This is a genomic window from Mesocricetibacter intestinalis (assembly GCF_004363295.1).
GTDB lineage: Bacteria > Pseudomonadota > Gammaproteobacteria > Enterobacterales > Pasteurellaceae > Mesocricetibacter > Mesocricetibacter intestinalis.
Window position 1 is genome coordinate 57,672 of record NZ_SNYQ01000003.1, and the last position, 56,794, is coordinate 114,465.

Below are 56,794 nucleotides of genomic sequence, written 5' to 3' on the forward strand. Positions count from 1 at the left end.
AATATCAGCGATGAATCCTCAAAGTCGGGAATTCCGCCGAGCCAAATGCTTAGCTTGGCGCAACATATAGTTACAATGCCGAATCTCTGTTTACGCGGTTTAATGGCAATACCCGCCGCAACTCGGGATCAGCATATGCAAATCGCCGCATTTGATGCTATGGCGAAATTATTCCAGCGCCTGCAACAGGCTTATCCGACACAAAATATCGATACGCTTTCCATGGGTATGAGCGACGATATGGCGACCGCCATCCGCTGCGGTTCAACCATGGTTCGAATCGGTAGCGCTATTTTTGGCCAGCGAAGCTAAGCCGAGTGCGGTAAAAATCACGCAATAGTCTAACAAAATTGATCTGGGTTAAAAAAATGTTTTTCCGCTGATTTTTTTTGATTATTTTTCTTGCCCCTAAAGTAACTTCAGGTTTTATCATGCCGATATCTTTTCATCTGATGTAAGGAAATCCCATGTTCAATAAAAAAACTTGCCTGATTTTAACCGCTCTTTTCAGCTTTTCCGCCCATGCTCATAATGTCTGGGTAGAACCGGTAGCAGGTGAAAATCAACATTATGTGGTTAAATTCGGTCATACCGAAACGGAAACCTATGCAGCGAGCAAACTGAAATCCGTGCAGTTGATCAGCCATAAAGGCGAAAACACGGCAGCCAACTACAATTTTAAAAACGGAGAGGCTTATTTCAATGCGAATAATAATTCGCTGGTATTGATTGAATTCGACAACGGCGTCTGGTCTAAATTGCCGAGCGGTAAATACGTAGAAAAAACCAAAGCGCAAGAACCCACCGCGCTAGAAAGCACCAACCCGGTAAAAATGGGAAAAGCCATTTTAAAATGGGACGAGCAGGCCTTTAAAACTCAGGGTACGGCCTTCGAATTGATTCCTCAATCTCAGCCGCAGGTCGGCAAACCATTATCCATTCTGGTTTTGCAAAACGGCAAACCGGTTCAGGGAATTAAAGTGGGACTGGGTGAAGATCAAGCCTTTAATCTAAGTGATGAAAAAGGCATTGCCGAATTTACTCCGACCCAAGGTGCGAATAAAGTCTGGGCCGAATTCAAGCAAAAAGTCAGCAACAATCCGGATTACGACGTCCGCAGCATCGAATATTTACTGAGCTTTGAGCTGAACTAATGAAAAAAAGTCTTTTTTTAACCGCACTTTGCTTATTCAGTCAGGGCGTCGCAGCTCACAGTCTGTATTTATTCGCCCAATACGACGGACGGCAAATCAGCGGAAAATCCTATTATTCCGATATGACACCGGCGCGGGAAACCTATATCGAAGCCTATCGCCGCGGCGAAAAAGAGCCTGCGGTATTCGGAAAAACCGATGAAAAAGGCGAATTTCGCCTACCGGTTCAGGGTGATGCCGTATTTGAAGTGGTTATCGAAGGAGCCGAGGGCCATCGCGCCACCACCGTTGCCGAGAAAATCGAAGCGGCGGACAGCAACCGCGGCAATGAATTGCTGTTACTGCGGGAAGATATTAATCATCTGAAAGATAAAATTTACCTGCGCGATATTCTGGGCGGTATCGGCTATATCGTCGGTATTGCCGGGTTACTTTTCGGCTTAAAGGCCGGACGGAAAAAACAGGAAAAATCATAATATGCATTTATCCGAAGGCGTATTGCACAGCCAGACATTAATTATCGGTGCCGTTACGGCGATAATCGGGCTTAGCATCGGTCTGCGTAAAACCGAATATGCACGCCTGCCCTTAACCGCACTATTTGCCGCCGCCTTTTTCGTTGCCGGTACCATTCATATTCCGGTAGGCATCGGCAGCGTACATCTGATTTTAAACGGTATGGCCGGCTTATTTCTCGGTTGGTCCGTCTTTCCGGCCTTTCTGATCGCTTTATTGCTGCAGGTGTTATTTTTCTCCTTCGGGGGATTTGCCGTACTCGGAGTTAATCTATGCATTATGGCGCTACCGGCGGTACTGGTCCATTATTTATTAGGTCGAGCTTTGCACGGAGGGAATGCCAAGGCAAAACTGGCGCTAATCGGTGCTTTGGCCGGAATTATCGGGGTCGGAGGCGCGGCCTTACTGGCTTCGGCGCTACTCGCTTTCGACGGTGGCAAGGATTACTATGATTTAATCTTTTTGTTGCTGATTTCCCATTTACCGGTATTTATTGTAGATGCACTGATCAGCAGCGCGGTAATAGTTACCTTGGCAAAAATGTACCCGCATATTTTGTTACGCCCGCAACCGGAAACCTCTGTATGAATCGCTTATGGCAACCCCACCTGCGTCTGATCTACGCCTTTACCTTCGGTCTGCTAATCAGTGCGCTCCAACATAGCGGCCTGTTAGCGGGACTTAACCTGTTTTTCCTCCTGTTACTGGGGCTGATTCTCCAGCGTCGCGGCAAAAATCGGGCCGATTATTTTCGGCGCTGGCTGTCCCTAAACAGTTTCAGCCTATTGATCTGGCTGACCCTAAGCTGGAAAATCGGTCCGCAGGGCATAACCATCAACGAACCCGGTATGCAAACCGCGCTTCTGATTTGTCTGCGCATGAATCTGATTTTATTCAGCGTATGGCTATTTCTGCTGGATATTAACGATACGCTGTTGGTACAAGCTATTGCCCGTTTACCGCTGCCGCATAAACTGATTCGCTTGTTTATTCTAACCGTCCGCTATATTGCCCTACTTGGCGATACCAATCGCAAAATACTAACCGCCATGCGCGCACGGGGGTACCGACCGGGTTTTAACCGACATACATTCCGTATCAGTGCGCAGAGAGTGGCCCTGTTGCTGATTCATGCTTTTATTCGCATCGAAAAAAGCGAAATGGCATTAAAGGCGCGAGCTTTTCGTTTCGAGTCGGAACATAAGGTAGCTGCTGCACCCCTGCGCAAATATTTTGAAGTGCTGACCGCCGTTTTACTGATTATCTGGATTGGCTATCAATGAATATATTAAAGGTTAAGGAACTCAGCATCGCCCTCAACGGACGACCAATTATTGAGAATCTGAGCTTTCGCTTGGAATCCGACCAACGCCTGTTTTTACAGGGCGAAATCGGCTGCGGAAAATCTACTTTGCTGCATTGCTTACTCGGATTCGTCCCTTTTCAGCACGGAGAAATTCTATTATTCGGTACGCCTTGCAAAAGTGAAGTGGATTTCAGCCCTTTTCGCGGCAAAATCGGCCTCTGCTTTCAGAACCCTGAAGATCAACTGTTCGGCCCGACAGTATTGGACGATGTCGCTTTTGGTCCCCTCAATCTGGGATTAAGCCAAACAGAGGCCTATGCCGCCGCGCTAAAAGCAGTGGAAGCTCTGGATATCGCGCATTTAAAAAACCGCCCGGTAAATCTGCTGTCGGGCGGCGAAAAAAACTTTACTGCGCTGGCCGGCGTACTGGCCATGAACCCCTCCGCACTTTTTCTGGACGAACCCACAAACGGGCTGGACAGTAAAAATATCGAAAAAATGACCGCTCTTTTAATCGAGCTCCATTTACCTATGCTAATCGCCTCTCATGATCAGCTATTTACTGCACGCATGGCGCATCAAATCCTATCCTTAGAAAAGCACCGCTAATCCCTCGATAATAGTCTGCCGCCAACAGCAGACATAAAAAAATCCACTGCCGACAGTGGATTTTTGTTTCTCGGTAATAGGCTATTCCACCGTATCGGAAAAACGTTCGATCCGAGCGCCTAAAGCCCGCAGTTTTTCTTCGATCTGCTCATAACCGCGATCAATATGATAAATACGATCTACAACGGTTTCTCCGCTGGCGATACAGCCCGCCAACACCAGACTGACCGAAGCACGCAAATCCGTCGCCATCACTTCCGCACCGGATAAGCGAGCGGTACCGTGGCAAATAGCGGTATTGCCTTCGATTTCCGCCTTACCGCCCATACGGATCAACTCCGGAATGTGCATAAAACGGTTTTCGAAGATGGTTTCGGTAATTATACTGGTACCCTCGGCAACCATATTCAACAGGGTAAACTGAGCCTGCATATCGGTAGGAAAACCCGGATAAGGTGCGGTACGAATATTTACCGCCTTCGGACGATTACCGAACATATCCAGCGTAATGCTGTCTTCCTCAATATCAATCTGCGCCCCGGCCTCACGTAATTTATCAATTACCGCATCCAGAGTATGAGCTTTGGTATTGCGGCACACAATTCTGCCGCCTGAAATCGCTGCGGCGACTAAGAAAGTACCGGTTTCAATTCGGTCCGGAACGATATTATGTTCACAACCGCTCAGATGTTCCACCCCTTCGATACTGATGGTATCCGTACCCGCACCTTCGATTTTCGCTCCCATTTTATTTAGGAACAGCGCAGTATCGGTAATTTCCGGTTCGCGCGCCGCATTTTCGATAACCGTTGTACCTTTTGCCAGAGTAGCGGCAATCATGATGGATAAGGTAGCCCCCACGCTCACTTTTTCCATAACGATACGGGTACCGGTCAAACGTCCGTTCACAAAGGCCTTCACATATCCGTCTTCCAAACTGATTTCCGCCCCCAGGCGCTCCAGTCCGCTAATATGCAGATCCACCGGACGGGCGCCGATGGAACAACCGCCCGGCAATGAAACCTGTCCCTGATTAAAACGGGCGACGAGAGGAGCCAGCGCCCAAATGGAGGCGCGCATGGTTTTTACCAACTCATAAGGTGCGACAAAATGATCGATTTTTGATGCGTCCAGATGCACGGCACCTTCTTCATCACGCATCACCTTAACCCCCAGGCGGCGTAGAATTTCCAAGGTGGTGTCAATATCTTTCAGTGCAGGCACATTGGTTAGCTTGACTGGTTGCTCGGCCAAAATGGCGGCAAACAGAATCGGTAGCGCTGCGTTTTTGGCTCCGGAGATATTCACCGTTCCTTTTAAACGGGATTGCCCGTAAACACGAAATTTTTCCATTTTTTTACCCTGTTTTTTTAATGCGTCATATTCAGCATACGCTCGCGTTTCCATTTTTCAACACTGAAGGTTTTAATGGTCAGTGCATGAATTTCACCGCTGGCAAAATGCGCCATTAAGGGCGCATAAATCGCTTGCTGCTGTTTGACTTTAGATAATGCGGCAATCTCGTCGCTAACGACAATCACACCATAATGGGCGTTTTCACCCTGTACATAAACTTCGTCGGCATTTAATGCCTGTTTTAAAATTCGTTCGATTTCTTGCAGTTCCATTTAAGTTCCCATGAGATTACGCTAGGACGATACCTATATATGGCCTTCTTTAATAAAGGCTTGCAGCCAATCCTTCAGATCATAAAGTTCCGCCAATGTCAGCAGCTGAGAAGGAATGTTTTCAAGCTGTAATTTATATTGCGGCGCTAATCTGCTGCGACATTCGGCGAGAATATCGCAGAATAAGGCGAAACCGGCGGAATCCAACCCCGATAAAGCGGACAGATCGCAGTAAACGTCCTGCTCGCCCTCCCTTATCCGAGCAAATAAAGAAGAACGTTGCCGCCACAAGGGCAGCAACGTATTTCTGGTCAGTTCGCCTTTCAAACCGAAAGCTATTTTATCATTCTTCGAGGTTATCGACCATGTTAAATCTGTCGCTTTATTCATGGATTATTTGCCGAAAGTTACCGGCACTGACGCCGCTTTTTCCACACGGGCGGTCAACGCATCGATACCTTCTTTACGCAACAATGCTCCCCATTCCTGTTTTTTGGTTTCCACCATGCTGACCCCTTCGGCCACCATATCATATACCTGCCACTGACCGGTTTTACTGTTTTTACGCCATTGGAAGTTAAGATTCAACGGCGGCTGGCCGTTTTTCTGAATTAATCTGACTCTGACCGTGGCCTGGCTATCACCGTTCAGCTGCTCTTTCTGCACCTGAATTTCCTGATCGCTGTACAGGGTCAGCGCCTGTGCATAGGCCTGCTCGATAAATTTATCGAATGCGGCGAAAAATTTCTGCCGCTGCTCCGCCGTCGTGGCGCTAAAAGATTTACCCAATACTAAAGAACCGGCGTAGTTTACATGAACATAAGGCATCAGATCCTGGCGTACTAAGGTTCTCAGATAATCGGGCGTCTGTTTAATTTTTGCCTGGTTGGCTTTCATATCGCCGAATAATTTATCTGCCGCCTGTTGAGTCAATGTATAAGGGCTGTCCGCCGCCATCAGACTTTGGGCGGCAAAAAGCGCGGTCATTACCAGCAACAGTTTTGCCAGCCAGTTTCTTATGCTGAATTTAGACATAAATTTCTCCTTCGCTAAATTGTTCTTATTGCTTATTCCGCCGCTTTTTCTGCGCCGGATGCAGTTTTATCTTTATCGCCGTAGAGGAACTGGCCGATCAAATCTTCCAGTACCAGCGCGGATTTAGTATCCGCCACCCGGCTTCCTTCTTTTAACATCGGCGTTTCGCCGTCATCAAAACCGATACTCAGGGCGATATACTGCTCACCCAGTAATCCCGAGGTTTTAATGGATAAGGAACTGTTATCCGGAATTTGATGATATTCTTCGTTAATGGCGAGGGTTACCTGCGGCAGATAGCTTTTTTCGTCCAACGAAATATCCGTTACCCGCCCGACAACTACGCCCCCCACTTTTACCGGTGCACGTACTTTTAGTCCGCCGATATTATCAAAAGTTGCATAAACCTTATAGGATTTCGTTTCGCTGAATCCCTGTACATCGGCTACCTTTAGCCCCATAAAGACCAAGGCGGCAATACCTAATAATAAAAACAGCCCTACCCAAAATTCATATTTAATCGTTTGTCGCATAAAAAACTCACCTAAAATCAACCGCTCTTTTCCGTTCTTCTAGTGTGCAGGAATTAGCCCGCACCGAACATAATAGCGGTCAGAATAAAATCCAGTCCCAGTACCGTTAAGGAAGCGTTCACCACGGTTTTCGTAGTGGCTCGGCTGATACCCTCCGAAGTGGGAATACAATCATAACCGTTAAATAAGGCTATCCAAACCACGGCAAAAGCAAAACATAGGCTTTTAATAAAGCCGTTCAGCAGGTCTTTCGTATCTACGGCGTTTTGCATCACCGACCAAAAGCTGCCGCTGTCTACGCCTTTCCAATCCACACCGATAAGTTGGCCTCCCCAGATACCTATGGCGGTAAAAAGAACCGCCAGTATCGGCATGGAAATTACACCGGCCCAAAAGCGCGGCGCAATCACCCGACGTAAAGGATTAACCGCCATCATCTCCAGGCTGGACAGCTGTTCGGTGGCTTTCATCAAGCCGATTTCCGCAGTTAAAGCGGAACCCGCCCGTCCGGCAAACAACAGCGCCGTAACCACAGGCCCGAGCTCGCGCAATAAAGATAAGGCGACCAGTTGCCCCAAGCTGGTTTCGGCGGCAAAATCAACCAGAATCACATAGCCTTGCAAACCTATAACCATACCGATAAATAAACCGGACAACATCACGATTAGCAAAGACTGTACCCCCAACACATACAGCTGCTTAATCAATAAGGGGAAATGCTTACGCCATTGCGGCCTGCCGATTAAGGCGCCAAACAGCATGATAGCGGCTCGTCCGACAGAACGAACCGAGGCTATTAGCCAAGCGCCCAAAGCGGAAATCAATGTTGTTATCATCCGAATAATTCCTTTGCGTAATCCTGTGCCGGATAATGAAAACTTACCGGGCCGTCTTCTTTCCCCTGCAGGAATTGGATCACCTGCGGGTCTTCACTCTGCAGCAACTGCTGAGCCGTCCCTTCGGCGATAACCCGTTTATCGGCGATAATATAGGCGTAATCGGCAATACTTAACACTTCCTGCACATCGTGCGACACCACGATAGAAGTCAACCCTAATGCCTGATTCAGGCGTTTAATCAAACTGATGATAACCCCCATACTAATGGGATCCTGCCCGGTAAAGGGCTCATCATACATAATAAGTTCCGGATCCAAAGCAATGGTTCGGGCTAGTGCCACCCTTCTTGCCATACCGCCGGACAACTCTGCCGGCATTAAATCCGCCGCACCGCGTAAACCGACCGATTCCAGTTTCATTAATACAATCTGGCGAATCAGGCTTTCCGGTAATTTGGTATGCTCACGAATCGGAAAAGCCACATTATCAAAGGTGGAAATATCGGTAAACAACGCCCCCGATTGAAACAGCATACCCATGCGCTGACGGGTTCGGTATAATTCCGCATCGGACATCCGGCAGATATCCTTCCCCTCAAACAGAATTTCGCCGCTTTGCGGCTGTAACTGCCCGCCGATAAGCTTCAACAAGGTTGTTTTACCAATCCCCGACGGCCCCATGATGGCGGTAATTTCGCCTTTACGTACGCGCAGACTGAGATCCTGGTAAATAGTACGCTCACCGCGTTTAAAAGTGAGATTATTCACTTCTATCAGTCTATCCTCAGCCATTAATGTTCCGTTCTCCCTTGGGTTGGAAATATAAATCAGGGATATTCCATGAATTTTCCTCCGATGTCAAAGTTTTCCTGCGATTTTATGTGATAAATATCACATTTTCTCCGCTTCCGAAATTTCCTAAGGAAATAGCAAGAAATTCGCCTTTTCGTTACTATTCGTTACTAAAAACCCAGTTTGCGCCCCTATACAGGGAGAAAAAGCCGTGAAAAATCTTACCGCACTTTGCATATTCCGCTGAAATTTATGCTATTATTCCGCCCTATTATTAGTCATGCGAGCTGAATTTATTTATGAATATTCGCTGGAATATCTTTCTTGCGGTGATCCTACTGGTGTTACTAAGCTGGTTCTATACGCTGCACCGGGAGCAACCGGATTTAAGCGAACTGATCAAAGCGCCGGAAAGTCCGGAATATATCGGCCGAAAAATGGAAACCACGGTATTTTCTCCCACCGGTCGGAAACAATATCTTGCGATTTCCGAACAGGTGGAATATTTCGCACAGGACGGACGTACGGAATTTCACCGTCCCATAGTATATGTACTGGAAGAAACCCGAAACAGCCCGGATTCCGCGATGGGTCAAAGTTGGAAGCTCAGCGCAGATAAAGCTACGCTGAGCAAAAACAATATGCTGAACCTAGATGGCAATGTTATCGCTCAAAGTTTGCTGGCAGACTCCCGTTTACAGCGAGTCGAAACCGAACGTGCAACGGTAAACCTAACGACACAGGATATCAGTTCTGATACAATGGCGAAAATTAACGGTCTGAACTTTACCAGTTCGGGTCGGAAACTGACGGGCAATTTAAAACAACAGGTCGCGACCCTGAAAGAACAGGTGAAAACACATTATGAAATCAGTAACCAATAATATTATTCTCGGCACCCTGCTGGCCTCCGTTTCACTGGCCGCTTCGGCATTAAAAGAAGATACCAATCAGCCGATTAATATCGTTTCGGACAATCAATCTCTGGATATGAATAACAGTGTCGTAACCTTTACCGATAACGTCGTAATAACTCAGGGGTCGATTCTGATTAAAGCCAATAAAGTTATCATCACCCGTCCGCCGCAGGACTCCGGAAAAAAAGAAACCGTCGAAGCTTTCGGCACACCGGTAACTTTCCATCAGCTGATGGATGACGGCAAACCCGCCGATGGCCGCGCAAACCGAGTCTTCTATGATTTAGGCAAAGAATTCGTTACGCTGACCGGTAATGCCCAGTTAAAACAACTGGACAGCACCGTTGACGGCGAAGTGATTACCTATGATGTCAAAAAGCAACAGCTGAAAGCCAATAGCGGAGCAAAGGGCAGAGTCAAAACCGTATTGATTCCGTCCCAGTTAAATCAGCATAAAAAATAATCGGGATTTTTCATATGTCAATTCTTTATGCGGAAAACCTGGCCAAGAGCTATAAAAGCCGTCAGGTGGTTTCCGATGTCAGTTTTAAGGTTTGTTCCAATGAAATCGTCGGTTTACTCGGCCCGAACGGTGCGGGTAAAACCACCTCTTTTTATATGGTGGTCGGTCTGGTTCGTCATGATCAGGGAAAAATCCGTATTGATGAGGAAGATATCAGCCTGCTGCCGATGCACAACCGTGCCAGTAAAGGTATCGGCTATCTGCCGCAGGAAGCCTCCATCTTCCGCCGTCTGAGCGTCTACGACAACCTCATGGCGGTATTGGAAATCCGTAAGGATCTTAACCGTCAACAGCAAAAAGAGCGCGCCGAACAGCTAATCGAAGAATTCAATATCGGACATATTCGGGATAATTCCGGCCAGTCCTTATCCGGCGGTGAGCGGCGGAGAGTAGAAATCGCCCGAGCATTGGCGGCAAATCCGAAATTTATTTTGCTGGACGAACCCTTTGCCGGTGTCGATCCTATTTCCGTTATCGACATCAAAAAAATCATTATGGACTTACGCGATCGCGGTTTAGGGGTACTGATTACCGATCATAATGTACGGGAAACTCTGGACGTCTGTGAACGGGCCTATATTGTTAGCGCAGGAAAAATGATTGCTACAGGTACCCCAAACCAGATTATGAATGACGAGCACGTAAAACGCGTGTATCTGGGAGAACAGTTCAAGCTGTAATCCGACGGTAAAAGCTATGATAAAATTCAGCGCATTACTTGCGCCCGAAAATATTCGCCAAGGTGTCGTCTGCTCCAGTAAAAAACGCGTACTGGAAATGATCGGACACATTGTGGCGCAACAGCAACAGACGGAAATAAAAAGCATTGATGAAATTCAATGCTTTGAAAATTTATGCAGCCGGGAAAAACTGGGAAATACCTCGTTGGGTAACGGCGTAGCTATTCCGCGCGCTAAACTGCCGGAAGGAAATGAAGCCTGTGCCGTATTTTTGCAACTGGCTTCCCCTATTGATTATGACAGTGCGGACAAACGGGAAATCGATCTGATTTTCGCTTTGCTGATTCCGGAAAATCGTTGTGCCGAATATACCGAAATACTGCCCGAACTGGCGGAAAAACTGTCGGATAAAAATCTGTGCAAGCAGTTACGGAATGCGCAAAGCGCCGATGAAATCCGGCAAATTTTCGATTATGCGGACAGCTATCTGCAGGAACAAAAACAAGCGCAGAACGAAGAAGCTCCCCTTACCGGGAAATAACCCGTTGCGCTAAGCTATAGCTAAAGGTGAATTATGGAACTTATCATTATCAGCGGTCGCTCCGGCGCCGGTAAATCCGTTGCCTTAAGTGCGTTGGAAGATATAGGTTACTATTGTGTCGACAACCTGCCCGTAGCGCTGTTGCCGCAACTGGCGGATATTTTATCGCGCACCCAGTCCTCCGCCGTTATCAGCCTGGATATCCGTAATCTTCCCGATTCCCCCGAGCTATTGGATCAAATGCTCAATCAGCTGCAAAACCAACATCAGATAAAAATTATTTTTATTGATGCCGATCGTTCCACCCTTATCCGGCGCTATAGCGATTCGCGCCGTCTGCACCCGCTGTCGGTTAAAGATCTCTCCCTAAGTGCGGCAATCGATGAAGAAAGTAAATTCCTGGAACCTCTGGTACAGCAGGCCAACCTGATTATAGATACCTCGGAATTATCCAGCCATGCTCTGGCGGAACGGCTACGTGAATTTCTGCGCGGCGATGCGGGCAAAGAACTGAAGATTACGGTGGAATCTTTCGGCTTTAAATACGGAATCCCGTTAGATGCCGACTATGTATTTGATGTTCGTTTCTTACCTAACCCTCATTGGGATCCTGCGCTACGCCCGATGACCGGGCTGGATAAACCCGTTGCGGATTTTCTGGCAAGTCATACCGAAGTGCATAACTTCATTTATCTGACCCGTAATTATATCGATACCTGGTTACCGCAGCTGGAGCAGAATAATCGCAGCTATCTGACCATCGCCATCGGCTGCACCGGCGGTAAACATCGCTCCGTTTATATTGCACAGCAACTCGGCGAATATTTTCAGGCCAAGGGGAAAAAGGTTAAAATTCAGCACAAATCCCTGGAACATCATAAAAAATCCGATCCGGCTTAAGCCAGCTTAACCCGAGATCAACCTCAGTTCTCGGTTTCCACTTCAAGTACAAGGCTGAGTAACCGTCCCTGCTGCAGGCGGGTTCGGATCTTATCTCCCTCTTTCACCTGTGCCGCAGTACTGATCCCTCTTCCCGCCTCATCTAAGGTAACGGAATAACCGCGCGCCAAAATTTTTAACGGACTGAGTCCGTCCAGTTTGCCGCACAGTAAAGCTAATTTATTCCGCTCTTCAGCCAATATTTTCTCTCCCAAAAAGTTCACACGGGTTTGTAACAGAGAAATCCTTTCCTGCCCCTTGCCCATATAATAAGGCAGCGGATTATTGTACAAACGCCGCGAAAGTGCGGTCATTTGCAGCGACTTTTTTTCCCGCAGGCGTTCGAAATTAAGCTGTAGAAGGCGTTGCAGGCGCTGTATTTGCTGTTGCCGTAAAGCCAGCTGGGTCTGCGGATGACGCTGGCGTAAGCGCAGTAACAGATGATTAAGATGCCGCTGTTGCGCTTCGCACAAATAATCCATCGCCCGTTCCAAGCGCTGCCTACGATCCTTCAGGCGCTGCAATAGCTCCGCCTGGTTACGGCTAACCAATTCTGCGGCGGCGGAAGGTGTGGGCGCACGCACATCGGCGACGAAATCCATAATGGTTACATCGGTTTCATGTCCGACGGCGCTAATCACAGGTAATACGGAAGCAAAAACGGCTCGCGCCACGATTTCCTGGTTAAAGCACCAAAGATCTTCCAGAGAACCGCCGCCTCTCCCTACAATTAGCACATCCGTTTCCCGCCGTTTATTGGCCAGCTCGATCATAGCGGCAATCTCCTCCGCCGCTTCTGTTCCCTGAACCGCGGTCGGATAAATCACAATCTTCAGGCTCGGATCGCGACGCTGTAGAATATGCAGTATATCCTGTAAAGCAGCGCCTGTTCGCGAGGTGATAATTCCGACGCTTTTGGCAAACTGCGGTAAAGTTTTCTTCAGATTATGCGCAAACAGCCCTTCCGCCGCCAGTTTCATTTTCAGCTGCTCAAACTGTTGCTGCAGTAAACCCTCACCGGCGGGACGCATACTTTCGATAATCAGCTGATAATCTCCGCGCGGTTCATACAGACTTACGGAAGCTCTCACCAGCACCTGCATACCATTATGGGGTTTAAAGCCTACGCGCAGATTCTTCATACGAAACATGGCACAGCGTACCTGGGCGCTTTCATCTTTCAGCGTTAGGTACCAATGTCCGGATACCGGCTGAGAAAAATTAGAAATTTCACCCGTCAGCCATACTAAGCCTATTTGTTGCTCCAGTAACTGACGTACGTTCTGATTCAGTCGGGTAACCGAATAAATATTTTCACCCTGCATTTTTCTCTTCCATCTGCGCTATCCGCCATAGCGGGCAATAGCTATTCGTCCAACAGCAACCAACCGTCATCCAGCCAGTTACACAGGCTGTCCAACAACAGGAACTTTTCGCTTTCGGCATCAATACTCCCCTGCTGTGGCAGCGCTAAATCCTGAAGATCTAGGCTTTCGCCGTCGGCAAGGCGCTTTAATATTTCCGCTTCGCAAGGACGCAGTTCGTCCAGCCATTCGCCATTGGCATAAATCCGCAGCGGCGCCTCGCTATACACCAATTTACAGTTATTGTCCTGCACCAGGCGAGCCCCCTGTTGCAACAGCTCAAGTACCTCTTCCGGCATCATCATTTCGTCGGTGGGCTGTATTTCATAGCGCCGGCTACTCACCGCACAAGCCGCAGCTTGGCGGAATAACTGATCAAAAGCTTCGGACTCCGCCATTGCGCTCAGTAACTGTTGTTTCATTGCCGTAACCATCGCCTCGTCCAGTTTTCCGGTTTTCTGTTGCGGCGGGGTGAGGCGTAACGGAATATTAAATTCACTTAAATTAATCTCCGGATTCTGATGGCGGAAGCCCTGTTGAATCTGCTCGAGCAAATCCAGCATATTCGGGTAACGCAATCCGAAAGAAAAGGTCAAACAATCGTCCTGTGCCACGCCGTAATGAGATAAACGGGAAGGTATATACAGGATATCACCGGGCGCCATTACCTCGTCCATAACCAGTTCGCCCATATCATCAAAAATTCGAATCGGTTGATCGGGCTTAAACTCGGTGGAAGGATCGCACCATTTGCCCAACTGCCAGCGCCGATGGCCGTACCCCTGCACCAGAAACACATCATATTCGTCATAATGTTTGCCCACCGAACCGCCTTGCGGCGCATAAGACACCATAATATCATCGCGTTGCCACTGCGGAATAAAACCGAAACGATTCCAAAGCGCCCCCAGTTCCGGCGACCATTGTTCCATATTCTGCACCAACACCGACCAATGTGCCGGTAATTCGGCAAAGTCCGTTGCGCTAAGAGGGCTCAGGGATAAGCGCCAGTCGTCATCCGCGTATTGTTTTAGTAAACGGGCGGTAACCCCTTCATCTTGCGCAAGCTGAATGATATCTACAGGTTCGAAGCGACCGATAATTTCAGGTAAGCCGTTACGAATCAGCAAAGGTTTTTTCTGCCAATAATCACGTAGAAAGACTTCCGCACTAATATGCGACGGTAAACAAAACTGCATACTTACTTAATTCTCCTCTTCTATTTCCGCTGCCGGGCTGCGGCTCTCGCGCTTTTTCTTCGCTTGCCCTTTTTTCTCTTCCGTTTTTTTCTCTTCCGCAGCCTTCTGCTGCTGAGCGGCACGCTGCCGACGGATTTCTTTCGGGTCGGCCAGTAACGGGCGATAGATTTCGATGCGATCACCCTCATTCAATACATCATTCAGTTTGGCCGGACGGCTGAATATTCCCACTTTATTCTCACGCAAATCAATATCGCCGTACTGTTGCAAAATGCCCGATTGTAAAATGGCGCTCTGTACGGTGGTGCCCTCCTCCATCAGGAAGGATTTAAGGTAATAGCGATGGGGAAAGGCATAGGCAATTTCAATACGAATCTGAGCCATAACATCCTCTTAACTGCGTTGCTTATTTTCACACAGGCGCTATTATAGCGAAAAAACGGACTTGAAATAAGGAAAGAATCATGAACTGGCTGGGCTTTGCATTAGCCTCTGCATTTTTTGCCGGATTAACCGCCATCTTAGGAAAATTAGGCGTAGAAGGCATGAATAGTAACCTCGCAACCCTAATCAGAACGGTTGTGGTATTATTGGTGTCCGCCGGTATCGTTACCCTGCGCAACCAATGGCAATTACCTCAGCATATTGCCGCCAAACCCTTTACTTTTTTGATTTTGTCCGGTATCGCCACCGGACTTTCTTGGCTGTGTTACTACCGCGCCCTACAGTTGGCGCCGGCCTCTTGGGTTGCGCCCATTGATAAACTCAGTGTGGTGGTCGCTATTATCTTAGGCGTACTGATATTGGGCGAACCCATCAGTATGAAACTTATTATAGGCTCCCTTCTGATTATTTCCGGAGTCTTGGTTCTTGCGCTTTAAACTATATTATGAAAAAACTAATTACCCTTTTGTTTGCACGCCGTAAAAAACGGGAGCAGGATTTATCTCGTATCCGCTCGGTTATCCTAAAGCCCATCGGTGATGCAATCGGCGACGCCATTGTACATACGGCGCATCTGCGCCAATTAAAACAAGCCTATCCCGGTTTAAAAACCGCCGTACTGGTAAGCGCGCGTAACCGCGAAATCTTCGCTCGTTCCGGCGTAGTTGACCAATTATTGCCGGATAAGTGGTTCACCTACCTGAGCCAGCGTAACCGCTGGCAACTCTATTTGGACTTTATGCCGACCTTCACATCCCGTTCCATTATCCTGGACTGGCTGCTGAAGCCTGAAATTCTGATTAATTTCGGTAAGAAAGATAAAAAACATTATAATCTGAACAGCGTCAGAAACTATGATTTCAGCACCGCACTGAGCAATGATATTCATATTAAGGATTATCTGAACCAATCGGTGCTACGTCCCTTTATTCCCCGGAAAGTCAGCTACTTCTTGCATATTTCCGCAAGCGAACGCCGCAATGCCGAGCGCCTCTGGCGGAAGGGTAAGCTACGTCTGCTGCTATGTCCGCAAGGCAGCACCCGCCGAATACCGCCGGCGGAAATTATCGAGCTGTTAAGCCGCTTACCCTCGCCTATGCTCGAACGACTGGACCTGGTGCTAAGCGCCAATCCGATAGACAGCACCTATTCGGCGGCGGCCGAACAAGCGGGCCTATTGTTGCGGGAAGCACCGCCGGCCCCTTTATTCGAATATTTTGCCCTTATTGACAGTGCGGATATCGTGCTTGCCGTTGATGCCGGCGGCGTGCATATCGCTTGTGCATTACAAAAGCCGCTACTGGCATTTTATGCCAACTGTCCGTCTAATATTTATAAATGGGCGCCTAATCTCAATATTGCCGCCGAAGATGCGCTCACTCTAATCAGTTCTCTGCCGCCGTCCGAACATTCCAATCAGACCTGCGGTTTCGCCCTAGAGGAGGCGGTCGAATGGCTACAGGCACAAATTGAAAAACGCCTGCCGAAAGAATCCTGCGATTGAGCCGAGCACACTTTTCCGTTACAATATGCCACTATTTTTTATCGGTTTGAAAAGCAAAAATCAATGTCTGAAATTAAATTAATCGTGGGGCTGGGAAATCCCGGCGCCAAATATGAAGATACCCGTCATAATGCGGGTGAATGGCTGATTACGCGTTTATCCCGCCGTTTTAATTTCAGTCTGAAAGAAGAAAACAAATTCTTCGGTAAAACCGCCAGAAGCATAATTCAAGGCCAGGAAGTACGCTTTTTAATACCGACCACTTTTATGAATCTAAGCGGGAAAGCCGTAGGCGCGCTAGCTTCGTTTTACCGTATTGCGCCGGAACAGATTCTGGTGCTGCACGACGAATTGGATCTGCCTCCCGGTACGGCAAAATTTAAACTTGGCGGCGGCCACGGTGGACATAACGGCTTAAAGGATATTATCGCTCAGCTCGGCAATAATAAAAATTTCTATCGACTACGTATCGGGATCGGTCATCCCGGCGATAAAAATCTGGTTGCCGCCTATGTGCTGAATAAGCCTCCCGCAACGGATCTGCAAGCCATTGATAAAGCGCTGAATGAAGCCGAAGACTGTATCGAGCTGATGTTTACCAGTAATATCTCGAAAGCGACGAACAGATTAAACGCTTTCAGTGCCTGAGCAATGCTGATAGCCCTTTATAAATAAAATCGAGCGAGGCGCGGCGCCTCCTAACACAAAAAAGGAAAATTTATGGGATTTAAATGCGGTATTGTCGGTTTGCCGAATGTGGGTAAATCAACATTATTCAACGCCTTAACCAAAGCCGGTATCGAAGCGGCAAACTATCCGTTCTGTACCATTGAGCCCAATACCGGTGTGGTACCTATGCCGGATCCTCGCCTGGACGCCTTAGCCGAAATCGTAAAACCGGAGCGTGTATTGCCTACCACCATGGAATTCGTTGATATTGCCGGCTTGGTGGCAGGCGCCAGCAAAGGCGAAGGCTTAGGGAATAAATTCCTGGCCAATATCCGCGAAACCGATGCCATAGGTCATGTGGTTCGTTGCTTTGAAAATGACGATATCGTCCATGTAGCGGGAAAAATCGATCCCGCCGAGGATATAGATACCATCAATACGGAATTGGCGTTAGCGGATCTGGACAGCTGCGAAAGAGCCATTCAGCGTTTACAAAAACGGGCGAAAGGCGGCGATAAAGAAGCAAAATTCGAATTATCCGTTATGGAAAAAATCCTGCCGGTACTGGAAAATGCGGGAATGATCCGTTCTATCGGCCTGGATAAAGAAGAGCTGCAGGCGATTAAAAGCTACAATTTCCTTACCCTCAAACCGACCATGTATATTGCCAATGTCAATGAAGAGGGCTTTGAAAATAACCCTTATCTGGATCGGGTACGGGAAATTGCCGAACAAGAAGGCGCAGTAGTAGTACCTGTATGTGCCGCTATCGAGTCTGAAATCGCCGAACTTGAAGAAGATGAAAAAGTGGAATTTCTACAGGATCTGGGTATCGAAGAACCGGGTCTGAATCGTGTTATCCGAGCCGGTTATGCTTTATTGAATCTGCAAACCTACTTTACCGCCGGCGTCAAAGAAGTGCGGGCTTGGACGGTTTCCGTCGGCGCTACCGCACCTAAGGCCGCGGCCGTAATCCATACGGATTTTGAAAAAGGCTTTATCCGCGCCGAAGTAATCGCCTATGAGGACTTTATCCGTTATCAGGGTGAAAACGGCGCAAAAGAAGCCGGGAAATGGCGCCTGGAAGGAAAGGACTATATCGTGCAGGACGGCGATGTCATGCACTTCCGTTTTAACGTATAATACAGCTACCCGTTCCGACTCACCGCATTTGCTAAAAAAAGTGCGGTGTTTTTTTAACCCTTTTTCTGATCCGCTTATCCATAGCGGTAGCAAAGGAGAATAATATGGCAATTATGATTCTTGACGGTGGTATGGGGCGCGAATTAGCCCGTCGCAACGCGCCTTTTCGTCAACCCGAATGGTCGGCGTTGGCCTTATATGAGGATCCCCAAGCCGTGCAGTCCGTACATGAGGATTTTATCCGCAGCGGCGCACAGCTGATTACCACCAACAGCTATGCCCTGGTTCCCTTTCATATCGGCGAGCAACGTTTCCGCGCCGATGCCGCCGCACTGGCCGATTTAGCCGGCCGTTTGGCGCAAAATGCCGTGCGCAATACGGAAAGTTCGGTAAAAATCGCCGCTTCGCTACCGCCTTTGTTCGGATCTTACCGTCCGGATTTATTCGAACCGGAACGGGTGCGCGAAATCGCACAACCTATTATCCACGGACTTTCCCCCTATGTAGACCTATGGCTATGCGAAACTCAAAGCAGCATTATCGAGCCGCTAATGGTAAAAGAACTGCTCGGCGACGATCGGCCGTTTTGGGTATCCTTCACCTTGGAAGACGAAAATCCGGATGAGGTGCCTTGCCTGCGTTCCGGCGAACGGGTACAAACGGCAGTGGAAAAAATGGCGGAATCCGGCGTAGCGGCGATTCTATTCAACTGCTGTCAGCCGGAAGTCATCGAACAGGCGATAAAAGTAACTAAAGCCACATTGGAACAAATCGGGCGTACGGATATTACTATCGGCGCCTATGCCAACGCCTTCCCGCCGCAATCGAAAGAAGCCACCGCCAATGACGGACTGGACGAAATCCGCCGGGATCTTGATCCCCAAGCCTATTTAAACTGGGCGCAAAAATGGATTGATGCCGGCGCCGGCATGGTGGGCGGTTGCTGCGGCATCGGCCCCGAACATATTAGGGTACTGGCGGAGAATTTAAAAGATACCCACAGGGAAGCCTCGGATGTCGAATAAAAAAATCGGGCTTATTTCACTCACCGCACTGGTACTGAGTTCGATGATAGGTTCCGGAATTTTCAGTCTGCCGCAAAATATGGCGGCGGTCGCGGGAGCGAAAGCACTGATTATCGGTTGGCTGATTACCGGCGTAGGAATTATTTTCCTCGGCCTGTCTTTCTTTTATATTTCACGTTTACGCCCCGAGCTTGACGGCGGTATCTACACCTATGCAAGGGAAGGATTCGGCGAGCTGGTGGGCTTTCTGTCCGCCTGGGGCTACTGGTTATGCGCCACTATCGGTATCGTCGGCTATCTGGTGGTCGCCTTTGAAGGCATAGGGACCTTTACCGACAGCCCGCAGCGAATTATTTTCGGGCAGGGTAATACCCTACCTTCCTTTATCGGCGCTTCCCTTATCGTCTGGCTGGTACATGCGCTAATTGCCCGCGGGGTCAAAGAAGCGGCTTCGGTAAATCTGGCGGCAACGCTGGTAAAAACCTTTCCGCTGATTCTGTTTATCCTTTTGGCCCTGTATTATTTTTCCCCCGCCACCTTCAACCATGATATTAATGGCGATAGCATAGGGCGCCCTGTCGGCGAACAGGTGAAAAACACCATGCTGATAACCCTATGGGTATTTACCGGGGTGGAAGGGGCTTCCGTACTGTCCGCCCACGCACGTAACAAAAGCGATGTGGGTTTGGCCACGGTACTCGGCATTCTAATCGCCCTGGCCCTGTATGTTGCCATTACCCTGCTTTCTCTCGGTATTCTGCCGCGCGAAACCATCGCCCCTATGGCAAACCCTTCAATGGCCGCTTTATTGGAAGCTATGATAGGCTCCGGCGGCAGTCTGCTGATTACCTTCTGTCTGATTGTTTCGGTGCTGGCGTCCTATATCAGTTGGACGATGTATTCGGCCGAAGTTCCTTATCGCGGTGCCAAAAACGGGGCCTTTCCGAAAATACTGGATAAATTGAATCAAAACGGCACGCCGATTAATTCCTTATGGTTTACCGGTTTTATCGTTCAATTCTGCCTGCTGCTGGTGCTGCTGACCGGAAAAAGCTACAACACCCTGCTGTTGATTTCCACCTCCATGATCCTGATTCCTTATTTTCTGATCGGTGCCTATTTGGTAAAGCTCTCTTTCCGCCAAAACAGCCCTATGCGGATTAAACTGACGGGAATTATCGCTTCGCTCTACGGTTTATGGATTATCTATGCGGCAGGATTGGAATACTTATTGCTTTCCGTGCTGCTGTATATGCCGGGCATCCTCTTATTTCTGTATTCGCGCTACCGACACCAAAGCGGAATCTTGAATCTGAAGGGCGGAGAAAAAGCCCTGCTGCTGATAATTGCAGCTCTGTTCGCTTATGCTCTTTACCGCCTGCCCGCCTTATTGAGCTGATCTTGATGCAAAAAGCCGCTTCTTCTGAGACGGCTTTTTAGCTTGCGGATACTGATAAGGGATTGAATAATTTCACCATTAACAATGCAATAATACCGCCCAATACCGTTGCGATTAGGCGATGTTCCGTCGTGGCGATAGGGTTACCCAAGCCCAAGGCGATTAAAAACACAATGGTGGCGGAAATCATACAGGTTAGCAGGGCGTAATGGGCTTTCTGCATAGAAAAGGCCAGCCCGCTGCTAATAATCAAACAAATCAGCAATAGCGCCTGTTGTTCATGCAACAGATAAATAAGCGCCGTTGCCAATAGGCAACCCACAAAGGTACCGATAAAACGGTTGAGCATACGGGAATAGGTAATCTGTCCCGAGGGTTTGATAACCATCAGCACCGTCATCGGCGCCCAGTAATCATTGGCGATAGCAAACCAGCGCGCCGCCCCGTACGCCAGCAATACCGCCGCAACCAAGGTCAGAATAAAACGTTGCAGCTGATGGGGAGCAAGGTTATCCGCAGGCGGCGATGGCAATAATGCGGCGCTGAAAGGAAAGAGGCGGGCAAACAATAGCATACCTAGTAGTTGCAGCAATCCCGCCGTCAATACCAATACCCCGCGCAACAAGGCTTGCTCCGTACCGCCGGGATAATAGCTGGCGACTAAAAAAGCCACCGCAATCTGTAAGCTAACCCACCAGAAATCATTATTCCGTCCGCTCAAATAAGCGCAAGCGGCGGATAACAGCGCTATACCGCCGAACAACAATAGGCTATGCCCGCCCAACAGCGAACCGAGAACGGCGGAACAAGCCATGCCCAGAGCGGCCAAAGCCACAGCACCCCAACGATATTTACCCAGAGTGCGTGAAGCGCCAAAGCCTACCGAAAATGCGGCACCGACCATAATTACCGCCGCCAGCGGATCAATATCCAGACTAAATGCAAGCACTAGCATAATCGCCGGCGTACAGAGCAGGATCTCGCGCCAGTAAATCTCTCCGACAAAGGTTTTGAGAAGTTGTAACAACTGTTGAACTTGCATATCCCTTACACCATAAAAAAAATAAGGTACGGACTATACGCCCGTACCTTATGAGCAATTAAGCGGGATTATAAATTTTCAATTGCCTGATACTGAACTTTCAGTTTTTCCAGGGCGTTTTGATAATCCTGCATTTTTTCGCGCTCTTTATCAATAACCGCCGGCGGAGCCTTGGCCACAAAGGCCTCATTACTCAATTTGCCTTCGATACGCTTCACTTCGCCGATTAATTTATCAATTTCCTTATTCAAGCGGGCAAGTTCGGCTTCCTTATTGATAAAGCCCGCCATAGGTACCAGCAATTCGGCGTTACCGAGCAACTTGGTTACCGAAAGCGGCGCTTCTTCCCCTGCCTGCAATAGGCGAATATCCTCCAGTCGAGCCAAGTTAGCGATTAAAGTGCGGTTGTTTTCAAGACAGTTTTTTTCCGCCTCGCTCAGATTGCGCAACAATAAATCCAGCCCTTTGCTCGGCGCAATATTACTTTCGGCGCGGATATTACGCACATTAACAATTAACTGCTTAATCCATTCGATCTGCTCCAAGGCGCTTTGATCTTCCAAGGCGCGATTAAACTGCGGGAAGCGCTGCAGCATCAGGGTTTCCCCTTCAACCCCGGCAACAACTTTAACCCGCTGCCAGAGGGCTTCCGTAATAAACGGAATAATCGGATGAGCCAAGCGTAACAACTGTTCAAGTACGCTTACCAGGGTATGGCGAGTACCGCGCTGCTGTGCCGGGCTACCGCCGTTAAAGACCGGTTTGGTCAATTCCAGATACCAGTCGCAGAATTGGTTCCAAGTAAATTCGTACAGGGTATTGGCCGCCAAATCGAAACGGTATTGATCCAGAGCGGTACGGAAATTTTTCACCGTATTATTAAATTCGGCCAGAATCCAGCGATCCGCCAAAGACAGTTCCAATGCCTGTTCGGTTGCGAAACCGCAATCCTGATTCTCCGTATTCATCAACACAAAGCGACTGGCGTTCCATAATTTATTACAGAAGTTGCGATAGCCTTCCAAGCGCTTCATATCCCAGTTGATATCCCGTCCGGTAGAGGCCAACGCAGACAGAGTAAAACGCAGGGCATCGGTACCGTGCGCGGAAATACCCTGCGGGAATTCTTTGCGTGTGGCCTTGGCGATTTTTTCCGCCAGTTGCGGCTGCATCATATTACCGGTACGTTTTTCCAATAAGGCTTCCAGATCAATACCGTCGATCATATCCAGCGGATCTATAACGTTACCCTTAGATTTGGACATTTTCTGCCCGTTCTCATCACGGATCAGCCCGGTAACATACACGGTTTTAAACGGCACCTGTGCTTCACCCTCTTTATCCTTGATAAAGTGCATGGTAAACATAATCATGCGCGCTACCCAGAAGAAAATAATATCGAAGCCGGTAATCAGCACATTGGTCGGGTGGAACATTTGTAAATCCGGGGTTTGTTTCGGCCAGCCCAGGGTAGAGAAAGTCCACAGCGCCGAAGAGAACCAGGTATCCAGTACGTCTTCGTCCTGTTTCAGTTTAACTTCCTGCGCCAGGGCGTTTTTAGCCCGCACTTCCTGCTCGCTGCGACCGACATAGATATTGCCCGCTTCGTCGTACCAGGCCGGAATACGATGTCCCCACCAGAGCTGACGGGAAATACACCAATCCTGAATATCGCGCATCCAGGAAAAATACAGATTTTCATATTGTTTAGGTACGAACTGGATTTCGCCGTCCTCCACCGCTTTAATTGCCACTTCGGCCAAAGGTTTCACCGAAACGTACCATTGATCGGTCAACATAGGTTCGATCGGCACGCCGCCGCGATCGCCGTAGGGCACCTTCAGATCATGAGGCTGGATTTTATCCAGTAAGCCCAGGGCTTCGAAATCCGCCACCACTTTTTTACGTGCGGCAAAACGTTCCAAGCCGCGGTAATCTTGCGGAATCTGCGCCTCATAGCCGCTTAAGGGCTTACCGTCGCTGCCGATGATTTCCGCCGTATCACGAATATCCGCATTTAGCGTCATTACGTTCACCATCGGCAAAGCGTGGCGTTTGCCCACTTCGTAGTCGTTAAAGTCATGGGCCGGAGTAATTTTCACCACGCCGGTACCGAACTCGCGATCCACATATTCGTCCGCAATAATCGGAATTTCACGATTCGCTAACGGCAACATAACGGTTTTACCAATCAGGGACTGATAACGTTCGTCTTCAGGATGCACGGCTACCGCCGTATCGCCCAGCACGGTTTCCGGACGGGTGGTGGCCACTACTAAATAATCCAGCCCCTCGGCGGTTTTCTCCCCTTTTGTCAAAGGATAGCGGAAGTGCCACAGGCTGCCCTTGCTGTCTTTATTTTCCACTTCCAGATCGGAAATAGCGGTATGTAACTTAGGATCCCAGTTCACCAGACGTTTGCCGCGATAAATCAGGCCTTCCTCATGTAAGCGTACAAATACCTCTTTTACCGCCTCGGACAAACCTTCGTCCATGGTAAAGCGTTCGCGATCCCAGTCGATAGAGTTACCCAAACGGCGCATCTGGCGGCTAATGGTTCCGCCGGAATAGTTTTTCCAGTCCCAGATTTTATTGATAAAGGCCTCGCGCCCGTAATCATGACGGGTTTTATTTTCTTCCGCGGCGATTTTACGCTCCACCACCATTTGCGTGGCGATCCCCGCATGGTCGGTTCCCGCCTGCCATAGGGTATTATCGCCCTGCATACGATGATAGCGAATTAGAGTGTCCATCAGGGTTTGCTGGAATGCGTGCCCCATATGTAAGGAACCCGTTACATTGGGCGGCGGAATGGCAATACTGTAACTGGCGGCATTAATATCTTCGGAAGGTTTAAAATAACCTTTTTCTTCCCAGTTTTGATAAATTTGCTGTTCAAGGGTATCGGCATCAAAACGATCCGCCATTTCAAATTTTTGTGTCATTTTATTGTTTTCTCAGTTATTTATAATCTTCAAGTAAGTCTTTTTCAGTAGGTTTCAGCCTAAATTTCTCCGGACCTTCTTCGCTACCTTTATAAAGTTTTTTTAAAATAGGTTCTTATCATTATATTGTCCGTGGCGTATTAATTTATGCTGATGACCACATAAACCATATTACTCGGTTTATACACAATAAGTCCCTTCCGGTGCTTATAGCTTTACCGCAACCACACCATATCCAAATGCGCAATCCCATCTTCCAAATAAATATCCGAAACCGCGTTAAAGCCGAAAGACGAATAAAAATCCTGCAAATAAGCTTGTGCTTGTACGATTACGGGCTGATCGGGAAATTCGGCTTGCACCGAAGATAAAGCTTTTATCATCAAATCACGTGCTAATCCTGTCCCTCGAACCCCTTGAGCAACTAACACACGTCCGATTTTGACCGCACTTGCGCTCGGAATAATACGACAATAAGCCTGAATTTCGCCCTGTTCTTCCCGCCATAAATGCACGGCCGATTTATCGTACTCATCCACTTCCTGATAGGCGCACTGCTGTTCCACCACAAATACGGCGGTACGAATCCGATAGATTTTCCACAACTCAAGTGCGGTCAGATTTTCAAAAGTTTTAGTTTGCCACATACTTCAGAGCCGAATTTATTAATTTCATTTTTAGCTTTTCAACCGGGATTATTTTGCCTAAGCCTTTTCCGTTATCATTTCAAAACCGAGCTGACGATAAAGCTTATAGCGTTCGCGCGCCTGAGCCTTTCCTTCTTCATCGGCGGGAACAAAATCAATCACCTGAGTAAAACTGGCAATAAAATCCGGTAGCTGTTGCTGTAGGTTAATTAACAAATCCCGTCGCTGAGCATTACGCCGACCCGGCCAGGATATTTCAATGGGTGTGGCGTACTGGGTAACTTCACCGGATAGATTATGGGGGACGAACTGTTCAGGATCGCGCTGCCACAGCGCTTCGTCCAAGTTCAGCGCCTGCTGTTCCGTTGCGCAGGCGATCAGCACTCTTTTGCCTAAACGCCAGGCCTGTGCCGCCAGTTCGCAGGCCAATGCCTCCTGCGCTACAAGTTCGGACTGTAACGCGGTTTCGGCGATCAGGTAAAACCGTGCTTGTTTTTGCATTTTTATCTGCCTTGGACGAAATGAAATAATCTTGGGATTCTAACTAAAAATATGAAAAAAAGAAAGAAAACAGGCGATTTCGAGCGCTATTTTTGATAATCTAGCGGCGCTGTTAACCGCCGTAGCGGCGGGAATAACCAGAGACTTTATTAATAATAATTAAATGAGATAACTTAAGCCCGTCAGCTTTACGGGCAGAGATAAATTATGCGTGTTTCAGATTTTTATTTCGACCTTCCCGACGAGCTTATCGCCCGTTACCCTAAACCCGATCGGAAATCCAGCCGGTTACTGCATCTGAACGGTGTGAATGGTGAAATAGCCCACCGGACTTTCTCCGATATTATCGATTTAATCAATCCCGGCGATTTACTGGTTTTCAATAATACCCGCGTGATCCCGGCCCGTATGTTCGGGCATAAGCTCAGCGGCGGTAAAATTGAAGTATTGGTGGAAAGATTATTAAGCGAAACCCGCTGTCTGGCTCATATTCGTGCCTCTAAAGCGCCGAAAGAAGGCGCCGAACTTTGTTTGGGCGAAGATAAGCTGGGGGCGGGCCGGGGAATAAAGGTGAAGATGCTGGGGCGCCAAGGCAGCCTATTTGAACTGGAAGTCGAGGATAATAGGGGCGGTTTTCTGCAAGTATTACAAAAAATCGGCCATATGCCGCTACCGCCCTATATTGATCGCCCCGATGAAGAGGCGGATCAGGAACGCTATCAAACCGTATATAACAAAGTACCTGGCGCCGTGGCGGCGCCGACCGCCGGCTTACACTTTGATCAAGAATTGTTGGATCAATTAAGCCGCAAAGGGGTTAATTTTGCCTTTGTAACCCTGCACGTGGGCGCAGGCACCTTTCAGCCGGTACGAGTGGAAAATATCGAAGATCATCATATGCACTCGGAATATGCGGAAGTACCGCAGCAAACCGTGGATGCCATACTCGCCGCCAAAGCCGCAGGCAAAAGAGTGATTGCGGTAGGCACCACTTCCGTACGTTCGCTGGAAAGCGCGGCCCTTGCCGCACAACAGCGACACGCCGCTTCTTTACTCGAACCCTATTTTTCCGATACCTCGATTTTTATTTATCCGGGGAAAAAATTTCTTGTAACCGATTGTCTGATTACCAATTTCCATTTGCCGGAAAGTACGTTGATTATGCTGGTTTCCGCCTTTGCGGGCTACAGCAACATTATGCGTGCCTATCAAAGTGCGGTACAAAATCGCTATCGTTTTTTCAGCTACGGCGATGCGATGTTTATTCACAAAAATCCGGAAGTACGCGGCCTGGAATAATTCCGTCGCCTAATCCGAGTTTATATTAAAACTTATCATGACTAATAAAAAATTTACGGATAATTAATTATCCGAATGGGAGAAAACACTATGGAACTAATTCTGGGACTTATCGCGATTATTGCGGTAGGCTACTATATTGTAAAAGGCTACTCCGCCACCGGCGTGCTGATGAGTGTCGGTTTATTGTTACTTTTCGCCAGCGTTCTGCTCGGCAAACCGGTTCTGCCCGAGGGAGTAAAATCCACCGGCGTTCTGTATTTGGATGTTTTTGAATATGTAAAATATCTGTTGATGAACCGTGGCGGTAACCTCGGTATGCTGATTATGGTGTTATGCGGGTTCGCCGCCTATATGACTCATTTGGGCGCCAATGATATGGTGGTAAAACTTGCCTCGCACCCGCTGAAATATATTAAATCTCCCTATACGCTGATGATTGCCGCCTACTTTCTGGCTTGCGTTATGTCCCTTGCGGTACCTTCCGCCACGGGATTAGGGGTTCTGTTGATGGCTACCCTGTTCCCTATTATGATAAACGTCGGCATCTCACGCGGTGCCGCCGCCTCCATCTGTGCTTCACCGGCGGCGATTATTCTCTCGCCGACTTCAGGGGACGTAGTATTGGCGGCGGAAGTTTCCAAAATGCCCTTACTGGAATTCGCTTTTAATCTGACTCTACCGATTTCCATTGCGGCCATTATTTCCATCGCCGTCGCCCATTATTTCTGGCAACGTTATCTGGATAAGAAGGAAGGACATAATATCGAGCGCTTGGATATTCACGATATTAAAACCGATGCTCCCGCTTATTATGCGATTTTTCCCTTTACGCCGATTATCGGCGTGCTGATTTTCGACGGTAAACTGGCGCCGGAGCTGAATATCATCACCATTATCGTTATCTGTCTGCTGATTGTGGCATTGGTGGATTTCTGCCGCAGTTTTAGCGCCAGAAAGGTATATGAAAATCTGAATGTCGCCTACCAGGGAATGGCGGAAGCTTTCTCCGCCGTGGTAATGCTACTGGTGGCCGCCGGGGTGTTCGCTCAAGGGCTAAGTACCGTCGGTTTTATTCATATGCTGATCGATTCCGTACAGTCGGTAAGCAGCGGCGGTTTCCTAATGATGATTGCCTTGGCGATTATTACCGCGCTTGCCGCTATCGCCACCGGCTCGGGTAATGCGCCTTTCTATGCCTTTGTGGAATTGATTCCGAAACTGGCGACACAAATGGGAATCAATCCGGCTTATCTGACCATTCCTATGTTGCAGGCCTCAAATATCGGTCGCAGCCTGTCGCCGGTTTCCGGTGTGGTGGTGGCCGTATCAGGTATGGCGAAGATTTCCCCTTTCGAAGTGGTAAAACGTATTTCCGTCCCTATGATCGTCGGCTTTATCGTCGTCATTGTCGCCACGGAAATTATGGTTTCGGCCTAATATCCGCCATAGTCTGAAAACGCGACCCTTTTTCTAAAAAAGGGTCGTTGCCCATTCGGCAAGCAATAAGGCGCTGTTTCGCCGTTGTATATTTCGCCGATAAAAAAACTTTTAGAATCCTGCGTTAAAGGGTATAATCCCCAACTTGAATTTTGTTCGAAAGGTAGCCTGTCGTAAGACGGAGCGTAAAACCATATAAATATAGCAGCAATATACAGAGGAATTAATGGCTAAAGAAGATTGTATTGAAATGCAGGGAAAAATTCTGGAAACCCTGCCGAACACTATGTTTCGTGTCGAATTAGAAAACGGTCATGTGGTAACCGCACATATTTCAGGTAAAATGCGCAAAAACTATATCCGCATTTTAACCGGTGATAAAGTAACCATCGAGATGACGCCTTATGATTTAAACAAGGGGCGTATTATTTTCCGCAGTAGATAATCCTGCCGTCCGCTTGATAAAACTCCATAAAATATCCGCCCCGAAGCCGAACTGAATTCAGGCTATATCGGGGCGGATTTTTATTTATTTTTCCTAAGCAAAATATAGGCGCCGCAACCGTCCGAGGTTAAAATTTAAAACCGATGGAAAAACGCAGCGCATCATTGTTATATGAACTGTTGTGGGAATGAGTAATACGTTGTCTCGGATTATGTTGTTCGTAACTAAGTGCCGAATTGGAATGATAATATCCCAGTTCCGCCAGCAGAGATTTATACTCTATACCAATGACCAAGCCTAAATAAAAACCATCCTTGGTTTTAAATTTAATCGGTCTTTCAAATTGTTTTATATTATTCTGGTAAAGCCTATATGCTGTATCGGCCGTTTTATTTAAGGAATAACCTAAATCCGTTTTAAAATAAAGCCCCATATTCCGGTTAAGCGCATAATTTTGTTTAAGCGTTACATACAGGGGAACGGAGGAATAACGATTTACTTTATAGCTTTCAGTTTCAACTTGACCGCGCTCAACAATACTCCCCTGATAAAGAAAACCTTTACGCTTAATATATCCCATACCCAGCCCCAATTCGGTTTGAGGAAAAATATTATAGGTGGTTTCTAAGAAAATACTGGGAGAGAAAGTATTTTTCTTTGAACCTGCGGGAGCGGGAAATAGCTCGTTTTCTTCCGTAGGTATTTGCAAGGTTTCGAAACGAGAGGTTAAATCAATCCCCGCTTTAGTATAGAAATTGAAACCGCCGCTTTGTGCGCCGGCTAAAAGGGGAAACAATAAGAAAGTAGTTAAAACTAATGATTTGGTTTTCATTGTAACATTCCATGTTAGTGATAATAGATTTACCTTATTATATAGTTCCTAATAGTTCCTATACGTACCGGATTTAAAGAAATCGGAGATATAGGATCCTTTTCCGCTGCATTTACTACATAATAAGGCGCAATAAGCAAATTCTTGCGCCGACATTATAATTATCAATAGATTCGCAGTAAAGCGAGTTATATCCTTTTATTATTAGGTATTTATCCCGACCTAGGGCCGAAGAAGGCAAAATCCTTAGCCTTCATAGCACTTCCCGCCGGCATTACCCGCCGTTCTTCAGCAAACTTTTTCTAATCAGCGCCGCTGCGCTTTTCAGCAGGGTAAACATTAGCATCAGTAAATATAAAGGCGTATCCCCCAATGCCGCATAAGGGGTTTTGCCCTGAGTCGGCGCGAGCTTATAGGTCAATGCGGTTTCCATAAACTGAGGGGCTTTGGTTAAAATTTTTCCCCTTGCATCAATAAAGGCGCTAATGCCGGTATTGGTTGCTCGAATCACAGGTTTACCCAGTTCCAACGCCCGCATTCTGGCCATTTGTAAATGCTGCCAAGGGCCGATGCTATCACCGAACCAGGCATCGTTAGATACCGTCAGAATAAAATCCGTAGCTGTAGTCAGATTGTTACGCAACTGTGCGCCTAAAATAATTTCATAGCAAATTGCCGCACTAAAGGCTCTGCCCTTTGCTTGCAACGGCGCCTGGATTTCATTCCCCGCCTGAAAGGCGGACATCGGCAGATTAAAAACGGAACCCAAGGGGCGCAACAAGCTCTCTAGGGGAACATATTCGCCGAAAGGCACCAAATGATGCTTGCTGTATCTGTTGGCGCTTTCCTGCTGGTAAGGCTGCTGCGGATCCCCGACCACCACAATGGAATTGAGTAATCTATCCGAAGCAATATTATGATAAACGGAACCGATAATCAGCTCGCTGCCCTTCTCCGCAGCCGCTTGCTGCAGGGCGAAAAAATAAGGTTGAATCTGATTTTCCAGGGCCGGCAATGCACTTTCCGGTAAAATAATCAAATCGCTTGTACCCAGATTACGTTCTATCAGGCCCTGATAAATGGCTAACGTACGGTATAAATAATCGGGATCCCATTTTAAGTTCTGTTCGATATTGCCCTGAGCCAGGGTAATGGTTAGCGCTTTATCCTCTCTGCTTTCAACATAAACCTTGTGCGAAGAATAAGCGCTCAGCCCTCCGACAATCAACAATAAAAATACATGGGCAAGGGCAATATTAAATTTTCTCGGACGCCGCCACAGGGCGGAAAAAATACTGAAAAGCGCCGCACTGGCCCACATAACGAAAAAGGTTAAGCCGCTAACCCCAAAAATCGGCGCAATACCGGCGAAAGGCCCGTCAATTTGCGTATAGCCGAACTGCAACCAAGGAAAGCCGGTAAATACCCAACCGCGTAAAAACTCGGTCAGCGTCCATAACACCGGATACATTACCAGGCTGCCGACATTAAAGCGCCGAACCAAATAAGCAAACAGCAGGGGATAAAGAGATAAATAAGCGGCCAATAGCAGCACCAGTAAATAACTTACCAGAATCGGCGCGCCGCCGAACTGATGAATGCTAACGTGCAACCAACTGACCCCGACGCTGAACAGCCCCATCCCCCATAAGAAGGCGGCTAAAAGTGCGGTCTTTTTCGGAGTAGTTTTTATCAGCGCAATCAAGGCGGTTAAAGATAGGTAGGCCATGCCCCACCAATCAAAGGGAGAAAAGGCCAGAACACCCGCAGCACCGCTGCAAAAGGCGATTAAATAAATAAGATAATTTTTCATTTCCTGCTAAAAAACAAAAAGCGGGCGGCGGCCCGCTAAGATGATATCCCTAATCTATGTTTATCCGTTTTCCGAGGAGGTTTCTCCGTCCCCTTCCATTTCGGCCAGACGTTCGTCGCTCACTTTCACCCGTAATTGAATAATACGGCGACTGTCGGCGGAAGTTACCTTAAACTGAATACCTTCCAAAGTAATTTCCTCCCCCCGTTTCGGCAAATAACCGAAACCTTGCATCACCAAACCGCCGATGGTATCCACCTCTTCATCGGTAAAAGCGCTTTTAAAGGTTTGATTGAAATCGCCGATTCCGGTCAATGCCCGTACCGCATAAGTATGACGGGACAGCTGACGAATATCCGCAATATCCTCTTCGTCAAATTCATCGTCAATATCGCCGACAATCTGCTCTAAAATATCTTCAATGGTAATCAGTCCGGATACCGCACCGAATTCATCCACCACAATCGCCATGTGAAAGCGTTTGGTACGAAACTCTTTCAGCATGCGATCGACCCTTTTGCTTTCCGGAATAATTTCCACCGGGCGTAATATTTTTTCCAGCTCAAAGGGTTCGGCGTCGGAACGGAGGAAACGCAATAAGTCCTTAGCGTGCAAAATACCGGATACATTATCCCGTTCGTCGGAAACGACCGGGAAACGAGAATGGGCGGAAGAAATAATGGTTTCCAAACAACCGTCCAGATCCTGATCCGTATTGATAAAGACTATCTGGGAACGGGGAATCATTATATCCCGCACGCGTAATTCGGCGATTTCCATAACCCCTTCAATCATCTCGCGGGTATCCTGGTCAATTAAATCGTTTTGTTCCGAATCACGGATAACCTCGACTAATTCGTCGCGATTTTTTAGTTCTTCCTGAAAAAAGCGACCGAAAAGCATCTGTAAAAAGCTTTTTTTCTGGCTGCTTTCCGGTTGAGCCGGAGTAGAGTTTTCGTCATTCATAAAAAGTGATTTGTTTCCGTCGGATTGACCTTGGGGAAATTACCATATTTTCCCGACTTAAACAATTCCCGCTTACCTCTAAAGCGGGGAAAGAAACAAGGGGCCTTCCGTTAAATTTTACGGATTCATCCCCTCTGCCCGGAATATAATTCGGGAGAAAAAAGAGAAATCAATTAGATAAACTGAAAGAAAGTATAGTGGCGATATGTTTCACCGGCTTTACTGATACCGCCGTACCTTTGCCATTCGGGATGATTCGGGGTATCGGGCAAAGCCTGGGTTTCCAGTGCGATACCGGCGTAATTCGAATAAGCGGTGCCGTTACGCATAGGGGTACCTGCCAAAAAATTGCCGCTGTACACTTGAATCGCCGCTTGGCTGGTAAATACCTGCATAGCTAAGCTACGATCGGAAGACAACAGGCGTGCAGCTTCCGTTCCCGCCCCCCGCTCATTCAGTAAAAACGCATGATCATAACCGCCCACCGCAATTTGCCGCGGCTCGGATAAAAAATCCCGTTGCAAGGTTTTTTCCGCACGAAAATCAAAGCTGCTGTTTGCCACCGGAGTCAAAGGCGCATCGGGAATCCCCTCCACATTTACCGGTAAAAAATAATCCGCATTCAGGTATAGAAAATGGTTACGCACATCACTGCCGTGTTCCGCATCGTCCAAATTAAAATAGGCGTGATTGGTCAGATTTAGCGGCGTATCCTGATCGGACACCGCCTGATAGCTGATTTCCACTCGGTTATCCTCGCTGAGCAAATAACGGGCGCTGATTTCCACCTTCCCGCTAAAGCCTTCTTCACCGTCGGGCGAGGATAAAAAAAACTCGACAAAATTCTGACCGCTCTTGTGTAAAGTCCAACGCCGTTTATCATAGCCTTTGCCTCCATGCAGCTGATTATGACCTTCATTGGCGCTCAAGCGGACTTTTTTCCCGTTCAAACTGAATTCGGCACCGGCGATGCGGTTGGCGTAACGACCGATGGTCGCCCCCATAAACGCCTGTTGTCGCGGATAATCCTGCAAGCCGCAACCGAGTAAAACCTCACGCAACTCCTGCTTTACCGGTACCTGACAGGAAATCCAAGTGGCGCCCCAATCGGTTATAGAAATTCGCATGCCGTTAGCATTGCACAGGGTAAAAATCTGATAGGGCAGCCCGTCCGGCGCTATTATTGAACTTGTTTCCATCAACATATTCTCACCCCCTGTGATGCGCGGCAAACATAAAAATCTTCTGTTAGACCCGTTTGTTTCCGGTAATTATCAGCAATAATTTTACGTACGGCTTCCACCTTGCTGAAAGGCGCTAGCGCTACAATACAGCCGCCGAAGCCGCCGCCGGTCATACGAGCGCCGCCGGAAGACCCCAACGCAAGTTGCGCCAGTTCCACCAAATAGTCAATTTGCGGTACGGTAATTTCAAAATCGTCGCGCATCGAATCATGAGACTGCGCCATTAACTCGCCTAAACGGCGCAAATCACCTTTGCCTAAGGCGGCGGCCGCATCTAATACGCGCTGATTTTCAGTAACTATATGTCTTGCCCGTTTTGCCGTATCCTTATCAATGGCGCTTAATTCCGCTTCCCTTTGTCGGAACTGCGTAATGGATAAATCACGCAGGGCTTTTACCCCGAAAAAAGCGGCGGCACTTTCACATTGACGACGACGCGTATTATATTCGCCCGCCACCAGATCATGCTTAACATGAGAATTAACAATCATCACTGCAATATCCGGCGGTATGGGAACCCCTTGGGTTTTCAAGCTGCGACAATCTATCATCAGCAGCTGATCTTGCTGCCCCAATGCGGAAATCAGCTGATCCATATTGCCGCACTGACAACCTACAAATTGGTTCTCGGCCCGTTGCCCGATTAGCGCGATATCCGTATGACTGAGCGCTAAACCGCCCAGCTGCTGACAGAATTTTCCCACCGCCACTTCCAGCGACGCCGATGAACTCAATCCCGCCGAGAGAGGTACATTACCGCTGATCACCAAATCCGCGCCCTGTTGAAATTGCGGGCAGGCCTGCTGAATAAATTTTACGACTCCGCGCACATAGCCGCTCCATTTTTTCTCCGGATTAGGGATTATGGGCTGCCGTAAGGAAAATTCGTCATACTGTTGCAAGTCTGCGGCATATACCCGAAAAATCCCCCGGTCGTTGGCCGCACCGCTGACCGCAGTGCCGTAATTAATCGCACAGGGCATCACAAAACCCTCGTTATAATCGGTATGCTCGCCGATAATATTTACGCGCCCGGGGGCATACACCGTCAGTTCGGCATTACGCTCGAATTTCTGCCGGAACAGAGTGCGGGCAATGGCTTCAGGGGTCATATCCTTTTTCCTTTCTGTAATCAACGCAAACTATAATGAATATCGCTTAAGGCGCGCAGTCTTGCCGCCGCTTGCTCGGCGCTAAGATCGCGCTGACTTTCCGCCAACATTTCATAACCCACCATAAATTTACGAACCTGCGCAGAACGCAGCAGCGGCGGATAAAAATGGGCGTGCAACTGCCAATGGGGATTATCCTCCCCATTAAAGGGAGCGGCATGAAATCCCATAGAATAAGGGAAAGAAGTTTCAAATAGGTTATCGTATTTGGTGGTAAGTTTTTTCAACATCAGCGCCAAATCCTGTCGCTGCGCTTCTTTAAGCTCGGTCAGCCGTTGCAGCAAAAACTTCGGCAGCAGCAGCGTTTCAAAAGGCCATACCGCCCAATAAGGTACAAGGCTTACCCAGTATTGGGTTTCCACCACGATACGTTCCTGCAATTCCAACTCCCGCCGAGCGTAATCCCATAACATGGGAGAGGCGTATTTTTGCCAATAAGCGCGCTGGCTCCGCTCTTCTTTCGCCACCTCGTTGGGCAGGAAATCATTGGCCCATATCTGCCCGTGCGGATGAGGATTGGAACAGCCCATGGCAGCCCCTTTATTTTCAAAAATCTGTACCCAGAGATATTTTTCGCCCAATTCCTCCAACTGCGCCTGCCAGGTGGCAATAACCGCTTCTATTTCCTCAAGGCTCAGCAAGGGCAGAGTTTTACTATGATCGGGCGAAAAACATATTACTCGGCTTTCTCCTCGGGCCGCAGCGCTCCGAAACAGGGGATCCGCCGTCGCCTCGGGCGCAGGAGTATCATGTAGCAGTGCGGAAAAATCATTACGAAATACAAAAGGACGACGATAATCGGGATTCAATTCGCCATTAACACGTCGATTACCCGGGCATAAATAACAATCGGGATCGTGCGCTAGGGTCTGAGGAGCTGCGCTTTTCTCCTGCTGCCCCTGCCACGGCCGTTTCGCCCGGTGCGGAGATACCAAAACCCATTGTTCCGTCAAGGGATTATAACGGCGATGGGGGTGTTCCGTCGGATCAAACTCGCCCCTCATAAGCATCTCCTTTAAAATAAAATTGGTAACGGTTACAAAATAATAGCAGAGGCTAAAAGATAGCATAACCCCATAAATAATCAGTGATCCAGATCACAAAGCCAATAGATAACAAACTAAACCCTATGGTTTAGGCGTAAGATACATAAGGGATAAGTAATCGTTTCCAATTCGATTCCCCGAGCGATTATTATTGTTTTTTTCCGCCCGTGTTTCTTTTGTCCTCAGTACTTAAAAATAAAAGGATAAACCATGGTAACCATTCGCGATGTAGCCAGACAGGCCGGTGTTTCGGTCGCCACCGTTTCCCGCGTACTGAACAATGCCTCCGCCAGTCAGAAGGCCCGCGCCGCGGTACAAAATGCGGTGGAAAAACTGGGTTATTCGCCGAATGCCAATGCTCAGGCGCTGGCTCTGCAAAATACCGATACCATCGGAGTTGTGGTAACGGACGTCAGCGATCCTTTTTTTGCAATTCTGGTCAAAGCCGTAGATCAGGTGGCGGCGGAATATGATAAAAGCATTCTGATCGGTATCGGCTATCATCAGGCGGAAAAGGAACGTAAGGCCATAGAAATGCTACTGCGTAAGCGCTGTTCCTGTTTGGTGGTACATGCTAAGGCGCTGGATGAGGACAGCCTGAAAGCCTACTTGAACAATGTGCCCGGAATGGTGATTATCAATCGAACCATTGCCGGTTATGAAAACCGCTGTGTCAGCCTGGATAACCGCCGCGGCACCTTTCTGGCCACGGAAACCCTGATTCGTCTCGGCCATCAGCGTATCGGCTATATAGGCTCCAATCACCTGATCAATGATGAAATCGAACGGCGGGCCGGCTATCTGGCCGCGCTGGAACATTACGGACTGCCGAATATCGACGATGCCATTGTACAGAGTTCCCCCTATTTTGAGGGCGGCGAAGAAGCCATGATCAATTTGCTTAGCTATCATTCTGATCTGACCGCAGTAGTGGCTTATAACGACAGTATGGCGGCGGGCGCACTTTCGGTACTGAACGAAAATAATATCAGGGTACCGGAACAATTCTCTATTATCGGTTTTGACGATATGCCCATCGCCCGCTATCTGATTCCGAAGCTGACGACCATCAGATACCCCATAGATCTCATGGCGGGTTACGCCGCCAAACTGGCGCTGAGTCTGGTGAATGAGCATATCGCCACCCCGCTCCATTCGCAGTTTAATCCCACGCTGGTACGCCGCTTTTCAGCGGAAAAAAACAATGTCGCCGAATAACGATGTAATCGTTTCCAATGATGTTTTTCATAATTGTGAAAAGGATCACAGTATTAAAGCCTTAAAAAGAGTATGTTATTGAAGGATTACCCGCAGCCGTAAACCTTTAATTTAAGGGTAAGTTTATCTCATCTACCTCACACAAGAAGGGAATATTATCATGAAAAAATCCGTATTAAGCGCCCTTGCTTTAGCTCTGGGTCTGGGAGCCGGCATCAGCACCGCACAGGCAGATACCCGAATCGGTGTAACCATTTACAAATACGATGATAATTTTATGGCTTTAATGCGTAAAGAGATCAATAAAGAAGCGGAAAAATTAAAAGAAGTTAACCTGTTAATGAATGACTCGCAGAACGCCCAGTCCGTTCAAAACGATCAAGTGGACGTGTTGATTTCACGTCAGGTAAAAGCGCTTGCCATTAACCTGGTCGACCCTTCCGCCGCACCTACTATTATCGGCAAAGCAAAACCTTATGATATTCCGGTGGTATTCTTTAATAAGGATCCCGGCGAAAAAGCCATTGCTTCTTATGATAAAGCCTATTATGTGGGAACCGATCCTAAAGAATCCGGCCTGATTCAGGGTAATCTGATTGCTAAACAATGGAAAGCCAATCCGGCATTGGATTTAAACAAAGACGGTAAAATTCAATTCGTTCTGCTGAAAGGGGAACCCGGCCACCCGGATGCGGAAGCCCGTACCAAATATGTGGTGGAAGAACTGAACCGTCTGGGAATTCAAACCGAACAGCTGTTTATGGATACCGGAATGTGGGATGCGGCCATGGCAAAAGATAAAACCGATGCCTGGTTATCCAGTTCCCGAGCCAATGACATCGAGGTGATTATCTCCAATAACGACGGTATGGCGATGGGTGCGCTGGAAGCCACTAAAGCCCATGGTAAAAAATTACCTATCTTCGGTGTGGACGCTCTGCCGGAAGTGCTGCAGCTAATCAAAAAAGGGGAAATCGCCGGTACCGTTCTGAATGACGGCGTTAATCAGGGTAAAGCCGTCGTACAGTTGTCAAATAACCTGGCTCAGGGTAAAGCTGCGAATGAAGGTACCGACTGGAAACTGGAAAACCGCGTAGTTCGTATCCCTTATGTGGGCGTCGATAAAGACAATCTATCCGAATTTTTAAAATAATCTTATCCGACGGCACGGGAATTCATAACCCGTGCCCGTTTTATATGGCGAAGGGCATGCTCCGATCGCCGCTGCAAATCCTGTTCCTGTGAGGTAATCTATGTCGGCACAGCCCAGCCCCGTTGTGCAAGAAGACAGCCGAGTTCTGCTTACCATGACCGGCGTAAGCAAAACCTTTCCCGGCGTCAAAGCACTGGATAAAGCCAATCTGACCGTAAAATCCCATTCCGTACATGCGCTGATGGGAGAAAACGGTGCTGGCAAATCTACATTATTAAAATGTCTATTCGGTATTTATGCCAAAGACGAAGGTGAAATCCTATTTTTAGATCGCCCGGTAAATTTTAAAACCTCCAAAGAGGCGTTGGAAAACGGGATTTCCATGGTTCATCAGGAACTGAATCTGGTACGTCAACGCAATGTGATGGACAATTTGTGGCTGGGTCGCTATCCGCTGAAAGGTTTGTTTGTAGATCACGGAAAAATGTACCGGGATACCAAAGCGATTTTTGACGAACTGGATATTAATATAGATCCGAAAGAAAAAGTGGCCAATCTGTCCGTTTCGCAAATGCAGATGATCGAAATCGCCAAGGCATTTTCCTATAATGCCAAAATCGTGATTATGGACGAACCGACCTCCTCTTTATCGGAAAAAGAGGTCGAACATTTATTTACCATTATCGCCAAACTCAAACGGCGCGGCTGCGGTATCATCTATATTTCCCATAAGATGGATGAAATCTTTAAGATCTGTGATGAAATTACCATTCTGCGCGACGGCAAATGGATCAATACCGTTGCGGTGAAAGATTCCAGCATGGAAGCTATAGTTTCCATGATGGTAGGACGGGAACTGACCCAACGTTTCCCGCCCAAAACCAATACGCCGAAAGAAGTTATCCTTGAAGTGGAAGATCTGACCGCTCTCAATCAGCCCTCCATTCGAAATATCAGCTTCAACCTGCATAAGGGCGAAATTCTAGGTATCGCCGGCCTGGTCGGCGCCAAACGAACCGATATTGTGGAAACCATGTTCGGTGTGCGCGAACGTAAAAGCGGTACGCTGAAGCTGCACGGAAAAATAATGAAAAACCGTACCGCACTTGAAGCAATTAACAACGGTTTCGCCCTAGTTACCGAAGAACGGCGCTCCACCGGCATCTATGCCAATCTCAGCATCGAATTCAACTCGCTGATTTCAAATATGAAATCCTATATGACCGCCTGGGGGCTACTCAGTAATAAAAAAATGAAAAGCGATACCCAATGGGTGATCGACGCCATGAACGTTAAAACCCCTTCGCACAAAACCTCCATAGGTTCGCTTTCCGGCGGTAATCAACAAAAAGTGGTTATAGGTCGCTGGCTGCTGACCCAACCGGAGATTCTAATGTTGGACGAGCCGACCCGAGGTATCGACGTAGGTGCAAAATACGAAATTTATCAGCTGATTATGCAACTGGCGCAAAAGGATAAAGGCATCATCATGATTTCTTCCGAAATGCCCGAATTGCTCGGCATCACCGATCGCATTTTAGTGATGAGTAACGGGCAGGTTGCGGGCATCGTCGAAACCGCCAAAACATCGCAAGAAGAAATTTTACAACTTGCCGCAAAATATCTATAAGAAGGAATGTCGTATGGCAATGCAAAAAAATAAAACCTGGGATTTCTTTAAACAAAACGCAATTTATTTCGTATTATTGCTCCTGCTCGGTGTAATTATCGCCCAGGATCCCACATTCCTTAACGTGATGAACTTCAGTAATATTCTGACCCAGTCTTCCGTACGCCTAATTATCGCACTAGGAATTGCCGGTTTATTGGTGGTACAGGGAACGGACCTTTCCGCCGGTCGCCAAGTGGGCTTAACCGCAGTTGTAGCGGCGACTATGCTGCAATCCATGGAAAATATGAACCGGGTGTTCCCGAATCTGCCGGAAATGCCGATTTTCGTAGTGATCCTTATCGTCTGCGCCATAGGGGCGCTAATCGGCCTGCTAAACGGCTTTGTTATCGCCGTGCTGAATGTTACGCCCTTTATCGCCACCATGGGTACCATGATTATCGTTTATGGTATTAATTCCCTCTATTATGATGCCGTGGGCGGTTCGCCCATTGCCGGTTTCAGCGAACATTTTTCCTCCTTCGCCCAAGGCTTTTTCCTGTTAGGCTCCTTTAAACTCTCCTATATCACCATCTATGCCATTATCGCCACCCTGATCATGTGGATTTTATGGAATAAAACCCGTTTCGGTAAAAATATCTTCGCCATCGGCGGTAATCCGGAAGCGGCGCGCGTATCCGGTGTCAACGTAGTACGTAATCTGCTGATGATCTATATGCTGGCCGGCGTGTTCTACGCTTTCGGCGGTATGCTGGAGGCCGGCCGTATCGGCAGCGCCACCAATAACCTCGGTTTTATGTATGAAATGGACGCCATCGCCGCCTGCGTGGTCGGCGGCGTATCCTTTGCCGGCGGGGTGGGAACCATTATCGGCGTGGTTACCGGGGTACTAATCTTTACCGTAATCAACTACGGGCTGACCTATATCGGAGTAAACCCTTATTGGCAATATATAATTAAAGGCAGCATCATTATTCTGGCCGTTGCCATCGACTCGCTGAAATACGCCAAGAAAAAATAAAGGCGCAGCACTCGACACATACAAAAATACGGGGACGGAATCTATTCCGCCCCCTAGTTCTATTACGAATTTATTCTTTATTCGCCAGTTATCCCGGCCTTATTCACACCTCTGGTAAGTGGTCTGAACAGCACAAATCCGTTTGCACCGGCCTGTACCTTTATTTACAATTTTGCGGATTTTTATCTAAATATAACATTTATAACAGGAAACCTAATGAAAAATCTCTTTACTAAAACCTTAGTTTCCGGCGCATTACTTTGCGCGGCAAACGGCGCTTCGGCAGCGGCATTCCAGTTGGCCGAAATTTCCACGGCGGGTTTAGGCCGCGCCTATGCCGGTGAAGCAGCAATCGGCGATAACGCTTCCGCCGTAGCGACCAACCCGGCGCTAATGAGCTTATTTAAACGCCCGGAAATATCCATCGGCGGTGTTTACATTAATCCGGGGGTAAATTTACAGGGAGATTTTTCCGTACCTGCAATCGGCGTTAATAAGGTAAATGCCGATTATTCCGATGCTATCACCAGTAAGCTGGTTCCGCACAGCTATATGATTTATCCGATTAACGATAAATTCGCCTTGGGCGGCGGTGTTAACGTTAATTACGGTCTGGCCACCGAATACAGCGACAGCTATAACGCGGGTATTTTCGGCGGAACCACAGATCTTACCGCAATCAACCTGAATTTAAGCGGTGCTTATCGCCTGAACGAACATTTAAGTTTCGGTCTGGGTTTTAATGCGGTACATGCCGACGCCACCCTTTCCCGCCGTGCCGGAGCAATCGGCAACTCGCCATTAGCCAGAATATATAACCTCAATTCCAGCAGCTATCTGACCGATTTAACCGGTAAAGACTGGGGCTACGGCTGGAATGCGGGTCTGTTGTATGAATTTAACGAGCGTAACCGTATCGGTGTGGCCTATCATTCCAAAGTGGATATTAAATTCGACGGTAATATCTCCAATGATCTGCCGGGCAGACTGGGAATGAAAAATGTCGGCGGTTATGTGGACTTATCCCTGCCGGATTACTGGGAAATCTCCGGTTATCATAAGTTGACCGATAAGTTCGCCGTACATTACAGCTATAAACATACCAAATGGAGCCGGGTCGAACGCTTAAAAGCGCAGTTATACGCCAACGGACAGGAAGTGTTTAATAAATACGAAAACTTTAACGACACCTCCAGACTGGCTCTGGGTACCAGCTATGATGTAGATGAAAAACTGACCCTGCGCGCCGGTATCGCCTTTGACGAAAGCGCCTCCAGCACTCCTTCTTCCATCTCGATTCCGGATACGGATCGTACTTGGTACAGCCTGGGTGCCACTTATCGCTTTACCCCGGATCTCTCCCTGGATTTCGCCTACACCTATGTTAAAGGTAAAAAGAAAAGCTTTACCGAAACCGAGAGTATGACCATTAACGGTAATACAGTTACCGCAGTGGGTAACTTTACCAGCAAAGCTCAGGTCAATCTGTACGGGCTAAGCTTAAATTACCGTTTCTAATCGGGGCAAAATATCCCATAATAGCGTATCTTCGGATACGCTTTTTTATTTCCGGATAAGCAAGGACAGTAACTAAGGAAAGCGAAATATGCACAACAAGACGCAACCCATCTATTACAGTTATTACCATTCTCCCGTAGGCCGGCTGCTGATGCTGGCGAAAGAAAATAAACTCACCAATCTCGACTTTGAAACGGAGCAAATTGCGCCCAATCCGAAATGGGTTTTAAAGGACGAGTTGCCTTTATTCGAACAGGTAAAAACGGCGCTGACCGCTTATTTCAACGGAGAAAAGCCTGATTTCGATGCGCTCCCCCTCGCCCCCGAAGGAACCCCTTTTCAATGCAGCGTATGGCAGGCGCTACGCCAAATCGGTTATGGCGAAAGCGGCAACTATGCGCAGCTGGCACAGGCTATCGGACGTCCGAAAGCGGTTCGTGCCGTGGGCGGTGCGGTGGGCAGTAATCCTATCAGCATTATTATTCCCTGCCATCGCATTCTGGGAAAATCCGGACAACTCACCGGATTCGGCGGCGGTCTGCCGGTAAAACGTCGGCTGCTGCAACTGGAAGGTATCCTCTATGTGGATAAAGGCGTAGAATACGTAAAACAGAAATTACTGAAAAAATATCGGGCCTAAGCATTTCAGAGCGCCCGAAAAAACCGATAAAAACCACCGCACTTTTATGACAGTACCGCACAGCGAGCAGGAATTACTCGACCGCGCCAAAGCCATTGCCGGATTAAAGCTGGCCGAGCTGGCACAAAGTTTAAAGCTGAATGTCCCGCCGGATTTAAAACGGGATAAGGGTTGGGTCGGCACTCTAATCGAACGGGCGCTGGGCGCCGATGCCGGCAGTAAACCGGAGCAGGATTTTCCCCATCTCGGTATCGAGCTGAAAACCATTCCCATCAATGGCGAAGGCTATCCGTTGGAAACCACCTTTGTCAGCCTCGCCCCCTTAATCCGCAATAGCGGTATCGACTGGCGCCATTCCCATTTACGCGCCAAATTATCCAAAGTACTTTGGATTCCGGTGCAGGGGGAGCGCAGTATTCCCCTCGGCGAGCGTTATATCGGCAGCCCCATTCTATGGCAACCCGATCCGCTACAGGAAGCCCAACTGCAACGGGACTGGGAAGAACTGATGGACTACATTGTGCTGGGCAAGGTAGGGCAAATTCATGCGGGTATCGGCGAAGTACTGCAACTCCGCCCCAAAGGCGCAAACCGCCGGGCCAGAACCAAAGCGGTTGACGAACGGGGAAGGATTATCGACGCTTTGCCCCTCGGCTTTTATTTACGCAAAAATTTCACCGCGCGGATTTTGCAGAATTTTTTACAAAACAGATAATTTCTCTTTGCATTTTTTATACAAAATTATATGATTTGCAACCTTAAACTACTCTACTCAATTTACACAAAGGTTCGTTATGTTTGAATGGATGGCCAGCCCGGAAGCCTGGGTCGCTTTATTTACCTTAACCGCACTTGAAATCGTACTCGGTATCGATAACATCATCTTTATCAGCATACTGGTGGGCAGACTGCCCGAAGCGAAACGCCAAATGGCGCGCATTATCGGCCTCAGCCTGGCAATGGGGATGCGAATCCTGCTGCTGCTTTCACTGGCCTGGATTATGCGCCTGACCGAACCGCTATTCGTCGCTCTCGGCCAGGAAATTTCCGGTCGCGATCTGATCTTATTGCTGGGCGGTCTGTTTCTGGTGGCTAAAAGTACCCATGAAATTCATCATTCCATGACGCCGGAACATACGGAAGGCGAACATGGCAGCGCGAAGAAAAAAGCCAATTTTATCGCCACCCTAATCCAGATTGCATTATTGGATATCGTATTCTCGTTAGACTCCGTAATTACCGCAGTAGGTATGGCAAAGAATATCGAAGTAATGATTCTGGCGATTATTATTGCCGTTGCCATTATGATGTTGGCCGCCAAACCTATCGGCGATTTCGTAGAAACCCACCCGACCCTGAAGATACTGGCATTGGCCTTTTTAATTCTGATCGGGGTCAGCCTGATTGCGGAAAGCTTGGATTTCCATATTCCGAAGGGCTACATTTATTTCGCCATGGCCTTTTCCGTGGTGGTGGAAATTATCAATATCCGAATGCGCAAGCATATTACCAAACCTTAATTCATTCCGGGGACGCTGCAATGCGTCCCTTATTTTTCCTTAATTTTTATCCCTATGCCCCTCAGCCAATGCCGATTCTTCCTTGCCAAAAACCACAGGGAAAAACGACCGCACTTTTTAACTAAAATGTGATAAGGATCAAAAAAATTAACTTTTATTTTCCCCCTTTTCAGCCCGCTTTTCAGCCGCCGCCCCAACTTTCCCGTTGTAAATACAGGCAATAAGGCTTTTTAGGAAATTGCAAGAGTCTAAAACAAGCATATTTAATATGGTTGAATTTCAAATATATTCTATATATAGTGCATCAATCTAATTTAAGGCACAATATATAGGAAAATGTCATGCACTCATTCTTAGTGATCAAAAGGGACGGTTCCCGTTCTTCCTTTGAAATTCAGCGCATCATTAATGCAATCAAAAAAGCGGCGCAGGCGGTAAATATTCAGGACGACCGCTACTGTCATCAAATCGGGCAGCAGGTCTGCGAGGAGATTTTCAGCAATTATCAGCATGAAATCGATATCAGCCGGATTCAACAGGTGGTTGAAAACCAACTGATGCAGAGCAAATATCCGCAAATTGCCCGAGTTTATATTGAATATCGCCATGATCGCGATCTGGCGCGGGAAAAACGCAGCCGCCTTACCAAAGAAATCGAAGGGTTGGTACAGCAAAGCAATATGGAATTGCTGAATGAAAACGCCAATAAGGACGCTAAGGTGATTCCGACTCAGCGCGACCTGCTGGCAGGAATAGTGGCTAAACATTACGCCAAGTCCTATATTCTGCCGCGCGATGTGGTGGAAGCGCACGAAAAGGGGGAAATCCATTATCATGATTTGGACTACGCTCCCTTCTTCCCGATGTTTAACTGCATGCTGGTGGATCTGAAAGGTATGCTGACGCGCGGTTTCAAAATGGGAAATGCGGAAATCGAACCGCCGAAATCCATAGGTACCGCCACCGCAGTAACCGCCCAGATTATTGCCCAGGTAGCCAGCCATATTTACGGCGGCACCACCATTAACCGGATTGACGAAGTACTGGAACCCTATGTACAGCAAAGCTATGAAAAACATCTGAAAACCGCCGCACAATGGCAAATCGCCGATGCCGAAGGCTATGCCCGTGCGCTCATCGAAAAAGAATGTTTCGATGCTTTCCAGTCTCTCGAATATGAAGTAAATACATTACATACCTCAAACGGGCAAACCCCTTTCGTTACCTTCGGCTTTGGGCTGGGTACCAGCTGGCAGGCACGTTTGATCCAGCAATCGATTCTGAAAAACCGTATCCGCGGGCTGGGAAAAAACAATAAAACGCCGGTCTTCCCGAAACTGGTATTTACGATTAAAAAAGGCGTAAACCAGTCCGCCGCCGATCCGAACTACGATATTAAGCGCTTGGCGTTGGAATGCGCTTCCAAACGTATGTATCCGGATATTCTGAACTATGAACAGGTAGTGAAAGTTACCGGTTCCTTTAAAGCGCCGATGGGTTGCCGCAGTTTCTTAGGCGCCTATGAAGAAAACGGCGAGCTTCAGCACGACGGACGCAATAATCTCGGGGTTGTCAGTCTAAACCTGCCGCGTATTGCCATTGAGGCGCAGGGAGATGAAAAACGTTTCTTCGCTATTCTGGATCAGCGCCTTGAAATTGCTAAAAAAGCGCTGATGACCCGTATCGCCCGGTTGGAAAACACTAAAGCCCGGGTTGCGCCTATTCTGTATATGGAAGGGGCCTGCGGCGTGCGTCTGAAAGCGGAAGATAATGTAGCGCAAATCTTTAAAAACGGGCGTGCTTCCATATCTCTCGGTTATATCGGTATTTATGAAACCGTTAATGCGCTGTATAACAATCAGCATATTTACGACGATCAAAATCTGCGCCGTAAGGGAATCGCCATCGTCGCCTATTTAAGCCGTGCGGCAAATGCCTGGAAAGCGGAAACCGGCTATGCCTTCAGCCTGTATTCCACACCGAGCGAAAATCTGTGCGATCGCTTCTGTCGGTTGGATACGAAAGAATTCGGTATTATCAAAGGGGTAACGGATAAGGGGTACTACACTAACAGTTATCATCTTGATGTGGAGAAAAAAGTAAATCCGTACGACAAATTGGATTTTGAAATGCCTTATCCGCCATTAGCCAGCGGCGGCTTTATCTGCTACGGCGAATATCCGAATATTCAGCATAATTTGAAAGCCTTGGAAGACGTTTGGGATTACAGCTATGATCGAGTGCCTTATTATGGTACCAATACGCCCATCGACGAATGCTACGAATGCGGTTACAGCGGAGAGTTCGAATGCACCAGCAAGGGCTTTACCTGTCCGAAATGCGGTAACCACAACAGCGAAACGGTTTCCGTAACCCGCCGGGTGTGCGGTTATCTGGGCAGTCCGGATGCCCGTCCTTTTAATGCAGGTAAGCAGGAAGAAGTGAAACGCCGGGTCAAACATCTGTAAAAAACTTTTAGTAAAACCACCGCACTTTGGATAAAACGGCGCTGCATTTTAAGAGAGAAATGCAGCGCGGATTTATTCCTCTGCCGCGGCTTGCTAGCGATTAAAGCAAATGAATTATCTGCAATATTATCCCGTGGATGTGGTTAACGGCGAAGGAACGCGCTGCACCCTGTTTGTCAGCGGCTGCGAACATGGCTGCAAGGGTTGTTATAATCAGAAAAGTTGGTCCTTTAGCGCCGGCGTCCCCTTTGATCATGCCATGGAAGAGCGAATCATTCGGGATTTACAGGATACCCGCATTAAACGCCAAGGATTAAGCCTGTCGGGCGGCGACCCCTTGCACCCGCGTAATGCGGAGGCCTTACTGCCCTTAGTACGACGTATAAAAGAGGAATGTCCGGATAAAGATATTTGGGTCTGGAGCGGCTACCGTCTGACGGAACTGGAAGGCGTTCAGTTACAGATGCTCCCCTATATCGATGTATTGATTGACGGTAAATTTATCAAAGCCTTGGCGGATCCCGCCCTGCTATGGCGCGGCTCCGCAAATCAGCTTATTCACCGCTTTAAATTATAAATATAGCGCAGAGGAGAGGCGCCAGATTATCGTTCTTAAGCTATATTTCAGGCCCAGCGGTAATCTTTTAAAGCAGGTTGTACAAAGTAACGCTTATCTTCCCAGCGCAGCATGGTCAGCCGGTTATTCCATACACAACCCGTATCCAGCGCATAAATATTCTCCGGCGTCGGCGTATCCACCAGGCTGGCCCAATGGCCAAAAACGATATTGAGCTGCTTATACAGGGGATTCTCCAATTTAAACCAAGGTAATAACTCGGGCGGAGCTTGCTCCGGCGGCGCCTTGCAGGCGAAATCCAGACGATGATCCCGATAACAGAAGCGCATACGGGTGAAGACGTTGATAATATAGCGTAACCGCTCAAAGCCGCTTAAATTTTCGTTCCAGCGTTCCGGATAATTCTGATACATGGCTCTTAGCAGCTCATGGTAATCATCGCCGCGCAGTACATTTTCCACTTCCGCCGCACAAGCAAGAGCGCAGCTTAAATCCCAGTCGGGAGAAATCCCCGCATGCGTCATCACAAAATTCCGTTGCCGATTATAAACCAACAGCGGTTGGCGGCGCAGCCAATCAATGAGCGCCTCAAAGTCTGCAGCGGCGAAAATCCCTTCCACCCGATCACAGGCTTTCACTTTTTTAATCCCCAATGCCGTGGCTATCAAATGCAAATCATGATTGCCCAACACGGTCTGCGCCGCCGCGCCGAGGGATTTCACCAGGCGCAAACAATCCAGCGATTTATCCCCGCGCGCCACCAAATCTCCCACCAGATACAGATGATCCGAGGCCGGATCAAACTTCACTCGATCCAGCAGGCTGCGCAATTCATCATAGCAACCCTGTAAATCGCCGACCAAATATGTGGCCATAATATAACTCGCTTAGTCTTCGGAATCTTGCATTAGTTGCTTATTATCAACCTGATCCGGCGGGTTATCCGCCAACCAGTTGGCCAGGCGGCTATAGTCCGCTACGGATAAATTTTCCGCCCTGGCGTTGGCATCTATACCCAATGCGCTCAAACAGTCCGCACTAAAGAGAGAAGACAGGGCGTTACGCAGGGTTTTGCGCCGCTGATTAAAGGCTTGGCTGCATACTCGGTTCAGCCAGTATAAATCCTTCACCGGATAAGGCAGCTTAGCATGAGGAATCAGGCGTACCACCGCAGAATCCACCTTAGGCGCCGGTTTAAAGGCGCTCGGCGGCACTTCAAGCACGGGCATTACCCGGCAAAAATACTGCGCCATCACACTAAGACGCCCGTAAGCTTTGCTGTTCGGCGCTGCGCATAAGCGTTTGACCACTTCCTTTTGCAGCATAAAATGCATATCCTGAATCAATTGGTGAAATTGAAACAGATGAAACATCAGCGGAGTAGAAATATTGTAGGGCAAATTACCGAATACGCGCAGCTTCTGCCCTTTCTGTGCCAGATTCTGTTCCTGATACAAAGCGGCAAAATCAAACTGCATGGCGTCCTGTTCGATTACCCTCAGCTTCTGGTGTAAGAAGGGGTGATGACGTAAACGCTCTGCCAAATCGCGATCCAACTCTATCACCGTCAGATGATCGATTTGCTCCGCTACGGGTTCGGTCAACGCACCGAGGCCGGGGCCGATTTCAATTAAAAATTGATCCCGCTGCGGATAAATTGCCGCAACGATACTTTCAATCACCTGCGTATCATGCAGGAAGTTCTGCCCGAATCTTTTACGGGCGGTATGTCCTAAATGTTTTTTTGAATTCATAATTTTATGGATATCAGTGCCTTAGTGAAGGGCAATAACAATAATTCGGGGTAAAAACAAGCATCCCGACCTAAGCCGGGATGATTATATATTATTTGGTCAGATATTTAATCTCCGCCCCCTTGCGTAAGGCTTTCACCCAGTCTCTCGACTCTTCCTGCAACTGGCGGTTGACTAAGGTTTCATAAGCTTTCTGACGGTAGGCGTCTTCCGTTTTATCTCCCTGACGCTGATCCGTTACCTGCAAAATATGCCAGCCGTATTCGGTTTTGAAAGGTGCGGAAATCGCTCCCTGCTTCGTGGTTTTAATGCTATGGGCAAAAGCGCCCACATAGTTTTCCGGGAAAGCAAAACCTAAATCCCCCCCGTTGGCACCGGACAGATAATCCTTGGAATAATCTTTTGCCGCCTGTTCGAAACTGGTTTTGCCGGCTAGAATATCGCTGCGTACCTGCGCCAACTTCGCCTTAGCCTGGGCATCATTCAATAAAGGATTAAGCTTTAATAAAATATGGCGTACTCGGTACTGAGTGCCGGTTATCTGCGCTTTTTTACCGGAATTTTTAGCCTGCTGCAACATATCCCGACTCAGACTTTCCACCTGCTCGCGAGTTACATCGATATTTTTACCTATGCTACGGTTACGCACTTCCGCCATTAAAATCTGATTGGCAAGGTTAGCACGGAACTGGCTGAGGCTCATTCCCTGATAATCCAACGCATCTAGCAGCTGACCGTAAGTCAGACCGTTCTGCGCCGCAATATTTTCCATTGCCAAATCAATCTGTGAAGCGTCCACCACTACGCCGGACTCGCTTACCGCTTTTTGCACCAATATATCGTCAATAATTTTATCCAGCGCCTTAGCCCGGTTAGCTTCCGTATTCGCTCGTTTTCCCAATGCCCGTTGCAACTGGCTTTCCAATACCGGAATGCCGTCTACGGTGGCCACTACCTGTTCCAGCGCCTGTGCGCCGCCGGAAAAAACCATTGTTCCGAGCATTAAAAAGAATAAGGATTTCAAATTAGCTAATTTCATTATGCATTCCGCCATCAAGTTAAAAATATGTTTTTTAGATTAAAGCCCGGTTAAAAAGTTCAATCTTAATGGGAGAGCAGCGCCACTTCATAGCGCTGATCAAATTTCATGGTACGCACCTGAATTTTTTCGCTGCGGCTGGTAGGAATATTTTTCCCTACATAATCCGCGCGAATCGGTAGCTCGCGATGGCCGCGATCCACAAAGATCACCAGTTCAACTTTCGCCGCCCGACCGAAATCGGTCAGCGCATCCAGTGCGGCACGAATAGTACGCCCGGTAAACAGAACATCGTCCACTAAAATCACGGTTTTATTCTGAATGTTAATAAATTCGGAAGCGCCGTGATAAACCGGCGATTGGCTGACAGGCTCGGCATATTCAAGATCATCACGGTAAAAGGTAATATCCAGATCCACGGAAGGTAAATCAAGCCCCGTCAGTTCCGCAATTTTACGTTTGATTAAAGCCGCGATTTCCGCACCGCGCCGCTTAATGCCGATAATTACGATATCCTCCAGATGACGGTGCTTTTCGATAATTTCATGCGAAATGCGGGAAATCGTACGCATAAACTGATTTTCATCAATAATGATCTTTTCCATAAAACCGGTTACCTTTAAATCTGTATTGTTCGCTACGGGCTACTATACCAAACTTTAGTAAAAATGCACCGCACTTTATGTCTACCAATCCCCCGCCGATAAAAATTATTCTGCGGCGTATCCCTGCGGCGGCAGTTTTTGACCGTCGAGGTAAGCCTCGCCTTGTTTCAACTGTAGACGTCCCTCAATAAACCATTTTATTACCAGAGGATAAATACGCAGTTCCTGCTCCTTCACCCGTTGCTCGATATCCGCAATCCCCTCTCCGGCAAAAATCGGTACCTTGGCCTGCAAAATTACGGCTCCGCCGTCCACTTCCTCATTGACGAAATGTACGCTGGTGCCATGCTCCCGTTCGCCGGCCTCCAAGGCCTGCCGATAGGTATTCAGACCGGGATATTTAGGTAAAAGAGAAGGATGAATATTGATGATTTGCCCTTGAAAACGCCGGGTAAACTGTGCGCTCAGAATTTTCATATAGCCGGCCAGTACGATCAGATCGGCACCTATGGCGTCAATATAATCGCCGATGGCAAGATCCATGGCGGCATTACCGGCATAATCCGAACGCACGAATACCTGAGTGGGTATCCCCGCCTGCCGCGCCCGTTGCAAACCGAAAGCATCGGCTTTATTACTGATAACCGCAGCAACCCGAGCATTCAGGACACCGCGGGCGCAGGCATCCATAATCGCCTGCAAATTGGTGCCCTGACCTGAAATTAATACAACGATTTTTTTCATTGCTTAACGGACGATCACTTGCGCTTCATTATCGGCACGGCTTTCAATCGCTCCGATAACCCATGCGGTTTCACCTGCGTTGCGTAAAATCCGTAAGGCTTGTTCCGCTTCCTGTTGCGGCAGCGCAATCAGCATACCGACACCGCAGTTAAAGGTACGATACATTTCATAATCGCTGATACCGCCCTGTTGCTGCAACCAATCGAACACCGCCGGCCATGTCCAACTGCTTTCATCGATTACCGCTTTAACATTATCCGGCAGGACGCGCGGGATATTTTCCCAGAAACCGCCGCCGGTTAAATGTGCAATGGCATGTACCTGCGCCTGTTCAATTAAAGCCAGTACGGATTTCACATAAATTTTGGTCGGCGCCAGCAACTGTTCGCCTAAGGATTTACCCGCCAGCTGTTCCTCCGCCGGGTTCACGCCTGCGACCTCAATCACTTTACGAATCAAGGAATAACCGTTGGAATGCGGGCCGCTGGAGGCCAGTGCGATTAAAACATCGCCGGCACGCACTTTACTCCCGTCGATAATTTCGGATTTTTCCACCACGCCGACACAAAAACCCGCCAAATCATAATCGCCGGCATGATACATACCCGGCATTTCCGCCGTTTCGCCGCCCACCAAGGCACAGCCCGATTGTACGCAGCCTTCGGCGATACCGCTGATCACATCGGCGGCCACATCTACATCCAGTTTACCGGTGGCGTAATAATCCAAGAAGAACAGAGGTTCCGCTCCCTGCACCACTAAATCGTTCACACACATAGCCACCAGATCGATGCCGATACTGTCGTGTTTTTTTAGATCTATGGCAAGACGCAGCTTGGTTCCGACCCCGTCGGTACCGGAAACCAGCACAGGTTCCTTATATTTCGTCGGTAATGCGCATAAAGCCCCGAATCCGCCTAAGCCCCCCATCACTTCCGGACGGGTGGTGCGTTTAACCTGCGGTTTAATGCGTTCGACAAGTTCGTTACCGGCGTTAATGTCCACACCGGCGTCTTTATAACTTAAGGATTGTTTGCTCACGGTCGTTTCCTATATGTGATTAAGTAAGAAATTCGGCGCCTATTGTAGCATGCCTGCGTAATCGTTTGCGATAGGGGGCGGAAGAAAAATCCGCCTCAGCTCGCTGCAAATAAATCGCAGCTGGTACGCCACAGGGTAGCGGCGATAAGTTCGGCGGGTTCGCTACGCAGCGCACTCAGAAATTTAAAGGTTTCGCTAAGGCGTTCAGGGCGGTTCGGCGCCCCCTGAAAACCGAACAGCGGCATATCCGGCGCATCCGTTTCCAACACCAGCGCATCTAAAGGTAAACGCTGAACCGTAGCCCTGGTTTTTTGTGCGCGAGCATAGCTTATTACGCCGCCGACCCCGATTTTATAGCCTAAATCAATAAATCGCTTAGCCTGCTCGTAACTGCCGGAAAAGCCGTGTACCACCCCGGTTCTGCTAAGCCCCGCCCGTTTCAGAAAAGGGAATAACTGTTCATGGGCTTTCCGGCTGTGCAAACTTACCGGCAACCCATTGTCTTTCGCCAGCTGCAACTGCGCTTCCAACAGTTCGCATTGGGCACGCCATAATTCCGGCGTAATTAAAGCTTCAATCCCGCGTTCTAAACCGATTTCGCCGAGAGCGACACAGCCTTGCGGCTTGCTTGCGAGTAAAGAGGCCAGCGCGTTTAAATCCGCGCGCTTATGCCGCCGAATATGCAGAGGATGCAAACCGAGTCCGCAATACAATTGCGACGGATAAAGTGCGGTCATTTTCAGGATATTTTCGAAATCCGCCGCCATCACCGCCATAATCAGTATTTTTTCCACCCCTGCCGCCGCGGCATTTTCCACCAATCGGGATAAGGGCTGCCCGCTATCGCGCTGTAAATAGTCAAGATGTGTATGCGTATCGAAGAAAGACATCATTATTTGTTGGAGAATCGTATGTCCGGCGCAGAGGCGGTATTGAAGGGGCGGCTTTCCGCACAAAGGCCTCCGCAAAAAGATTCTTGCGACCAATGCCGCAACATTGGCCGCGCTGCAATGGGGAGATTGAAATTATTCCACCGAAACCGACTGAATAATCACTTCTTCTTTAGGTACGTCCTGATGGAAACCGTAATTACCGGTTTTCACCTTACGGATCTTGTCCACAACATCCATACCTTCCGTAACCTCGCCGAATACCGCATAACCCCAGCCCTGCATCGTCTCCGATTTAAAATCCAAGAAGTCGTTATCATTAACGTTAATAAAGAATTGCGCCGTGGCGGAATGCGGATCGGAGGTGCGCGCCATGGCAATGGTACCGCGTTTATTGCTTAAACCGTTATTGGCTTCGTTTTTAATCGGTGCGGAAGTGCTTTTTTCACGCATACCCGGTTCCATACCGCCGCCCTGAATCATAAATCCGTCAATAACCCGATGAAAAATTGTGTTATTATAAAAACCCGCTTTACAGTAGTTTAAAAAATTTTCCGCCGTCAAGGGTGCTTTTTCATGATTCAATGCAATCTTGATATCACCGAAGTTGGTATGTAATGTAACCATTTTGTCTTCCTTATAAGTAATAAAGGGAAATTTAAAGGCTGACATTATTCCATAAAAACCCGGTTAGTGCTATAAAGTGCGGTGAATTTGCGGGGAGTTTTATGCGGAATATTTTACCGCCTCCCCACCCCCATCATGATGAGAAGAGAGCATGCTAAAAATTTTTAATACCCTGACCCGGGAAAAAGAAGAGTTTAAACCTATTCACGCCGACCGCGTCGGTATGTATGTCTGCGGTGTTACCGTTTATGATCTCTGCCATATCGGCCACGGCAGAACCTTTGTTTGCTTTGACGTTATCGCGCGTTATCTGCGCTACCTCGGCTACCCTCTGACCTATGTGCGCAACATCACCGATGTGGACGATAAAATTATTAAACGGGCGCTGGAAAACAAAGAAAGCTGCACACAATTAGTAGATCGTATGGTAAGCGAAATGTATCGGGATTTTGATGCCCTAAATATTTTACGCCCGGATTTCGAACCGCGCGCCACCCATCATATAGCGGAAATTATCGCCATGGTCGAGCGCCTGATCCAACGCGGACACGCCTATGTGGCGGACAATGGAGATGTGATGTTCGACGTAGAAAGCTTCGCGGCTTACGGTAAACTATCCCGCCAAGACTTAACTCAACTCCAGGCGGGCGCACGGGTGGAAATTTCCGAAATTAAAAAGAATCCCATGGATTTCGTACTATGGAAAATGTCCAAGCCGAACGAGCCGAGCTGGCCGTCTCCTTGGGGCGAGGGGCGCCCGGGCTGGCATATCGAATGCTCGGCGATGAATTCCAAACAGCTGGGCGAACATTTCGATATTCACGGCGGCGGTTCCGATTTGATGTTCCCTCATCATGAAAACGAAATCGCACAATCCTGTTGCGCCCACGGCGGCGAATATGTCAACTACTGGATTCATTCCGGCATGATTATGGTGGATAAGGAAAAAATGTCCAAATCCCTGGGTAACTTCTTTACCATTCGCGACGTATTAAGCCATTATGATGCGGAGAGCGTACGTTATTTTCTGCTGACCGCCCATTATCGCAGCCAACTGAATTACAGCGAAGAAAATCTGAAACTGGCGCACGGCGCACTGGAACGCTTATATACGGCGCTGCGCGGCACAGATCCTAATGCCGAAGCCTGCGGCGGCGAAAATTTCATCAGCGCATTTAGGGAAGCCATGGACGATGACTTTAATACCCCGAACGCGATTTCGGTCTTATTTGATATGGCTCGGGAGCTGAACAAACTGAAAAGCGAAAACCAGGCGGCTGCCGAGGGCCTAGCCGCCCGTATGCGTCAGCTGGCAAAAATCTTAGGGCTGTTGGAACAGGCGCCGGAAGCCTTTCTGCAATCCGGAGCGGACGAGGATGAAGTCGCTAAAATCGAAGCTTTGATTCAGCAACGTAATCAGGCCCGCGCCGCAAAAGACTGGGCCGCCGCCGATGCCGCCCGTAACGAACTGACGGCCATGGGCATCGTACTGGAAGACGGCCCCGCCGGCACCAGTTGGCGCCGACAATAGACCGCTCCTAAATAGCATTAAGGGGCGCATCGCCCCTATAATCGCCGATTAATCGCCGATTCCGGCCGATAAATATGCCTAGGGACGCCATAAGGGCGTCCCTATTTATTGGCGGTAAACTTAGCCGATTTTTTCCACTCTGGCCGGAATACCGTTTCTGACCGCCGAACCGCATACCCAATCCTGCCAAGCTGAAGGGACTTGTTTCGTATGATCAATAAGCGCCAGATCATTGAGATTTATGCCCTTTTTAATCATTTCATGGCCCTTTATTTCCTGTCCGTCGATAACATAAGTTTGTGCGCCGAGCTGTTTATGCCCGTAACCATGTTCGATAGCAATAACCCCTTGCGCAATACCTTCAATCAGCATTACCGAGGCCGTTTTACTGCCCGAAGGCGTGATAATTTTTACCTGTTCGCCATGTTTGATCCCCAGTTTTTCCCCATCCTCTCTGTGCATGGCCACCATACCTTCGGGTTTGATGCTGTGCAAACGTAATAGAGGTGCGGTGATACTGCTCATAATATTGGATTTAAATGAAACCAGCTTAAATCCCCAGTCTTGCGACGGATAATGCTGTTCCAGTTCGGAACCGTCGGCAAAACGCGGCGGCATATAATGAGGACAGCCAGGATAATGTTCGCCGTTACTATGATGACGGGCTT

Annotated in this window: 60 protein-coding genes (2 of these 60 only partly in view); 31 read left to right on the plus strand and 29 right to left on the minus strand. The window is 48.2% G+C overall.

Going from position 1 to position 56,794, the window contains the following annotated elements:
• The 6 genes from EDC45_RS04810 to EDC45_RS04835 form a co-directional block, all read left to right on the plus strand.
• A protein-coding gene (locus tag EDC45_RS04810) for a YggS family pyridoxal phosphate-dependent enzyme (protein ID WP_133544023.1) crosses the window boundary here: on the plus strand, nucleotides 1–312 show its final stretch. Its footprint begins 381 nt before the window's first position; the window shows 312 of its 693 coding nt (coding positions 382–693); its start codon lies beyond the left edge, outside the window; it ends in the stop codon at nucleotides 310–312.
• Nucleotides 313–467: 155 nt separating this feature from the next.
• Nucleotides 468–1,154, plus strand: a complete 687-nt coding sequence (locus EDC45_RS04815; protein WP_133544025.1) for a DUF4198 domain-containing protein — start codon at nucleotides 468–470, stop codon at nucleotides 1,152–1,154.
• A complete protein-coding gene (locus EDC45_RS04820) occupies nucleotides 1,154–1,630 on the plus strand; it encodes a carboxypeptidase regulatory-like domain-containing protein (protein WP_133544027.1) in 477 nt (158 codons plus the stop codon). The genes EDC45_RS04815 and EDC45_RS04820 overlap by 1 nt, the downstream gene beginning before the upstream one ends.
• A 1-nt stretch (nucleotide 1,631) precedes the next feature.
• Nucleotides 1,632–2,258 (plus strand): cobalt transporter CbiM, encoded by a 627-nt coding sequence (cbiM, locus tag EDC45_RS04825; protein WP_133544029.1) that lies wholly within the window; start codon nucleotides 1,632–1,634, stop codon nucleotides 2,256–2,258.
• Entirely contained in the window at nucleotides 2,255–2,953 is a 699-nt protein-coding gene (locus EDC45_RS04830; protein ID WP_133544031.1) for an energy-coupling factor transporter transmembrane component T family protein, read from the plus strand. The genes cbiM and EDC45_RS04830 overlap by 4 nt, the downstream gene beginning before the upstream one ends.
• Nucleotides 2,950–3,585 carry an energy-coupling factor ABC transporter ATP-binding protein gene (locus tag EDC45_RS04835; RefSeq protein WP_133544033.1) on the plus strand — a complete coding sequence of 212 codons (636 nt, stop codon included), beginning with the start codon at nucleotides 2,950–2,952 and terminating at the stop codon, nucleotides 3,583–3,585. Before EDC45_RS04830 ends, EDC45_RS04835 begins: the two co-directional genes overlap by 4 nt.
• An 81-nt stretch (nucleotides 3,586–3,666) precedes the next feature.
• Here the strand turns inward: EDC45_RS04835 and murA are convergent, their stop codons facing one another.
• From murA to EDC45_RS04870, 7 genes are read right to left on the minus strand one after another with little or no spacing between them, the layout of a single operon-like run.
• On the minus strand, nucleotides 3,667–4,938 hold the full coding sequence (gene murA / locus EDC45_RS04840; protein ID WP_133544035.1) for a UDP-N-acetylglucosamine 1-carboxyvinyltransferase: 1,272 nt from the start codon (nucleotides 4,936–4,938) through the stop codon (nucleotides 3,667–3,669).
• A gap of 17 nt (nucleotides 4,939–4,955) precedes the next feature.
• The gene (locus EDC45_RS04845; RefSeq protein ID WP_133544037.1) at nucleotides 4,956–5,213 is read right to left on the minus strand and encodes a BolA family protein; all 258 of its coding nucleotides are present in this window, start codon (nucleotides 5,211–5,213) and stop codon (nucleotides 4,956–4,958) included.
• 33 nt (nucleotides 5,214–5,246) lie between these two features.
• Entirely contained in the window at nucleotides 5,247–5,603 is a 357-nt protein-coding gene (locus EDC45_RS04850; RefSeq protein WP_133544039.1) for an STAS domain-containing protein, read from the minus strand.
• 3 nt (nucleotides 5,604–5,606) lie between these two features.
• Entirely contained in the window at nucleotides 5,607–6,248 is a 642-nt protein-coding gene (gene mlaC, locus EDC45_RS04855) for a phospholipid-binding protein MlaC (protein ID WP_133544041.1), read from the minus strand.
• Between the two features lie 32 nt (nucleotides 6,249–6,280).
• Nucleotides 6,281–6,781, minus strand: a complete 501-nt coding sequence (gene mlaD / locus EDC45_RS04860) for an outer membrane lipid asymmetry maintenance protein MlaD (protein ID WP_133544043.1) — start codon at nucleotides 6,779–6,781, stop codon at nucleotides 6,281–6,283.
• 53 nt (nucleotides 6,782–6,834) lie between these two features.
• Entirely contained in the window at nucleotides 6,835–7,617 is a 783-nt protein-coding gene (gene mlaE, locus EDC45_RS04865; protein ID WP_133544045.1) for a lipid asymmetry maintenance ABC transporter permease subunit MlaE, read from the minus strand.
• On the minus strand, nucleotides 7,614–8,411 hold the full coding sequence (locus EDC45_RS04870) for an ATP-binding cassette domain-containing protein (protein WP_133544047.1): 798 nt from the start codon (nucleotides 8,409–8,411) through the stop codon (nucleotides 7,614–7,616). Before EDC45_RS04870 ends, mlaE begins: the two co-directional genes overlap by 4 nt.
• A 299-nt stretch (nucleotides 8,412–8,710) precedes the next feature.
• Here EDC45_RS04870 and lptC point away from each other — a divergent pair, with 299 nt between their 5' ends.
• The 5 genes from lptC to rapZ are packed head-to-tail and all read left to right on the plus strand — an operon-like array spanning nucleotide 8,711 to nucleotide 11,972.
• Complete coding sequence (gene lptC, locus EDC45_RS04875) at nucleotides 8,711–9,295, plus strand: LPS export ABC transporter periplasmic protein LptC (protein ID WP_133544049.1); 585 nt, start codon at nucleotides 8,711–8,713, stop codon at nucleotides 9,293–9,295.
• Complete coding sequence (lptA, locus tag EDC45_RS04880) at nucleotides 9,276–9,791, plus strand: lipopolysaccharide transport periplasmic protein LptA (protein WP_133544051.1); 516 nt, start codon at nucleotides 9,276–9,278, stop codon at nucleotides 9,789–9,791. Before lptC ends, lptA begins: the two co-directional genes overlap by 20 nt.
• A gap of 14 nt (nucleotides 9,792–9,805) precedes the next feature.
• Entirely contained in the window at nucleotides 9,806–10,531 is a 726-nt protein-coding gene (gene lptB, locus EDC45_RS04885; protein WP_133544053.1) for an LPS export ABC transporter ATP-binding protein, read from the plus strand.
• Nucleotides 10,532–10,547: 16 nt separating this feature from the next.
• Nucleotides 10,548–11,072, plus strand: coding sequence for a PTS IIA-like nitrogen regulatory protein PtsN (ptsN, locus tag EDC45_RS04890; protein ID WP_133544055.1), 525 nt, complete (start codon nucleotides 10,548–10,550; stop codon nucleotides 11,070–11,072).
• A gap of 33 nt (nucleotides 11,073–11,105) precedes the next feature.
• Nucleotides 11,106–11,972: an RNase adapter RapZ gene (gene rapZ / locus EDC45_RS04895; RefSeq protein ID WP_133544057.1), complete on the plus strand. Its 867-nt coding sequence runs from the start codon at nucleotides 11,106–11,108 to the stop codon at nucleotides 11,970–11,972.
• A gap of 23 nt (nucleotides 11,973–11,995) precedes the next feature.
• Here the strand turns inward: rapZ and xseA are convergent, their stop codons facing one another.
• The 3 genes from xseA to EDC45_RS04910 are packed head-to-tail and all read right to left on the minus strand — an operon-like array spanning nucleotide 11,996 to nucleotide 14,958.
• The gene (gene xseA, locus EDC45_RS04900) at nucleotides 11,996–13,336 is read right to left on the minus strand and encodes an exodeoxyribonuclease VII large subunit (protein ID WP_133544059.1); all 1,341 of its coding nucleotides are present in this window, start codon (nucleotides 13,334–13,336) and stop codon (nucleotides 11,996–11,998) included.
• A 41-nt stretch (nucleotides 13,337–13,377) separates the two neighbouring features.
• The gene (locus tag EDC45_RS04905) at nucleotides 13,378–14,574 is read right to left on the minus strand and encodes a ribosomal protein uL16 3-hydroxylase (RefSeq protein WP_133544061.1); all 1,197 of its coding nucleotides are present in this window, start codon (nucleotides 14,572–14,574) and stop codon (nucleotides 13,378–13,380) included.
• A 6-nt stretch (nucleotides 14,575–14,580) separates the two neighbouring features.
• Nucleotides 14,581–14,958: an RnfH family protein gene (locus tag EDC45_RS04910; protein ID WP_133544063.1), complete on the minus strand. Its 378-nt coding sequence runs from the start codon at nucleotides 14,956–14,958 to the stop codon at nucleotides 14,581–14,583.
• 80 nt (nucleotides 14,959–15,038) lie between these two features.
• Between EDC45_RS04910 and EDC45_RS04915 the strand changes: the two genes are divergently transcribed.
• From EDC45_RS04915 to EDC45_RS04940, 6 genes are all read left to right on the plus strand, one after another.
• Nucleotides 15,039–15,455 (plus strand): EamA family transporter, encoded by a 417-nt coding sequence (locus tag EDC45_RS04915; RefSeq protein WP_133544065.1) that lies wholly within the window; start codon nucleotides 15,039–15,041, stop codon nucleotides 15,453–15,455.
• An 8-nt stretch (nucleotides 15,456–15,463) separates the two neighbouring features.
• Complete coding sequence (locus EDC45_RS04920) at nucleotides 15,464–16,522, plus strand: glycosyltransferase family 9 protein (protein ID WP_133544067.1); 1,059 nt, start codon at nucleotides 15,464–15,466, stop codon at nucleotides 16,520–16,522.
• A 63-nt stretch (nucleotides 16,523–16,585) separates the two neighbouring features.
• Nucleotides 16,586–17,170, plus strand: coding sequence for an aminoacyl-tRNA hydrolase (gene pth / locus EDC45_RS04925; RefSeq protein WP_133544069.1), 585 nt, complete (start codon nucleotides 16,586–16,588; stop codon nucleotides 17,168–17,170).
• Between the two features lie 72 nt (nucleotides 17,171–17,242).
• Nucleotides 17,243–18,334, plus strand: coding sequence for a redox-regulated ATPase YchF (gene ychF / locus EDC45_RS04930; protein WP_133544071.1), 1,092 nt, complete (start codon nucleotides 17,243–17,245; stop codon nucleotides 18,332–18,334).
• A 104-nt stretch (nucleotides 18,335–18,438) separates the two neighbouring features.
• The gene (locus EDC45_RS04935) at nucleotides 18,439–19,359 is read left to right on the plus strand and encodes a homocysteine S-methyltransferase family protein (RefSeq protein WP_133544073.1); all 921 of its coding nucleotides are present in this window, start codon (nucleotides 18,439–18,441) and stop codon (nucleotides 19,357–19,359) included.
• Nucleotides 19,349–20,758, plus strand: a complete 1,410-nt coding sequence (locus EDC45_RS04940) for a basic amino acid/polyamine antiporter (RefSeq protein WP_133544075.1) — start codon at nucleotides 19,349–19,351, stop codon at nucleotides 20,756–20,758. The genes EDC45_RS04935 and EDC45_RS04940 overlap by 11 nt, the downstream gene beginning before the upstream one ends.
• Nucleotides 20,759–20,795: 37 nt before the next feature.
• Here the strand turns inward: EDC45_RS04940 and EDC45_RS04945 are convergent, their stop codons facing one another.
• From EDC45_RS04945 to EDC45_RS04960, 4 genes are all read right to left on the minus strand, one after another.
• Nucleotides 20,796–21,800: an FUSC family protein gene (locus tag EDC45_RS04945; RefSeq protein ID WP_133544077.1), complete on the minus strand. Its 1,005-nt coding sequence runs from the start codon at nucleotides 21,798–21,800 to the stop codon at nucleotides 20,796–20,798.
• Between the two features lie 68 nt (nucleotides 21,801–21,868).
• The gene (locus EDC45_RS04950; RefSeq protein ID WP_166635110.1) at nucleotides 21,869–24,727 is read right to left on the minus strand and encodes a valine--tRNA ligase; all 2,859 of its coding nucleotides are present in this window, start codon (nucleotides 24,725–24,727) and stop codon (nucleotides 21,869–21,871) included.
• 233 nt (nucleotides 24,728–24,960) lie between these two features.
• On the minus strand, nucleotides 24,961–25,392 hold the full coding sequence (locus tag EDC45_RS04955; RefSeq protein WP_133544081.1) for a GNAT family N-acetyltransferase: 432 nt from the start codon (nucleotides 25,390–25,392) through the stop codon (nucleotides 24,961–24,963).
• Nucleotides 25,393–25,449: 57 nt separating this feature from the next.
• Entirely contained in the window at nucleotides 25,450–25,893 is a 444-nt protein-coding gene (locus tag EDC45_RS04960) for a DNA polymerase III subunit chi (RefSeq protein ID WP_133544083.1), read from the minus strand.
• Between the two features lie 207 nt (nucleotides 25,894–26,100).
• On the opposite strand from EDC45_RS04960, the gene queA reads away from it, so the two are divergent.
• The 3 genes from queA to infA all read left to right on the plus strand — a co-directional run bounded on the left by queA (nucleotide 26,101) and on the right by infA (nucleotide 29,077).
• Nucleotides 26,101–27,192, plus strand: coding sequence for a tRNA preQ1(34) S-adenosylmethionine ribosyltransferase-isomerase QueA (queA, locus tag EDC45_RS04965; protein ID WP_133544085.1), 1,092 nt, complete (start codon nucleotides 26,101–26,103; stop codon nucleotides 27,190–27,192).
• Nucleotides 27,193–27,282: 90 nt separating this feature from the next.
• Nucleotides 27,283–28,632, plus strand: coding sequence for an anaerobic C4-dicarboxylate transporter DcuC (dcuC, locus tag EDC45_RS04970; protein ID WP_133544087.1), 1,350 nt, complete (start codon nucleotides 27,283–27,285; stop codon nucleotides 28,630–28,632).
• Between the two features lie 226 nt (nucleotides 28,633–28,858).
• Nucleotides 28,859–29,077: a translation initiation factor IF-1 gene (gene infA, locus EDC45_RS04975; protein WP_133544089.1), complete on the plus strand. Its 219-nt coding sequence runs from the start codon at nucleotides 28,859–28,861 to the stop codon at nucleotides 29,075–29,077.
• Between the two features lie 127 nt (nucleotides 29,078–29,204).
• Here infA and EDC45_RS04980 read toward each other — a convergent pair whose 3' ends face one another.
• The 6 genes from EDC45_RS04980 to galT form a co-directional block, all read right to left on the minus strand.
• Entirely contained in the window at nucleotides 29,205–29,909 is a 705-nt protein-coding gene (locus EDC45_RS04980) for a hypothetical protein (RefSeq protein ID WP_133544091.1), read from the minus strand.
• Nucleotides 29,910–30,183: 274 nt separating this feature from the next.
• Nucleotides 30,184–31,722: an apolipoprotein N-acyltransferase gene (lnt, locus tag EDC45_RS04985; protein ID WP_133544093.1), complete on the minus strand. Its 1,539-nt coding sequence runs from the start codon at nucleotides 31,720–31,722 to the stop codon at nucleotides 30,184–30,186.
• A gap of 60 nt (nucleotides 31,723–31,782) precedes the next feature.
• On the minus strand, nucleotides 31,783–32,688 hold the full coding sequence (gene corC, locus EDC45_RS04990; RefSeq protein ID WP_133544095.1) for a CNNM family magnesium/cobalt transport protein CorC: 906 nt from the start codon (nucleotides 32,686–32,688) through the stop codon (nucleotides 31,783–31,785).
• A gap of 173 nt (nucleotides 32,689–32,861) precedes the next feature.
• Nucleotides 32,862–33,893, minus strand: a complete 1,032-nt coding sequence (gene galM / locus EDC45_RS04995) for a galactose-1-epimerase (protein WP_133544097.1) — start codon at nucleotides 33,891–33,893, stop codon at nucleotides 32,862–32,864.
• Entirely contained in the window at nucleotides 33,887–35,044 is a 1,158-nt protein-coding gene (gene galK / locus EDC45_RS05000; protein ID WP_133544099.1) for a galactokinase, read from the minus strand. Before galK ends, galM begins: the two co-directional genes overlap by 7 nt.
• Before the next feature lie 20 nt (nucleotides 35,045–35,064).
• Complete coding sequence (gene galT, locus EDC45_RS05005) at nucleotides 35,065–36,108, minus strand: galactose-1-phosphate uridylyltransferase (protein WP_133544101.1); 1,044 nt, start codon at nucleotides 36,106–36,108, stop codon at nucleotides 35,065–35,067.
• 252 nt (nucleotides 36,109–36,360) lie between these two features.
• Here galT and EDC45_RS05010 point away from each other — a divergent pair, with 252 nt between their 5' ends.
• From EDC45_RS05010 to nrdG, 10 genes are all read left to right on the plus strand, one after another.
• On the plus strand, nucleotides 36,361–37,368 hold the full coding sequence (locus EDC45_RS05010) for a substrate-binding domain-containing protein (protein ID WP_133544103.1): 1,008 nt from the start codon (nucleotides 36,361–36,363) through the stop codon (nucleotides 37,366–37,368).
• Between the two features lie 160 nt (nucleotides 37,369–37,528).
• Entirely contained in the window at nucleotides 37,529–38,521 is a 993-nt protein-coding gene (gene mglB / locus EDC45_RS05015) for a galactose/glucose ABC transporter substrate-binding protein MglB (RefSeq protein ID WP_133544105.1), read from the plus strand.
• Between the two features lie 100 nt (nucleotides 38,522–38,621).
• Nucleotides 38,622–40,151, plus strand: coding sequence for a galactose/methyl galactoside ABC transporter ATP-binding protein MglA (gene mglA / locus EDC45_RS05020; protein ID WP_133544107.1), 1,530 nt, complete (start codon nucleotides 38,622–38,624; stop codon nucleotides 40,149–40,151).
• 13 nt (nucleotides 40,152–40,164) lie between these two features.
• Complete coding sequence (gene mglC, locus EDC45_RS05025; RefSeq protein WP_133544108.1) at nucleotides 40,165–41,172, plus strand: galactose/methyl galactoside ABC transporter permease MglC; 1,008 nt, start codon at nucleotides 40,165–40,167, stop codon at nucleotides 41,170–41,172.
• A gap of 216 nt (nucleotides 41,173–41,388) precedes the next feature.
• Nucleotides 41,389–42,690 carry a porin gene (locus tag EDC45_RS05030; protein WP_133544110.1) on the plus strand — a complete coding sequence of 434 codons (1,302 nt, stop codon included), beginning with the start codon at nucleotides 41,389–41,391 and terminating at the stop codon, nucleotides 42,688–42,690.
• Between the two features lie 88 nt (nucleotides 42,691–42,778).
• Nucleotides 42,779–43,330: a methylated-DNA--[protein]-cysteine S-methyltransferase gene (locus EDC45_RS05035; protein WP_133544112.1), complete on the plus strand. Its 552-nt coding sequence runs from the start codon at nucleotides 42,779–42,781 to the stop codon at nucleotides 43,328–43,330.
• 46 nt (nucleotides 43,331–43,376) lie between these two features.
• Nucleotides 43,377–44,045, plus strand: coding sequence for a DNA mismatch repair endonuclease MutH (gene mutH / locus EDC45_RS05040; protein WP_133544114.1), 669 nt, complete (start codon nucleotides 43,377–43,379; stop codon nucleotides 44,043–44,045).
• A 79-nt stretch (nucleotides 44,046–44,124) separates the two neighbouring features.
• Nucleotides 44,125–44,850: a TerC family protein gene (locus tag EDC45_RS05045; RefSeq protein WP_133544116.1), complete on the plus strand. Its 726-nt coding sequence runs from the start codon at nucleotides 44,125–44,127 to the stop codon at nucleotides 44,848–44,850.
• 341 nt (nucleotides 44,851–45,191) lie between these two features.
• A complete protein-coding gene (gene nrdD / locus EDC45_RS05050) occupies nucleotides 45,192–47,318 on the plus strand; it encodes an anaerobic ribonucleoside-triphosphate reductase (protein ID WP_133544118.1) in 2,127 nt (708 codons plus the stop codon).
• Nucleotides 47,319–47,427: 109 nt separating this feature from the next.
• Nucleotides 47,428–47,895: an anaerobic ribonucleoside-triphosphate reductase-activating protein gene (gene nrdG, locus EDC45_RS05055; protein ID WP_133544120.1), complete on the plus strand. Its 468-nt coding sequence runs from the start codon at nucleotides 47,428–47,430 to the stop codon at nucleotides 47,893–47,895.
• Nucleotides 47,896–47,942: 47 nt separating this feature from the next.
• On the opposite strand, the gene apaH is transcribed toward nrdG, so the two are convergent.
• From apaH to EDC45_RS05095, 8 genes are all read right to left on the minus strand, one after another.
• Entirely contained in the window at nucleotides 47,943–48,770 is an 828-nt protein-coding gene (apaH, locus tag EDC45_RS05060) for a bis(5'-nucleosyl)-tetraphosphatase (symmetrical) ApaH (protein ID WP_133544122.1), read from the minus strand.
• Nucleotides 48,771–48,782: 12 nt separating this feature from the next.
• The gene (gene rsmA, locus EDC45_RS05065) at nucleotides 48,783–49,649 is read right to left on the minus strand and encodes a 16S rRNA (adenine(1518)-N(6)/adenine(1519)-N(6))-dimethyltransferase RsmA (protein WP_133544124.1); all 867 of its coding nucleotides are present in this window, start codon (nucleotides 49,647–49,649) and stop codon (nucleotides 48,783–48,785) included.
• A 91-nt stretch (nucleotides 49,650–49,740) separates the two neighbouring features.
• Nucleotides 49,741–50,688 carry a peptidylprolyl isomerase gene (locus EDC45_RS05070; protein WP_133544126.1) on the minus strand — a complete coding sequence of 316 codons (948 nt, stop codon included), beginning with the start codon at nucleotides 50,686–50,688 and terminating at the stop codon, nucleotides 49,741–49,743.
• 65 nt (nucleotides 50,689–50,753) lie between these two features.
• The gene (gene pyrR / locus EDC45_RS05075; RefSeq protein ID WP_133544128.1) at nucleotides 50,754–51,293 is read right to left on the minus strand and encodes a bifunctional pyr operon transcriptional regulator/uracil phosphoribosyltransferase PyrR; all 540 of its coding nucleotides are present in this window, start codon (nucleotides 51,291–51,293) and stop codon (nucleotides 50,754–50,756) included.
• A 105-nt stretch (nucleotides 51,294–51,398) separates the two neighbouring features.
• Nucleotides 51,399–52,037, minus strand: coding sequence for a phosphoribosylglycinamide formyltransferase (gene purN / locus EDC45_RS05080; protein ID WP_133544130.1), 639 nt, complete (start codon nucleotides 52,035–52,037; stop codon nucleotides 51,399–51,401).
• 3 nt (nucleotides 52,038–52,040) lie between these two features.
• Nucleotides 52,041–53,078, minus strand: coding sequence for a phosphoribosylformylglycinamidine cyclo-ligase (gene purM, locus EDC45_RS05085; RefSeq protein WP_133544132.1), 1,038 nt, complete (start codon nucleotides 53,076–53,078; stop codon nucleotides 52,041–52,043).
• A 95-nt stretch (nucleotides 53,079–53,173) separates the two neighbouring features.
• Complete coding sequence (locus EDC45_RS05090; protein ID WP_133544504.1) at nucleotides 53,174–53,968, minus strand: TatD family hydrolase; 795 nt, start codon at nucleotides 53,966–53,968, stop codon at nucleotides 53,174–53,176.
• Nucleotides 53,969–54,103: 135 nt separating this feature from the next.
• Entirely contained in the window at nucleotides 54,104–54,595 is a 492-nt protein-coding gene (locus tag EDC45_RS05095) for a peptidylprolyl isomerase (RefSeq protein ID WP_133544134.1), read from the minus strand.
• A gap of 151 nt (nucleotides 54,596–54,746) precedes the next feature.
• Here EDC45_RS05095 and cysS point away from each other — a divergent pair, with 151 nt between their 5' ends.
• The gene (cysS, locus tag EDC45_RS05100; RefSeq protein ID WP_133544136.1) at nucleotides 54,747–56,126 is read left to right on the plus strand and encodes a cysteine--tRNA ligase; all 1,380 of its coding nucleotides are present in this window, start codon (nucleotides 54,747–54,749) and stop codon (nucleotides 56,124–56,126) included.
• Nucleotides 56,127–56,246: 120 nt separating this feature from the next.
• Here cysS and EDC45_RS05105 read toward each other — a convergent pair whose 3' ends face one another.
• On the minus strand, nucleotides 56,247–56,794 hold the 3' portion of the coding sequence (locus EDC45_RS05105; protein WP_133544138.1) for a molybdopterin-dependent oxidoreductase. 2,557 nt of this gene lie beyond the right edge of the window; 548 of the gene's 3,105 nt are visible here — the last part of the coding sequence; its start codon lies off the right edge, out of view — the gene reads right to left on this strand; its stop codon occupies nucleotides 56,247–56,249.

Coding starts and splice junctions, on each gene's coding strand:
- lptB (WP_133544053.1), top strand. CDS start 9,806: ATGTCAATTCTTTATGCGGAAAACCTGGCCAAGAGCTATAAAAGCCGT.
- EDC45_RS04820 (WP_133544027.1), top strand. CDS start 1,154: ATGAAAAAAAGTCTTTTTTTAACCGCACTTTGCTTATTCAGTCAGGGC.
- apaH (WP_133544122.1), bottom strand. CDS start 48,770: ATGGCCACATATTTGGTCGGCGATTTACAGGGTTGCTATGATGAATTG.
- EDC45_RS04980 (WP_133544091.1), bottom strand. CDS start 29,909: ATGAAAACCAAATCATTAGTTTTAACTACTTTCTTATTGTTTCCCCTT.
- pyrR (WP_133544128.1), bottom strand. CDS start 51,293: ATGGAAAAGATCATTATTGATGAAAATCAGTTTATGCGTACGATTTCC.
- EDC45_RS04920 (WP_133544067.1), top strand. CDS start 15,464: ATGAAAAAACTAATTACCCTTTTGTTTGCACGCCGTAAAAAACGGGAG.
- mglA (WP_133544107.1), top strand. CDS start 38,622: ATGTCGGCACAGCCCAGCCCCGTTGTGCAAGAAGACAGCCGAGTTCTG.
- EDC45_RS04845 (WP_133544037.1), bottom strand. CDS start 5,213: ATGGAACTGCAAGAAATCGAACGAATTTTAAAACAGGCATTAAATGCC.
- EDC45_RS04910 (WP_133544063.1), bottom strand. CDS start 14,958: ATGGCTCAGATTCGTATTGAAATTGCCTATGCCTTTCCCCATCGCTAT.
- pth (WP_133544069.1), top strand. CDS start 16,586: ATGTCTGAAATTAAATTAATCGTGGGGCTGGGAAATCCCGGCGCCAAA.
- purN (WP_133544130.1), bottom strand. CDS start 52,037: ATGAAAAAAATCGTTGTATTAATTTCAGGTCAGGGCACCAATTTGCAG.
- EDC45_RS05030 (WP_133544110.1), top strand. CDS start 41,389: ATGAAAAATCTCTTTACTAAAACCTTAGTTTCCGGCGCATTACTTTGC.
- queA (WP_133544085.1), top strand. CDS start 26,101: ATGCGTGTTTCAGATTTTTATTTCGACCTTCCCGACGAGCTTATCGCC.
- EDC45_RS04830 (WP_133544031.1), top strand. CDS start 2,255: ATGAATCGCTTATGGCAACCCCACCTGCGTCTGATCTACGCCTTTACC.
- ychF (WP_133544071.1), top strand. CDS start 17,243: ATGGGATTTAAATGCGGTATTGTCGGTTTGCCGAATGTGGGTAAATCA.
- nrdD (WP_133544118.1), top strand. CDS start 45,192: ATGCACTCATTCTTAGTGATCAAAAGGGACGGTTCCCGTTCTTCCTTT.
- lptA (WP_133544051.1), top strand. CDS start 9,276: ATGAAATCAGTAACCAATAATATTATTCTCGGCACCCTGCTGGCCTCC.
- EDC45_RS05010 (WP_133544103.1), top strand. CDS start 36,361: ATGGTAACCATTCGCGATGTAGCCAGACAGGCCGGTGTTTCGGTCGCC.
- infA (WP_133544089.1), top strand. CDS start 28,859: ATGGCTAAAGAAGATTGTATTGAAATGCAGGGAAAAATTCTGGAAACC.
- EDC45_RS04945 (WP_133544077.1), bottom strand. CDS start 21,800: ATGCAAGTTCAACAGTTGTTACAACTTCTCAAAACCTTTGTCGGAGAG.
- EDC45_RS04815 (WP_133544025.1), top strand. CDS start 468: ATGTTCAATAAAAAAACTTGCCTGATTTTAACCGCTCTTTTCAGCTTT.
- EDC45_RS05045 (WP_133544116.1), top strand. CDS start 44,125: ATGTTTGAATGGATGGCCAGCCCGGAAGCCTGGGTCGCTTTATTTACC.
- mutH (WP_133544114.1), top strand. CDS start 43,377: ATGACAGTACCGCACAGCGAGCAGGAATTACTCGACCGCGCCAAAGCC.
- dcuC (WP_133544087.1), top strand. CDS start 27,283: ATGGAACTAATTCTGGGACTTATCGCGATTATTGCGGTAGGCTACTAT.
- EDC45_RS05090 (WP_133544504.1), bottom strand. CDS start 53,968: ATGTCTTTCTTCGATACGCATACACATCTTGACTATTTACAGCGCGAT.
- galM (WP_133544097.1), bottom strand. CDS start 33,893: ATGTTGATGGAAACAAGTTCAATAATAGCGCCGGACGGGCTGCCCTAT.
- EDC45_RS04940 (WP_133544075.1), top strand. CDS start 19,349: ATGTCGAATAAAAAAATCGGGCTTATTTCACTCACCGCACTGGTACTG.
- EDC45_RS04905 (WP_133544061.1), bottom strand. CDS start 14,574: ATGCAGTTTTGTTTACCGTCGCATATTAGTGCGGAAGTCTTTCTACGT.
- murA (WP_133544035.1), bottom strand. CDS start 4,938: ATGGAAAAATTTCGTGTTTACGGGCAATCCCGTTTAAAAGGAACGGTG.
- corC (WP_133544095.1), bottom strand. CDS start 32,688: ATGAATGACGAAAACTCTACTCCGGCTCAACCGGAAAGCAGCCAGAAA.
- EDC45_RS04850 (WP_133544039.1), bottom strand. CDS start 5,603: ATGAATAAAGCGACAGATTTAACATGGTCGATAACCTCGAAGAATGAT.
- cysS (WP_133544136.1), top strand. CDS start 54,747: ATGCTAAAAATTTTTAATACCCTGACCCGGGAAAAAGAAGAGTTTAAA.
- EDC45_RS04955 (WP_133544081.1), bottom strand. CDS start 25,392: ATGTGGCAAACTAAAACTTTTGAAAATCTGACCGCACTTGAGTTGTGG.
- xseA (WP_133544059.1), bottom strand. CDS start 13,336: ATGCAGGGTGAAAATATTTATTCGGTTACCCGACTGAATCAGAACGTA.
- EDC45_RS04950 (WP_166635110.1), bottom strand. CDS start 24,727: ATGGCGGATCGTTTTGATGCCGATACCCTTGAACAGCAAATTTATCAA.
- EDC45_RS04915 (WP_133544065.1), top strand. CDS start 15,039: ATGAACTGGCTGGGCTTTGCATTAGCCTCTGCATTTTTTGCCGGATTA.
- EDC45_RS05035 (WP_133544112.1), top strand. CDS start 42,779: ATGCACAACAAGACGCAACCCATCTATTACAGTTATTACCATTCTCCC.
- EDC45_RS05095 (WP_133544134.1), bottom strand. CDS start 54,595: ATGGTTACATTACATACCAACTTCGGTGATATCAAGATTGCATTGAAT.
- EDC45_RS04960 (WP_133544083.1), bottom strand. CDS start 25,893: ATGCAAAAACAAGCACGGTTTTACCTGATCGCCGAAACCGCGTTACAG.
- mlaD (WP_133544043.1), bottom strand. CDS start 6,781: ATGCGACAAACGATTAAATATGAATTTTGGGTAGGGCTGTTTTTATTA.
- ptsN (WP_133544055.1), top strand. CDS start 10,548: ATGATAAAATTCAGCGCATTACTTGCGCCCGAAAATATTCGCCAAGGT.
- mlaE (WP_133544045.1), bottom strand. CDS start 7,617: ATGATAACAACATTGATTTCCGCTTTGGGCGCTTGGCTAATAGCCTCG.
- rsmA (WP_133544124.1), bottom strand. CDS start 49,649: ATGAATTCAAAAAAACATTTAGGACATACCGCCCGTAAAAGATTCGGG.
- EDC45_RS05070 (WP_133544126.1), bottom strand. CDS start 50,688: ATGAAATTAGCTAATTTGAAATCCTTATTCTTTTTAATGCTCGGAACA.
- galT (WP_133544101.1), bottom strand. CDS start 36,108: ATGAGGGGCGAGTTTGATCCGACGGAACACCCCCATCGCCGTTATAAT.
- EDC45_RS04835 (WP_133544033.1), top strand. CDS start 2,950: ATGAATATATTAAAGGTTAAGGAACTCAGCATCGCCCTCAACGGACGA.
- EDC45_RS04870 (WP_133544047.1), bottom strand. CDS start 8,411: ATGGCTGAGGATAGACTGATAGAAGTGAATAATCTCACTTTTAAACGC.
- mglB (WP_133544105.1), top strand. CDS start 37,529: ATGAAAAAATCCGTATTAAGCGCCCTTGCTTTAGCTCTGGGTCTGGGA.
- mglC (WP_133544108.1), top strand. CDS start 40,165: ATGGCAATGCAAAAAAATAAAACCTGGGATTTCTTTAAACAAAACGCA.
- lnt (WP_133544093.1), bottom strand. CDS start 31,722: ATGAAAAATTATCTTATTTATTTAATCGCCTTTTGCAGCGGTGCTGCG.
- cbiM (WP_133544029.1), top strand. CDS start 1,632: ATGCATTTATCCGAAGGCGTATTGCACAGCCAGACATTAATTATCGGT.
- mlaC (WP_133544041.1), bottom strand. CDS start 6,248: ATGTCTAAATTCAGCATAAGAAACTGGCTGGCAAAACTGTTGCTGGTA.
- EDC45_RS04935 (WP_133544073.1), top strand. CDS start 18,439: ATGGCAATTATGATTCTTGACGGTGGTATGGGGCGCGAATTAGCCCGT.
- nrdG (WP_133544120.1), top strand. CDS start 47,428: ATGAATTATCTGCAATATTATCCCGTGGATGTGGTTAACGGCGAAGGA.
- rapZ (WP_133544057.1), top strand. CDS start 11,106: ATGGAACTTATCATTATCAGCGGTCGCTCCGGCGCCGGTAAATCCGTT.
- lptC (WP_133544049.1), top strand. CDS start 8,711: ATGAATATTCGCTGGAATATCTTTCTTGCGGTGATCCTACTGGTGTTA.
- galK (WP_133544099.1), bottom strand. CDS start 35,044: ATGACCCCTGAAGCCATTGCCCGCACTCTGTTCCGGCAGAAATTCGAG.